Genomic DNA, 57,671 nt, shown 5'->3' on the forward strand with positions numbered 1-57,671 from the left:
AGAAGGCTATATCGATGCCACCAACTTTTGCTATGAGCAGCTGTATCTCAAGGGCCTTTAACCAAACGACCCAGCCCAATCACCGCTCACCTTGCGGAGCCCTCGTCACACTCTTTCATCCAGGCAGGCCACTATGACCACTGCAAAACGCTCGGTAGACACTGAACTGAAAGCGAGCAACTTCGGGATGATGGCCTGGCTGTCAAAAGCGCCGTCGTTATCCTTCGACACGGCCGCCTGGCTGGGCACAACCCTGCTGGTTGAGCGGATCGGAGTATTCCCCTCTTCGGGCGATATTCATCGCCCGATCAGGGACCCGCTCTCCCTCTTGGCTCACCTGAAAAGTCTGTATGCCGACCAGGCTCTGGATGTCGATGAACGCGACGGGCTTAAAGTGATTTTCAACGATTGGCGATTCCGGGTTCGCATCCGCTATAGCGACCCGGCGATCGTCATCAATGTTGAAACGCGGTGTGATCCCGAACTCATGCCTCTGAAAACTGCAGAGCTGCTGAGTCAGCTGGAACACTTTGAGCGGTGAAGGGTTACTTCGCAGCGGCACCACACGGTGACTTGCCGACAAGCAGTCGATAGACATAATCGGCAATAAGCCGACCTCCCGAATCCGGGATGGGGTGAATCTTGTCAGGGCCGATCATGGGGGTCGGTCCGTCACTGGCGTAGCGTTTGAAGTCGGGTCCGAACGTACACTGCAAACTCCAATAGGCAATGTTCTGCGAACGCGCCCACGGTTCAAGCACCTGGGCATAGTCCGACATCGGATACGCACTGGAACGTGTTGTGTCCTCGCGCAGGATCACATTGACGCTCGCCGCTGGATGAACCTCGCGAACCATCCGCACCAAGCCTTTCATGTTCTCCAGATAATCCTTGGGCTTAACGCCAAACCCCTGGTCATTACCGCCCAACATAATCAGGTAGATGTCTGCCGGTATCTTTGAAACGACGCCCTTCCACTGGGCCTGCCATTGGCTGTCGCTGTTATAAAAGTCAGCGGAAGCGGCGCCCGAAGCAGCAAGTTTTGAGACCCGGACACCGCCACGGTCATTGGCCATCCAAAGGCCAAACAATGTCGGAGCGCCCTTCACCACTTCGAGCCTTAACGCCCAATCGTCTCGAGTGGGGACACTTAATTGCACTTCCTGAACGCCGGAACCCGACATCGTCAACGACTGCCACGTGTCGGAAGGTGCCCACCGGTACCTCATCTCACTGGTTTTACCGTTGCCCAGGTAGAGCAGCTTGGCTTGGCCAATGGATGTATTGATCACGGCCGTCTGCTTAGCGTCGATCTCAATGTAAGCACCCGCCTGACCGGTAACCGTACGACTGTCCGGACTCGCTTGCCCAAGACTGGAAACATCCCAGTCACCACCGAAGTACTGCTTGTTGCTTCGGGTGTACTTGAAGTTCGTACCGCCGAGCGCAGCGCCGTGGTTAAACCCGACATAACCAGGCCCGGCAAAACTGAAGTCTTTCGCCAGGCGCTGAGTGAGTTCATTCAGATAAAAATCCTGCCCGGCGCTGTAGCTGTCGCCAATCACTGAGATGTCCAGCACTTCTCCCGAGTTGCCCATGCTCAGGCCGGAAATACGTTCGCTTGAACTTCTTACCTCGATAACCGGCGTCGAAACGGGACGTACATCATCGATATAAACCATTGGCCTCATCCTTCTATTCGGCAATCAGGAGTGAGACACCTTCAGCCCTGACGCCGGGGTCTTTTTGCGGCTCGTCCGCTCGCCCAGAAACAGAACGGAAGTGAGGGTGAAACGGCTGAACACATTCGACAGCACCACCGGCCCCAACAATCCGCACAACACACCGCCGAAGACCAGGACACTTTCATCCGTGACGCCCAAGCGACCCAACGCGAACCGTGAACTGGCGGCAAACAGTACGTGAAAGAGGAATATCGCGTAGGAGTAACCGCCGAGCCAGATCAGCACTTTCGAGCGCATGTCGGTCGACAGTAGCGCGACGCAGGACATACAGCCAACGAGCAATCCGACCAGGCTCCGGCGATCGACGATGAGTTCGCGATCCACGGCAGCAATGTAGAGCAACGCGACCGATATCAAGACGAACACCACGGGCCCGATCACTTTCAGCGATCGCTTTAACGCGTCGACATTCTCGTGACAAATCATCCCCGTCACAAAGAACGGCAGCAGATAAATAGCACCGTTGATGCCAAACGCATCGACCGGAAAAAGCGGCATCAGGAACACGGCTGCGGAAAACAAAAACAACAGGTACAGGCGAGTCGGCGTCTGTAGCAGACCGCGCCACTGAAGAAATCCGACAAACATGAAGATGATAAAAACCGCCTGCAAAAACCAGAAATGGTTAACCGGCAGGTAAAACGACAACAAGGCGTCCATCAACCCGACGTCCTTGTTCACCCCCGGCGCCACAGCCTGCAGCACCGAAAATGGAACACCGACAAAGAACAACGGCACGATCAACCTTCTGACCTTGCCCAGACAGTAAGCAGAGAAGTCATTGCCTCTGATTTTGTAAATGGAATAGATATAGCCCGATATAAAGGTGAACAACGGCATCCTGACGTACACCATTGAGTCCGCCAGGATTCGGAAAGGTGATCCCAGGTCAATTTTCAGTCCACCGCCCAGCGGCCCTATCACGTGATAGAGCACCAGCAGCAAGCACGCCAGACCTCTGAGCGTTTCTATTTCCAACGACTTTTTCTTGCTTTGCATAAACCACAAACCTCAGTTCAAGACGCTTGAATCAACCGACTCAGGTTTTTTTGAGCGCAACTGCAACCCCAGTCCCAGAAACAGAACCGGCACTACCATGGAGAAATGTCGGGCAAACGAGCCGAAGTCTGGCTCGAACAGCCCCTGCACCAATAAAAAGGACAGTGGGATAGCAATAAGCTCTTTGACTTTCGGTTCGATGAGCGAGCCCTTGTAGTGACTCGACGTCATCATTTTGAACATCAGCAATGAGGTCATCATCATCAGGACGACAAAGATGATCTGCCCCAGCCCCGATAAAAGTATTAACTCCACCGGGAACGACAACCTGAAAAAGATACTCATCGAATCGACTGCCTGCGATACGAAATCACCGCCGTTGATCCACGACACGATCAATGACTTCGAGCCCTCCTCGCCCAACGTGCGCTGTTCATTGTTACTGGCCCGAATGGACGAAACCGAATAGCCGACCAACACCTGAATCGCCGTTGCGATCGCCAGATAGAACGCGAACAACATCAGGAAAAAGCTGAAACGCGACACATGCTTTTTCATGAAGCACACGCCAACCCAGACCAGAGAAAACAAGATCCAGTAAGGCCGAATCAGCACGCCGTAAAACAGCGCGGACAGAAAAAAACCTGCGCGGTATCGCTTCGAAAATGAAAAAACCAGAATGGCAATCACCGCCACCGAGACAATGATTTCCTTGGTCAGGTTATCGAGGAAGAACGACCGGACCACGCCCCACAAACACAAGGTGAGGAAGATCGTTATGGGTATTCTTCTGAAGATAAAGATCGGGATCGACGTCAGAAACAGATTGCACAGCATCCCGTAAGCCCATGCATTGGTCAGGTTTATGCCGGTGGGACGTAGCAGGTAAGCGGAGCATTCGTAAGAAGACCGGTCTGGCGAGAAGGGATTCCAGAAGTTGCAGTTGTCTGAACGAACGTATGACGACCACAACGTCATCGCATCCGGGCCTGGTTCGCGGTGCATCAAAAGCGGCATCGCAATGGACAGAAAAAGGCCACAGAACAAAATCAGGAATGAGATCGACGAGTCGAGTTTTCGCCCTCGAAACTCTATGGAAGGCAGAGACAAAGCCATTACAACGCCCCCTTCGCCCGGACAAACCTGGTCAGCAAAGCGATAACAACCAACTGCACCGTAATCGAGAAGACATTCCCCCACGCCGCGCCATAAATTGAATAATGTTTAATGAGTACATAGCTGACAGGCAGTGAAACCATCAGGCATATCGCCGCACTGGCCAGCGACACCCGACTGTTCTTCGACGCAATAAGGCCTCCCCAAACGATGTCGCCGACGGACCGAAGGGCAAAGGAGAAAATCAGAATGGATAAAATCCTGTTATCCGGACGCGGGACTGCCACGTCCACGTAATCCAGCAGGACATTGAAGAAGGCATAAATCAGCACAGCCACCGCGCCGGAAACGATGAGGGAGCGCAACACCCATTGATTCAGGAACAGTTGCCGGACTGTCAGCGCCTGTTGATTATTTTTGTAGCGCTTGGCAAGTACCGGAATGCCGACGACGGCAACAACCGCGTAGGACAGCGCTTGCAAGGTGTTGGCCGCAGACCAGGAATACACGTACTTGCCGAGACTGGCGTACGGTTCAATGTCCAGAATAAGAAAACGCTCGGCGTACTGACTGAGTGCGATCAGGCCACCACCCAGATAAAAGGGCAGCCCTGCTCGCCAGACCGAAACGGTGGTGACGACACTGACTTCCCGCCCCTTGTGAACGTTCACCACAATCAAGTAACCCGCGACGATGACCAGCAGGTTGGTGACCACCCAAAGCCAAAGAACACTGGCGATGCTGGACACTACGCCCGCCATCAATCCCGCAACAGCAAGTAGCGCCCAGAGCCCGGTTTTTATAAAAAACAGTACCGCGCCCCAGTTGGCTTTTTGCGCCGAAAAAACAAACGAGTTTATTTCGAAGGAAAGATGCTCGGTGAGCAGCAGAAGCGTGACACAAGCGATCAACGCGGCACTCGCCTGCACATCGCTGAAGAGCGAGTACAGGGCGACCGTGACCACCGACAACAACAAACCAACGGCCAGGTACAGGACCAGTACCCTATCAACGACAAGCCGCGAACTGCCCCCGACACTGATCAGCCGGTTGATTTCAGAACTGAACCCGACACTGTAAAATTTCGAGGCTATCAAAGAGGCAGCAACCACAACGCCGTAAAAGCCCAATGCGTCATAACCCAGATAATGAGTGATGGCCAACACCAGCAAAAACTTTGCGCCTAATGCACCTCCCCGCAGCAACAACCGAAATATCATCGAACAATCCCTTTGATGATATTGTCCATCTGCACCGTTTTGGCTTCGATTTCTTTACAGGTGTCCGTGAGTTTCTTGCCGAATCGGGTGAGCGCGTTGGGGGCGTAGACCGTGTCGATGATGGTGTCGACATTGATGTCGCCTCCATTGATCACCCAGTCTTCCACGCCCATGTCCTGATACGCACCGAAGCCTTTGCGTTCATAACTGATATGGAAAGCGGGTACGCCGGCGAGAAGTGACTCAATCGCCCCGTGCAACCGGACGGAAATCACCAGGTCTGGCTGATACTTCGCCAGTGTCGCCTTCAAGGGCAGCAGGTCTTCGGTAATGCCAAGCTCCCGGTAAAACGCACCATCGTCGTTGCCACGCACAGCGCTTTGCACAGCGCAGACCACTTTGCTTTTCGCCCTTAGTCTCTGCAATAGAAGCTTCAGGTTGGCGACGTAGGCAACTTTCTTCTCTTTGCTCCATTCCGGCGGCTTGCGTAAAACAACGCAGACCACAGCAGGAGATGGTGCACAGCGGGTGAACTTGGGTTGCACCAGGATCTTTTTCGCTAACGCCTGAACTGCCAGGTCCGGTGCCCGATAGACGTTTTCATTGGATTTGAAAATAGCCGACGACCTGTTGTCCCTGACAAATACGGCATCGGCCTTGGTGTAGTGCTCTACGATTTTACTGCTCTCGCCATGGAACGGGCCGATACTTTGCGGAAGATAAACCGACGGCACCTTGCTCAAGATCGCCGTTTCAAGTTGCTTGGCATGCCCCAGTTTCAGCTTGATATGTTCGAAAGCGCTTTTTGAGCGCATGTACCCGCCACCGACTCCGACGATCAGATCAGTGGTTTTCAAGAGATCGGCAAGGGGTGCGTAAGACTGGTTGAGAAAAACCGCCTCCTTCACCCTTCCGAACCCTTTCGCCGCCATAACCGGTGCGTCATACCGCTTATACGGAAGATAACTGAATGACTGCGGGTCGGACGCAACTACGTTAATTAAAGTGTCTGCGCCAAAGTTGCGCAGCACCATGGCGATTGCCAAATCCACGAGCAGTCCATCACCCGAGTTTGACGCGCTGTAGCCATGCAAAATAGTTACGTTCATGATCTTGATTTCTACTTAATAGGTTTGAGCGGAATACACGTCATAGGTTTGCTGGATCATCAACGTCGCGCTGAACTGTTCGCGCACTTTCTTGCGACTTTCAGTGCCAAGTTCCAGTAACTTCTGCTTCTTGATATTCAGCAAAATGCGGGCAAGCGCCTGGTAGTCGCCGGCGGAGAACAGGTAACCCGTGATGTTGTCCGTCACCAGTTCAGGAAGCGATGTACAGTCACTGGCAATCACCGGCACGCCCATGGCCATCCCTTCGAGAGGCACCATGGCAAAGCCCTCCCAGCGACTTGGCACAATCAAGGCATCCGCCGTTTTATACAGCTCGTTTACTTCAGCGGGAGTCACCCACGGCAGGTATTCCACGGCGTCAATATCGGGGCACTCGACGGTGTCTTCGTTGACCGCACTGCCAACGACAGTGAGCCTCAAGTCAGTTCGCTCGACCTCAGCGAACGCCTTGAGCAACAAATCGAAGCCTTTCTGGTAGTCCAGTCGACCGACAAACAGAAGATGAATGTCCGTACTGTCGCTGGTTTTGCTCTCATCACTTTTATAATGAATACCGTTGTAGATCAGCTTCATGCGGTGACGATCAATACCAAACGATGCAGCTTTATCCATTTCATACTGACTGACACAAATAATGACATCGGTCACTTTCTGCAAAACCCGCTCAATCAGTGAATACACTTTCTGTTTGACGGGAGAACTCTCCATCAAGAAGGAAAATGCGTGCGGGCAGTAAACAATTTTAGGGGACCGCCAAGGGCGCATGACCAGACAGACACACCGGCCGATCACCCCGGAAAACGTGCTGTGCAAGTGCACGACGTCCGGTTTTTCCTTGAAAATAACACCAGCCAGTTTCCAGGCAAATCGCAACAGGGACATGACATCGCGCTTGTTCCGGGAAAAGGTCCTGATGTTTTTCTCATCAATGCCGTGCAGCTCTTTCTTCTGATCGAACGGAACCAGATAAACCAGTTCATACTTCAGTGCGTGGTCCTGAGGAGGAGTCGATATCGTACGAATAACCGTCGCAACACCACCTTTGATTGTTTCCGCCACGTGCAGTATTTTTTTCATAATCCACCTATCTCCATGAACTTAGTCGCAGGCAAGCAGCGTTGAAAGTGGCTAACGATCGTTAAACCACTCTCAACTCGATTACCTGATAGATAGAACTCGCATCAGGACTTGTCAGAGGCGTACTCATAGTTGTAATAGCCATAACTGCCATTACCGTAATAGCTGGACGCGCGTTTCTCGACGCCGTTAAAAATGGCGCCCTTCAACTCGATACCGTTTTGCGTAAATCGACGTATTGTCAATTCGATCTCTTTGGCAGGATTCACACCAAAGCGCGTCACAATCAGATTAATGGCGGCTTCACGTCCGACGATGGCAGCATCTGTCACTGCCAGAAGCGGTGGCGTATCGATGATCACCACATCGTAGAGTTCACTCAGTTCTGCCAGGAGCTCTCTGAAGTTGGCATGCATCAACAGCTCTGATGGATTAGGCGGCACCTGCCCGCGACTAATAAAATGCAAGTTGTCCGTTTCAATTCTATTGATCGCCTGCTCAATACTGCAGCGTTTGGTTAATAGATCGGATAAACCATTGGTGATCGGCGTTGCCAGGGTCTTGTGCAGATGACCTTTGCGCATATCGGCATCGATCAGTACGACCCGCTGCCCGCTTTGAGCAATAACCGCCGCCAGGTTCGAAGACACAAACGTTTTGCCCACCTGCGGACTCGGCCCGGAAATCATGATCCGGTTGTTGGTCGCATCCAGCCCTGCAAAATGCAGACAGGTTCTCAGGCTGCGTATCGACTCGATCGACAGGTCAGTGGGATTACGCAGGGCCAACAGAAAAGACTGGTTGTTGACGGCGTCACCCAGCCGAATTTTTTTGCTGTCTTCTTCCCGCTGCAAATCGCTGTATGGAATGGAGGCATAAACAGGTAACCCAAGCTGCTCGATGGCTTCCGGGCCCTCGAGGCCTCGGCTCAGGGATTTACGCACCAACACCAAGGCAACACCGACAAATCCGCCAAGGAAAGTTGCAATGAGAACGATCAGGGCTTTGCGTGGTTTGACCGGAGTTGTGGTATCGACGTCGGCGGTATCGATCAATCGCGCATTGCCAACCGCCCCTGCCCTGATGATGTCCAGCTCCTGGGATTTATTCAGCAACTGGGTATAAATCTGAGTCGCCACTTCCACATCACGAGTGAGGTTCAACAGTTCCTGCTGCGTGGCCGGAAGATCCTGAACCTTCTTCTCCAAACCATGGCGCTGCTTGTTCAAATCCGCGATTTGAGCCATCAAGGCGCGGTAGGCCGGGTGCTCTCGGGTGAACTTTCGATCCAGGTCCGCTTGCTGGAGCTTCAGATCGGAGATGCGCGTATCCAGCACCACCATCTGTTCCAGAACAGACTTGGTTTCAAGTGAGATATTTACCGTATTGCCGCGGGTTTGATAGCTGTTCAGCGCGTTGCTGGCTTTGACCAGATCCTCTTTGACTTGAGGCAGTTGCGCCTGCAGGAAGTCCAGGCTCTGGGCCGCCTCGGCAGAGGTGCGTTGCACATTCTGCTGTACATAAAGTGTCGAGATCTTGTTGAGGATCTTCACCGCCAGGGTGTAGTCGGTGCTGGCAAGGGCCAGGCTTATAATGCCCGACTCTTTACCTTGCTCGGAGACATCGAGAGCGTCCTGGTAATTCTGAATGGTGACAATCCGTGGATTGCGAACGACTTCGAATTTAGTGCCCGGATTCGCGGCCATGCGCGCGACAAGCACCTCGACCCCATTGTCTACAACTGCGTTGCCTGTCGTGCCGGCGGCCAACAAACCGCCATTGTCATCGTAGAGCTTGAAGCGGTTCTGCTCTTCAGCCACCAGGGTCAATTTTTTACCCAACAGTTCATCAGGCAGCTTGAGCTTCCCGATATCAAGACGCTCGCCCCCCCAGGCATAACTGCTCATGCCGAAGCGCGCAGGCGAAACACTTTCCGTCGGAGTACTCTTGTATCGTCGCGCGATAAAGCCGCCCACGACAGGGAAGGTGTTGGGCGTTATCACGATATCCAGGCGCAGATCATCGACGGTTTTACCGATGACCGCTCGAGATTTGATAATCCCGATTTCGGTCGCCGCCGGGGATTGGCCACCCAGCATGCTGCTGATATCCGAAAACCCCAACATGTCGTTCTTTTTCGGTTCGACCTGTACCAACGCGTTCGCCAGATACACAGGTGGCGATAGTATCGAATAGGCGGCGCCGGTCACCATGAATGCACCGGTGATGGCACCTATTAACCATTTATGATCAATCAATGTGCCCAGTAAGCCGAGAAGATCAATCTCGTCTCCTTCTTTATCCCGGGTGCTGACTACTGACGGTAACTGCATAAGGTCTATTCTTTTACCTTTAATACTAATCTGAAAATCATCCATCAACGTCCGAGGCGCTGTGCCCATGAGCAAACAGCATCTTCAATCAATGCATGAGCATGGACAAAAGCAGCTTTTCCTTGACGATACGGGTCCTTTATTTCGCGCTCACTCTGCCACTTGCCCAGAAGAAACACTTTACCCCTCGCGTGCGAGGCAATATTCAGCACGCCTTTTACATGCTCTTTTTCCATGACCAGAATCAGGTCTGATTCATTAACAATCGCAGGCGTAATTTGCCGCGCTTTAAACCCTTGGGCAGCGCGACCCTTTTCTTCGAGAACGGAAAGTGCGTTGGGCTCCATAGACTCGCCCACCCGCGCGTCCAGCCCCGCGGAGGTTACCGAGATATCCGAAGGCTCCAGCGCGTTGCGCAGCAACATTTCAGCTGTTGGACTTCGGCAAATATTGCCCACGCAGACGATAAGAATCTTTCTGAACAAGGCTACTCTTCCCGTGTAGTGTCGAATCGGCCAATGTGTAGCGGGGATATGAGTGAACCGATAAGATCGGTCCCGCATTCAGAGATGGATCGATCATGGAAATACAAGGATATTAAATACCACGACACATAAAAAACGCCCAACCAGAATAGCCGGACCAAAAATAACGACAGCAATCTGCGCATTATTTTCCGACTAAAAATAACAATGGCGCACCGGCAATAGAGAATTGATGATATGGCTGTATTACTCGCCCCCTCAGGAATCAGACATGACCTTAACGTGTTTTCGATGTATTAGCGTCTCAACACTATTGTTACTCGGCGCCTTCAATCACGCTAACGCCAGCCAGGCTTTTCCCGCATTGGCAGAGGGCAACAAGACCATAGGCGTTCAGGTAAAGATTCAAAACTTCTCTGCCACCGATGCCCGGCAAATCAAGGACTCTGGCTTCGGGTTCGTGCGTTTTGGCGTATGGACCAACAGCTTGAACAGCCCGGCGTACCAGAATCAGATCAATGAAGCTTTCGCTGCCGCCAAATCTGCCAACTTGCCAGTATTGATGACCGTTCGCTCAACCAAAGCGTTAACCGGCAAATCGAAAAGCGGTGACGATGAACTCGCCAACGCAGGCGCGGCATTCTCAAACTCAGTCATTGGCCTGGAAAACACATACAGCACGCAGCTTGTGGCCATTGAAATATGGAATGAACCGGACTTGCCAAAATACTGGCCCACACAGGATTTTGAAGTAACCTTTGTGCCGTTCATGAGCGCAGTGTGCAACGGATTGCAAAAGCGCGATCACTCAACACCGCTGATCGGGTTTGGATTCGCACGGGCGCCCACCACAGGCTCCAAGTCGACCGCTGCACTGACTAAAATCATGACTGCGTATCCGAAATGCCTGAGTGCTGTCTCCTATCATCCCTATGGTATGTCGGGCACTGAGATCAGCAGTGCTCAAGCATTTATTCTCGACAGTTTCCATGTACCCGGCGTGATTACCGAATGGGGAGTGCCATCGCTCAGTTCCATCGGAGGAACTACCGGACAGGCCACACGCATCACCAAGTTCATTACCGACGTCAAGCAGCTGAACATACCGCTGACCTCTCTTTACGAATGGAAAAACAGCGACTCAGGCAGCAATGACCGTGAACGAAGTTTTGGATTAAAGTCTTCTGATGGCAACTCAAAACCAGCGGAAGCGGCCGTCAAGACGCTATTAAAGGCACCCTAGCGAAAAACAGCCTCCGTGGTTAATGGGGGCTCTTGTTCGTGCATTCGGAATCACTCGTCGGGTCGAGCGCCAGAGAGGCTTCCACCAGCACTTCCAACAATACGACTTGCGCTTCAATGCGCAGGTCTTGCTGACGTTGTTGCGCGTCGTTCATTTGCTCCATCATTACGCGGGTGACCTGAGACGGCACGCTGTGTTTCACTCGCTGCAGCCAACCGGGAATATTTTTTGCGGCTTTAACCCTGCCCATTTCAACCACACCCTGCAAATTATCCGGGTGGTTATTTTTTGAAACGGCCATCAACTCTTCAAATACTTCGGTGAGTTTCTTCAGGACATAACCCAGGATAAGGTCATCGAAGGCCTCCACATTTCCAGACACCTGCTTCCCCTGTGAAGTCATCTTCCCGTCCGATACATCCATTTATCAGCAGCACGTTACACGGCATCCGGGCCTCGCTATTTGACATCTTATAACGGCGGGGCCCGACCCTTTTTAACAGCGCCCCTCTCAAGATAAGGCGTCAACGGTCAGTTACCTTGAACCTGTGCCCGGTTTTGGCATCGTATTAACCGATACGGTGCCCCGCCATTCAAACAGCCGTTTTCAGGTTGTTGCCGCTGGGGCCATTGATACGTACATGCGCCCTTGAGTGGCTGTCAGCGCTCGGGTAATGTCATTAGACCCACAGGACAGAGCACGCCCATGACTTCCAAGCTGGAACAACTGAAACAAATGACCACCGTGGTTGCCGATACCGGCGACTTCGAAGCTATTGCTCGCGTTAAACCGGTGGACGCCACCACTAACCCTTCCCTGTTGCTCAAAGCCGCAGCGATTCCTGCCTACGCCGAATTGCTGAACGCTTGCGTTCACGATTGCAAAGGCGATGTGGGTTTGGCCAGCGACCGTTTTGGCGTTGCAGTCGGGCAAGAGATTCTGAAGGTTGTCCCGGGCCGCATTTCCACCGAAGTGGATGCACGTCTGTCGTTCGACACTGACGCCGTATTGAAGCGCGCGCACCGTCTGATCGAGCTGTACGACAAGGCCGGGATTGGCCGTGACCGCGTGCTGATCAAAATTGCCTCCACCTGGGAAGGCATTCGCGCGGCAGAGACACTGGAAAAAGAAGGCATTCAAACCAACCTGACGCTGTTGTTCTCGTTTGCTCAGGCAGCCGCGTGTGCCGATGCAGGCGTGTTCCTGATCTCGCCGTTCGTGGGCCGGATTTACGACTGGTACAAGAAAGCCAACGGCAACGACTACACCGGCGCGGATGATCCGGGCGTGCAGTCGGTGACCCGCATCTACAACTACTACAAAGCCAATGACTACAAGACGGTGGTGATGGGCGCGAGCTTCCGCAACCTGAGCCAGATTGAGCAATTGGCCGGTTGTGATCGCCTGACCATCAGCCCGGACCTGCTGGAGAAGCTGGCGACGGACACTGGCAAGCTGGAGCGCAAGTTGGCGCCTGGGCATGCCGGTGAGGCGCGCCTGAGCTTGAATGAAGCGCAGTTCCGTTGGTTGTCCAACGAGGACGCGATGGCGACCGAGAAACTGGCTGAGGGCATTCGTCAGTTTGCTCGCGACCAGGAGAAGCTTGAAGCTCTGCTGCAAGCCAAGCTGTGATTTGAGTTAGCGCAATACAAAAAGGGCGAACCTTGATGGGTTCGCCCTTTTTTGTGCCAGTTACTTAAGTGATCAGTGACGCTCCAGCGCGTTCACCAGGTCATGGAACGCTTCACGATTGTGATCATTGAGGCCCATGAGGATTTTGTGGGCTTCAAGCACCTTGATCCTCACCACTTCCTCGGACTGATCCTGGTCTGGCAGGTCGTCCAGGCATTCCGGGCACGGCACTGGCTGGTCAACAATGTTGAACACCTGCTCGAAGCCCATGGATTCGAGCAGCCGGGTGATGTCTTCGTGGGTGGTGACGACAGTCGGCAGCAAGCCGACTTTCTGCCGCGACAGGATCGACAATTTGGCCAACAGGCCAAGGGTGGTGCTGTCGATGCTGCGGGTTTCGGTCAGGTCGATCACGATCGCGTTGAAATTCAACGCGGTGAAGATCCGATCAATAGTCGCATCCAACGCCGAACACAGGGTCAGGCGAACTTCACCGACGAATTTCAGGACGAAGGTGCCATCCTGCTCGGCGAACTGGATTCTACCGGTACTCATTAAAGATTCCTGCTCAACACCAACAGGGCGATATCATCCGGCATCTCCCCCAGCGTGGCCAATCCAAAAACCTGCCGCAGCCCATCCAGGGTGCCGCCCGCAGCCTTGACCCGTTGGGGCAACGCCGCTTCTTTTTCTTTGAGTGTGGCTTCTGGCAAAAGGTCCAGAATGCCATCAGACATCAGCGTCAGGCTGAACGTCGGCGGCAGCTCCAGCACGTGGTCTTCGTAGGTGGCTTCATTAAAGAGCCCCACCGGCAGACCGCGCCCTTCCAGATAACGAACACTGTCTGGCGTGTACAACACTGGCAACGGCAAATGACCACCGATGCTATAGGTCAACAAACCTGTCTCCTCGTCGATGACTCCACCGACCATTGTGACGTGTTTACCCAGCTTACAACTGATCAGGCCTCGGTTGATATGACCAAGGACCTCTGAAGGCTTGAATTCCGGCAATGTACCGCTGCGCTTGGATTCGAACAGCAAGCGCGTGGTCATGAACTTCAGCAGCACGGTAACGAACGCTGAAGAGGCGCCATGCCCGGAAACGTCTGCCAGGTAGAAGGCTACCCTACGCTCATCGACCCGAAAGTAGTCAACGAAATCACCCGAGAGGTACAGCGACGGGATGATCTGGTGCGCAAACTGAAACTCGTCGATGGTCCAGGGGCTGACCGGCAGCATGTTCATCTGCACCTGGCGACCGGCGTTCTGGTCTTCCTGGAGCAGGTTCAGGCTGGCGGCGAGCTCGCGGTTGGCCTTTTCCAGCTTCTCGCGGTAGCGCTGGTTTTCCAGCAGCAGGCGTGCACGATCAAGGGCCCGGCGCACAGAATGCTCGAGCACTGCCAGATCTTCGAGAGGCTTGATCAGGTAATCCGCGGCGCCAAGGCGCAGTGCCTCGACCGCGTCGTTCATCACGCCGGCACCCGAAACCACAATCACCGGCGTTTGCGGGGACCGTTCGGTAACCTGGCGAATGAGTTCGAGTCCGCCCATCTGCGGCATGCGCAGATCGCAGATGACCAAGTCGGGCTTGTCTTGCTCGAATACCTGAAGACCCTGTTGGCCATTGCTGGCCTGCAGGACACTGAAACCACTGTCTTCCAAATAGGCCGCGAGACTCGCGCGCACTACTTCGTCATCATCGATTATCAGCAGCGTGGCACTGGTTTTTGGCATGTGGGCAAACGGCGCCAGAATTAGGTTGGCGTAGCAGGCACGGGTTTTAGCCCGGCTCACACTACTGGATTCGCTTTCTAGCCTCTCTATTGCACCGTTTTCGAGCGTTTGCCCTACTCACCTGTACACCAGAGGTGCCCTTCTAAGGCGCAGACGGTACTCCCATCCGAGAGGCGTTTCAAGCTCACGCCGATGGTCGCTTGGCGTCTTTACTTGTCAAATCACCGGGAGTTATAAGAACGGACAAATCCGTAACCCAATGGAAGGATCGAGCCCATGAGTCAAACCGGTCGGGACTACAGCGAAAAGCGCGATTTCATCCGCATGCGAGTCGATGCCGATGTGTCGTTGATTCATGAAGGTGATGAGGTGCCAGCCGTCTGCATCGACCTTTCCAGCAGTGGCATGCAGGTTGAAGCGAAGCGTGAGTTCAAGGTGGGCGACCGGCTCAACGTGCGCATCGATTCCGATCACGCCGCCTTAAAAGGTCTTGAGGCCGACACCGAAGTGGTGTGGGTGAAGCCTTTGGACGGTGAAGGTCAGAAACTCGGGCTTACAATCTTGAAGATGAAATAAGCCGGATCCAAAACGAAGAAGGCGGCCCATGGGCCGCCTTCTTCGTTTTACCGGTCGAGATTAAAAATCGTCTTCAACCTTGCCGTCTTTGACTTTGAATTCACGGTTCTGCAAGTACGCATTACGGATGAAGATGTACTTGTCGCCGGTGATCAGCTTCTCGCTCGACAGCAAGCTGGCACGCGTGTCGACGATGTTCAGGCCGAAGACCGAGTTACGCACCGGCACATCGTTGATGTAAGGGTACGGGCCGGTGTAGCTGTCGACATACTTGGAAGGCGCATCACGCAAGGTGCTTGGGCCCAACAGCGGCAGCATCACATACGGGCCGCTACCGACACCCCAGTAGCCAAGGGTTTGACCGAAGTCTTCGTCATTACGATTCAGGCCCATCTTGGTCCCGACATCGAAGAAGCCCAGCAGGCCGAACGTGGTGTTAAAGATGATACGTGCAGTGTCGGTGCCCGCCGCGGCCGGTTTGGCCTGCAGAATGTTGTTCACCAGGTTGGTGACGTCACCGACGTTGCGAAACATGTTATGGATGCCGTCTTCCAGAAACTGCGGCGTGATGAACTCATAGCCCTGAGCCACAGGCTTGAGTGCATACGTGTCGATCACATCGTTGAACTTGTAGATCGGACGGTTAATGCTTTCCCAAGGATCGTCTTCTGAAGCAGCCTGAGCCCCAAACGGAACCAGCAACACGCTGGCACACACAAAAAGCTGAGCGAGATGATTGCTCCAACGCATAAAAAAACTCCTTGGATTTTACTGGCGCGGGCACTTGGCCCGGGCATTAAGCTGGCAAGTATAAGACGGAAAAGCCAGTTTAGGCAGCCTCGCGCTCATTCGCCTACAGATGAATCGCTCCGATTGAGAGCGCTTCACATCAATGTCACTCAACTGTCACTGACGCCGCATAGCCTTGTCACTATTTCAGGGACGCTCCTATGCCGCACGCCGAAACCTTGCCCGTTGCAGCACCCAGCTTGACCGCCGTCCTGTTCGGCCTCAGTGGTTGCCTGGTGGATTTCGGCGCCCGGACGCGTCAGAACGGGGCTTACTCTGCCGAGCACGCCGAGGCCACTCCCGGCGCGCTGGACAGCCTGCGCAGTTTGCAGCGCCAGCAAATTCCCTGCGCCTGGCTCGATGAACTACCTCCCACCCTCAGTCATTCCTTGGCCGTCACCCTGCCCTCCTGGATCACCTCGTCGCAACATTCCGCAACAATCAACCCATGGCCCGCGCCGAACGCTTGCTGGCAAGCCCTGATGGCGTTGAACGTCGAACGCCTGGATGGCTGCGTGCTGGTCAGTGGCGAACCCCGGTTGCTGCAATCGGGGCTGAATGCCGGGTTGTGGACGATTGGCCTGGCGTCCTGCGGCTCGCTCTGCGGCCTCGCACCCAGCGAATGGCACGCATTGACCCAAAAGGAGCGCGAGCACTTGCGCGGCAAGGCGACGATGCAGCTATTCGGGCTGGGCGTGCATTCGGTGATCGATCATCTCGGCGACCTCGACACCTGCCTGGCCGATATCAGCCTGCGCCGGCTCAAGGGCGAAAAGCCCTGACCGAGATCATGCAGGTTGCGCGCAAGTGGATTAATCTAAAGGTCAGCCATAGACCTTTGGCGCGAGGCTGCGGTCTATGCCAGTGCCTATCGATAAAAGGAAGAACGCCATGCCTGCCCGCGAACTGCAAGAACAACTCAATACTCTGCGCGAGCAATTGGAAAAGAATCCACCGCTCAACGAAGATGAGCGCAAAAACCTGCACGAGTTGATGGCGCAGATTGAAGCGGAGATCAAACTGGAAAGCTCAACCCAAAACACCAGCCTCGCCGACGGCGTGAGCTTGGCCGTCGAACGCTTTGAACTCGAACACCCTGTTATTGCCGGCACGTTGCGCAACATCGCGCAAACCCTGGGCAACATCGGGATCTGAACCCGCCGGGTACAAAAAAGCCCCGCTAGCGATAGCGGGGCTTTTTAATATCCGGGATTGGCAATGCTATCCCACATTAGACCTTCACTGACGGACCAGGCGATGGTTCGGCAGTTGAACGGTTTCGGTGCTGCGATAGGGGTTGATATCCAGCCCTCCACGGCGCACATACCGCGCATACACCGTCAATTTCTCCGGCTTCAGCAGCCGCTGCAAGTCGAGGAAAATCCGCTCCACGCACTGCTCATGAAAGTCCGAGTGCTGACGGAAGCTCACGATGTACTCCAGCAAACTCGCGTGATCCAGTGCCGCGCCACGGTATTCCACCGCCACGCTACCCCAATCCGGCTGACTGGTGACCGGGCAGTTGGATTTGAGCAAATGGCTGTGCACGCTCTCCTCCACGATGCGCGACTCATCGCAACGCAGCAGCTCCGGACGCGGGTGTTCGTAGTTGCTGACGCTGATGTCCAGGTCATCAATGCACACACCCGGCAACGCAACCACGCCTTCGGCTTCAACGTCCTTGAGACTGCGAATGCGCACGCCAACCGGCTTGCCGGCAGCCGCCGACAGGTCTTTCGCCAGCGTCGCTTCGAGGCTCGCCGTATCGGCAAACGGCGTCTGGTTCAGCGAGTTCAGGTACAGCTTGAACGACTTCGATTCGATGATGTTCGGCGAATCCGCCGGGATGCTGAACTCGCCAATCGCCACGACTGGCTTGCCGGACGACAACAGCCACGACAGTTCGAAGCAGTTCCAGAAATCCACGCCTTTATACGGCAGGGTCTCAGCCGTCAGACCCAGCTCGGCCCATTTCGCGGTACGCGGGATCGGGAACAGCAGGGACGGCGTGTAAGTGGCGATGTATTCGCTGGATTTGCCCAGCGGCGAGTGTTCGGCTGCGGGATGCATGGCGGAAACCTGACTGAAGAATCAGCGGATTCTACCAGCCTTTGCGCCCGCCATTGAGTGCTTACTGACTGACAGTCAACTTGCCGACCATGCCCGCCTGATAATGGCCGGGGATGTTGCAGGCAAACTCCAGGCTGCTGGCCTTGGTGAAGGTCCAGGTCAGCTCGGCGGTTTTACCCGGCTCGACGAGGACGCTGTTCGGGTCGTCGTGTTTCATCATTCCATGATCCATGCCCGCCATCGCACCGTGGTCCATTTCCTTCATGCCGTTAGGCGTCAGCATGCCACTCTGTTGCATCTGCAACATTTCCTGCTGGTGTTTGGCATGCATCGCCGCGTCCCCCAGGTTGAATTCGTGCAACAACTGGCCTTTATTCACCAGCACAAAACGAATGGTCTCACCCGCCTTGATATCAATCGCCTTGGGGGTGAACGACATGTCGCCCATCACCACTTCTACACTGCGAGTCGCCTTGGCCGCCGCAGCGGGTTGGCCGAAGTCGTAGGACTGCGCCGGGGCAGCCCACACCGGCGAACTCAACGCCAACAAACACGCCATCCGCAGCAAAGATTTGCGCAAAAACATAGTCGTACTCCAACAAGATAAGGTTCAGCCTGTGGAAAACTCTAAACTGCGGCCACTGCCCGCAACCTGACAGCCAGATTACAACTTTGTCAGGTTGACCTGAAATAACGCCGCCCACGGTATAAAGCGTTCGTTCCATTTGCCCAGAGTCGCCCATGAAATTACTGATCGTCGAAGACCAACCGAAAACCGGCCACTACTTGCGCCAGGGCCTGACCGAGGCCGGTTTCAATGCGGAACTGGTGGCCGATGGCAGCACCGGACAACAACTGGCGCTGAGCGGCGACTACGCGCTGTTGATTCTCGACGTGATGTTGCCCGGTCGCGATGGCTGGCAGATTCTGCAAGCGGTGCGCAGTGCCGGCCTCGACACGCCAGTGCTTTTTCTGACGGCGCGTGACGCAGTCGAGGACCGGGTCCATGGCCTCGAACTGGGTGCCGATGATTATCTGGTCAAACCGTTCGCCTTTTCGGAACTGCTGGCCCGGGTCCGCAGCCTATTGCGTCGCGGCAGCGCTTCGCCACAGGAAACCAGCCTGCAACTGGCCGATTTGCGCCTGGACCTTATCCGCCGTCGCGTTGAGCGCAGCGGCCAGCGTATCGACCTCACGGCCAAAGAATTCGCCCTGCTGGAAATGCTCCTGCGTCGTCAGGGCGAAGTCCTGCCCAAATCGCTGATTGCCTCTCAGGTCTGGGACATGAATTTCGACAGCGACACCAATGTCATCGAAGTCGCGATCCGTCGTTTGCGCCTGAAGATCGACGATCAATTCCCCAACAAGCTGATCCACACCGTGCGCGGCATGGGCTACGTCCTTGAAGAGCGTATCGCCTGATGCGGCGTCTTTCGTTGAGCAGCCGTCTGGCATTGCTGTTTGCGGCCTGCACAGCGGTGGTTTCGCTGTTCGCCGGGGTGTTGTTCAGTCGCGCCAGCGAGGCGCACTTCGTCGAGCTCGATCAGCAATTGCTGGACGGCAAGCTGATTGGATTGCGCCGGGCACTTCACGACATTCAATCCAGCGAGAGCAAAATCAGACTCGCGGATGAATTGAGCCGCCAGGCCGATTTATCGCTGCGCATTACCGGCAGCGATGGCCAGCGCTGGTATGACAGTTCGACGCAGTTACCGGACAGGCTCCCGCAAACACCCGGCTTATCGACCCTCAACGACGGCGACACCGACTACCGCGTGCTGAATGCGCCATTGTTTGTCGACAAACCTGATTCCCCGCAGCTGACCTTGTTGCTGGACATCACCCATCACCAGCATTTTCTGCAACGCATGCAGCATTTGATCTGGCTGACGGTTGGCTTATCCGCCTTGGCCACTGCGCTACTTGGTGCATGGGCGGCGCGCAGCGGGTTGCGCCCATTGCGGCGCATGAGTGCGGTCGCCCGGGGGGTGTCAGCGCAATCACTGAATGCGCGCCTGCCCGAAGAGAAGATGCCGCCAGAACTCGCGGAATTGGCCCACAGCTTCAACGCCATGCTCGGACGCCTTGACGACTCTTTTCAACGACTCTCGGCATTCTCCGCCGACATCGCTCACGAACTGCGCACGCCGCTGTCGAACCTGCTGACCCACACGCAGGTCACCCTCACCCGCCCCCGGCCCATCGAGGACTACCGCGAGGCGCTGCACAGCAACCTCGAAGAACTGCAATGGATGGCGCAACTGGTCAACGACATGTTGTACCTGGCCAAGGCGGATCATGGGTTGCTGTCGCCCAAGCGCGAACCGCTGGAACTGGCGCAGGAAGTGGATCTGTTGCTGGAGTTTTTTGCGCCGCTGGCAGAAGACGCTCAGGTGACGCTCACGCGGGAAGGTAACGCGCACATGGAGGGTGATCGCAGCATGTTGCGCCGGGCGCTGTCCAATTTACTGGACAATGCGTTGCGGTTCACGCCGGCCGAGGGTGAGGTTCGGGTGCGGATTGTCGAGCAGGCCAAAGGGTTGACCCTGTCGGTTGAAAACAGTGGCGATGGGATTGACGGGGCATTGCTGCCGCGATTGTTTGACCGGTTTTATCGGGCTGATCCGGCGCGTCAGGAAGGTAGCAGCGAACATGCGGGGTTGGGGCTGGCGATTACGCAGTCAATCGTACGTGCCCATGGCGGGCAGATTCGTTGCGAATCAGAGAATGGGTGGACGCGCTTTGTGATTGAGTTGCCTAAGGGAAGTTGAGGCCAGCAGTTCCGGCCTCATCGCGGGCAAGCCCGGCTCCCACAGGGTTTGGAGTCGTTCACAACGGTGTGATTCAACTCGATCAACTGTGGGAGCCGGGCTTGCCCGCGATGGCGATTTCAGGCGTTACGAATACCGCAACGCGTGAGCCGGCTCGATCTTCGCCGCACGCCACGCTGGGTAAACGGTGGCCAGGAAACTCAAGATAAACCCCGCCGAGCAAATCAATAGCACATCCCCGCCCTGCAATTCCGAAGGCAGGTTACTGACGAAGTACACGTCAGAACTGAAAATGTGCTGCCCACTCACCCGCTCGATCCAGCCCACCAGTTCACTGACGTTCAACGCCGCAATCACGCCCAACACGCCGCCGATCAAGGTCCCGACAATCCCGATCACGGTGCCCTGAACCATGAAGATCGCCATGATCTGCCCCGGCGTGGCGCCGATGGTGCGCAGGATCGCGATGTCCGCACCCTTGTCGTTCACCACCATGATCAGGGTCGCGATGATGTTGAACGCCGCCACTGCGACGATCATCAGCAACAGCAGGCCGATCATGGTTTTTTCCATTTTCATCGCGCTGAACAGACTGCCCTGGGTGTGGGTCCAGTCGTCAGCCTTGTAGGCAGCACCCAAACCGCTGGCGATGTCGCTCGACACTTGCGGCGCGGCGTACAGATCCTTCACCGCCAGGCGCACGCTCTGCACCTGATTCGGCTCCCAATGCTGCATTTGTGCGGCATCGGCCATGTGGATCAACGCCATCGAACCGTCCAGTTCAGCCCCGACCTTGAACACGCCAACCACGTTCAGGCGCTGCATGCGCGGGGTAATCCCGCCTGGGGCAGTGCTGACTTCCGGCACAATCAGGGTGATCTTGTCGCCGACGTTCAAACGGAAACGCCGCGCCGTGATTTCGCCAATCACCACGCCGAACTCACCCGGTTTCAAGGCATCCAGACGCCCCTGAACGATGTGCTTGGCAACGATTGAGACCTCGCCTTCCAATGCCGGATCGACGCCGCTGACCTGGATCGGCTGCATCGAGCCCTTGTAGGACAGCATGCCTTCCATCTCGGTGAACGGCACCGCGGCCGTGACTTCCGGATTTTTCATCGCGGCCGCTGCAACCGGCTGCCAATCGTCAATGGGGTTCACGCCGACGATGGTTGCGTGCGGCACCATGCCGAGGATTCGCGAGCTCATTTCGCGCTGAAAGCCGTTCATCACCGACAACACCACGATCATCGCCAGCACACCCAAGGCGAGGCCGATCATCGAAGTCATCGAGATGAAGGAAACAAAGCGATTGCGGCGCTTGGCGCGGGTATAGCGCGCGCCGATGAAGATCGATAACGGTCTGAACATTCGCTGGGCACCGTATAAAAATAAAAGACCCGACGTCGTTCAAGACGCCGGGTTTCGGTCAATCAGATGGGTGTCAGGCAACCTTCCTGCAAATGCAGGACGCGATCCATCTGGCGAGCCAGGTTCATGTCATGGGTCACCACCAGGAACGCGGTGCGCATCGAGGTGCTGAGTTCCAGCATCAAATCCTGAATGCCCTGGGCGGTGTGGGAGTCGAGGTTGCCGGTCGGCTCGTCGAGCATCACCAGGCCTGGCTTGTTCACCAGGGCGCGGGCGATGGCGACGCGCTGACGTTCGCCGCCGGACAACTCGGACGGCTTGTGCTCCAGGCGATGGCCCAGCCCTACCCGCTCCAACAAGGCCGTGGCGCGCTGACGTGCTTCCGGGATCGCAGTCTTGCCGATCAGCAACGGCATGCAGACGTTTTCCAGCGCGGTGAATTCCGGCAGCAAATGGTGGAACTGGTACACAAAGCCGAGGGAGCGGTTACGCAGCAGGCCGCGATTCTTCTCGCTCAGTGCCGACAGTTCTTCACCGTCAAGCCAGACGCTGCCCTTGGTCGGCGTATCCAGGCCGCCCAACAGGTTGAGCAAGGTACTTTTGCCCGAACCCGAGGTGCCGACAATCGCCACACGCTCGCCCGGGTGCAACTCCAGTTGCAGACCGGCCAGCACTTCCACCGACTCCGGGCCTTCCTCGTAGGATTTGCCCAGGTTGCGGCAGCTCAAGATTGCTTTATCACTCATGCCCGACTCACTCATAACGTAGCGCCTCCGCAGGCTGGGTGCGCGCGGCACGCCAGGCTGGATACAGGGTGGCGAGGAAACTCAGGACCAACGCGGCGCCGCAGACCATCAAGACGTCCTGGCTCTGCACTTGCGACGGCAGGTAATCGATGAAGTACACGTCGGCGTTGAGGAATTTATGGCCGATCACGCCTTCTAGGGCCGAGATCGCGGCGCTGACGTTCAGCGCGGCGAAGATCCCGACCACAGCGCCAATCAGCGTACCGACCACGCCGATGACGGTGCCCTGCACCATGAAAATCGCCATGATCGTGCGTGGCGTGGCGCCCAGGGTGCGCAGAATCGCGATATCGCCCTTCTTGTCGTTCACCACCATCACCAATGTGGAAATGATGTTGAATGCGGCAACGGCGACGATCAGCAACAACAGCAGGCCGATCATGGCTTTTTCCATGCGGATGGCCTGATACAGATTGCCGTGGGTACGGGTCCAGTCGCGGGCGTAATAACGGTCTTCGCCCAGTTGTTGAGCGATACTCCACGCGGTGCGTGGCGCCTGGAACAGGTCGTCGAACTTCAGGCGGATGCCCTGCACCTGATCCGGCTTCCAGCGATGCAGCCTGGCCAGATCCTGCAAATTGGTGATGCCCAGATAACCGTCCAGCTCACCGGCACCGACATGGAAGATGCCGACCACGGTAAAGCGTTTCATGCGCGGGAACATGCCGGCCGGGGTCACGGTGACTTCCGGCGCGACAAACGTCAGTTTGTCGCCGAGGGCCGCACCGAGCTTGGCCGCGGCCTTGTCGCCGATGACGATGCCGAATTCACCCGGCACGAGATCGTCGAGTTTGCCCTGCTGCATGAAGTTATCAATGATCGAGACGTTGCGCTCCAGCGCAGGATCGATGGCATTGAGCAGGACTTTGGAGACTTTGCCATTGTTGGTCAGCAAACCCTGCATCTGGGTAAACGGCGCCACGGCCGTCACCTGCGGGTTTTGCTTGACCTTGGCGGCCAGGCTTTGCCAGTCACTGATCGGCTCACTGGACTCGATGGTCGCGTGAGGCACCATGCCCAGCACGCGGGTGCGCATCTCATGATCGAAGCCGTTCATGACCGACAGCACCACAATCATCACCACCACGCCAAGGGCGAGACCGATCATTGAAGTCAGGGAAATGAACGACACAAAATGATTGCGACGCTTTGCACGGGTATAACGCGTGCCAATAAATACGAAGAGAGGTCTGAACATGTCGGGGCTTGTTCGGAGGGAAAAGGAACGTCCTTGTGGCGGGGGTCGATAACCAGCTTTACACTCAGACCACCGCCGCTACCATGGGTTCGCCATGTCGACATTAGATGAAGAAGATCGCCGCGAATACTACCGTATCGAGGACACGATCGCACTGGAAATTCGGACCCTGTCCGCTCCCGAGGCCGCAGGCCTTGAAGTGTTGCAGGATGCTTCTCCACTGTTCAACTTGCTCAGCGAACTGCACCTGAGCGAATTCGAGTCGCAACACCTGCTACGCCAGATCAGTGAACGTGACCGCAACCTCGCGGCGTTCCTGAAATCCCAGAATAAACGCATCGATTTACTCAGCCAGGTGATTGCAATCACCGTGCTCGGGCAGATTGGCGAGCCGCAGCCGGTGATTATTTCCGAAGGTGGCATCGACTTTCAGTACCCGACGCCTATCGCCGTGGGCGCGCACCTGTCGGTCAAACTGGTGTTGATGCCGCAAGCCCTCGGCCTGTTGCTGCGAGCCCGCGTCACCCATTGCGACCGCAAGGCGGGCGCCTTTGACGTCGGCACCGAGTTCGAACGCCCGACCGATGCCCAGCGGCAATTGCTGGCCCGCTACATTTTGCAGAAGCAGGCCCAGGAACGACGACTGGCCCGCGAAAACGAATCAGGCATCTAATTTAAGGAAGAACCGTGACCCTCATCTACGGCCATCGCGGCGCCAAGGGCGAAGCACCGGAAAACACCCTGACCAGCTTTCAGGAATGCCTCAAGCACGGCGTGCGCCGTTGCGAACTGGACCTGCACCTGTCCATGGACAACGAGTTGATGGTCATCCATGACCCGACACTCAAGCGCACCACTGACCGTCGCGGCAAAGTCGTCGAACACACGGCGGCCGAACTGGTGACTTACGACGCACGCAAAGGTGGCCCGGGCTGGATCAAACCCTGCCCGATTCCGACGCTGGAAGAATTGTTCGAAAAGTGCGACTTCGATCACTGGCAGCTGGAAGTCAAAAGCGCTTCACGCACCCGCGCCGCGACTACGGTGCTGGCAATTCGTGAAATGGCTCAGCGTTTCGGCCTGCTCGACAAGGTCACGATCACCTCCAGTTCACGCGAAGTGCTCAAAGCTGCGCTGGACCTGGTGCCGGATGTGTCTCGCGGCCTGGTAGCCGAATACGCCTGGCTCGACCCGCTGAAGGTCGCGCAAAGCTATGGCTGTGACATTCTGGCGTTGAACTGGACGCTGTGTACGCCGGAACGCCTGCAGAAGGCGCAGCGTCAGGGGCTGCATGTGTCTGTGTGGACAGTCAACGAGCCCGCGCTGATGCGCAGACTCGCCGACTTCGGCGTTGACAGCCTGATTACAGACTTTCCCGGTTTGGCCAGCGCCACGCTCGAGAATTGCTGAAATCGGTCTCCCCGGCCGGCTCAGGCCACCGGCCGGAGCCGCTCAAAAAAGCCGGTTGAGGCCATCGTACGCCGCTACCCGATAGGCTTCAGCCATGGTCGGGTAGTTAAACGTCGTGTTGACGAAATACTTCAGGGTGTTCAGTTCGCCCGGCTGGCTCATGATCGCCTGACCGATGTGCACGATCTCCGACGCCTGATAACCGAAGCAGTGAACGCCCAGCACTTCCAGGGTTTCGCGGTGGAACAGGATCTTCAGCATGCCCTGAGGCTCGCCCGCGATCTGTGCACGCGCCATGCTCTTGAAGAACGCCTTGCCCACTTCGTACGGCACCTTGGCCTGGGTCAGCTCCTGCTCGTTCTTGCCGATCGAGCTGATCTCCGGAATGGTGTAGATGCCGGTCGGCACGTCATTCACGAAGCGCCAGCTGTTGTTATCGACGATGCTGCCAGCAGCCGAACGACCCTGGTCGTGGGCGGCACTCGCCAGGCTCGGCCAGCCGATCACGTCCCCGGCACCGTAAATGTTCGGTACGCAGGTGCGGTAGGCTTCGTCGACTTCGATCTGGCCACGGCTGTTGACCTTGACGCCGATGTTTTCCAGCCCCAGTTGATCGGTGTTGCCAGTACGACCGTTGCACCAGAGCAAGGCATCGGCCTTGATCTTCTTGCCGGACTTGAGGTGCAGGATCACGCCGTTGTCCACGCCTTCGACGCGGTCGTAGTCTTCGTTGTGGCGGACCGTGATGTTGTTGTTGCTGAAGTGGTAGCTCAACGCCTGGGAAATTTCCGAGTCGAGGAAGCTCAGCAACTGACCACGGTTGTCCACCAGCTCGACCAGTACACCCAGACCACTGAAAATCGATGCGTATTCGCAACCGATCACGCCGGCGCCGTAAACGATGAGTTTGCGCGGGGTGTGGCCGAGGCTGAGGATGGTGTCGCTATCGTAGATACGCGGGTGGTGGAAATCGATGTCGGCCGGGCGATACGGACGCGAGCCGGTGGCAATGATGATGTGCTTGGCCACCAGTTTTTCGACCACGCCGTTAGCGCAGACCACTTCGATGGTTTGTTCGTCGGCGAAGCTGCCGGTGCCGAAGAACACGTCGACACGGTTACGGGCGTAGTAGCCAGTGCGCGAGGCGACTTGTTTGGAGATGACTTTCTCGGCGCTTTTCAGCACGTCCGGAAACGAGAACCAGCGCGGCTCACCAATGGCCCGGAACATCGGGTTGGTGTTGAACTGCATGATCTGCCGGACCGAGTGACGCAGTGCCTTGGACGGGATGGTACCCAGGTGGGTGCAGTTGCCGCCGACCTGGCGACGGCTGTCGACCATCGCGACCTTGCGCCCTGCTTTGGCGGCGTTCATTGCCGCGCCTTCTCCCGCCGGGCCGGAACCCAGCACCACCACGTCGTAGTTGTAGACAGCCATGCGTACTCCTCAGAACAGGCCGCGGCGCCATCGGCGCCCTGCGGCTAAATCACGCCGATCTGCGGCGTGAAGGAACAATTTGGGGCCAGTGCAGAACCCGGACACAGTCTATAGAAGCGTCAACGCCGCGCACATTAACCCTTGGTCGCGTCGTAGGCTAGTTTTGCCTGCACTACAACGCCAGTCTTCACCGCTTGAATCATTGCCATCACTCGACTTTGCCGCCACTGAGGCGTTCAAAAGCCTGATTGGTTCGTGTGACGAAACCTGTATCGGCACGAATCACAAAGAATGCACCAATGTCATGTGCCTGGGCATAGTCCCAACCCCGTTCAGGGCCGAGAATCAGCAACAGCGTCGATAGTCCATCGGCCATCAACGCCGAAGGATGAATCACCGTGACTGACGCCAGGGTGTGCAGGATCGGTGTACCGGTTCGCGCATCAAAGGTATGGGAATATCGCCGACCGTCCTGCACGAAATAGTTTCGGTAGTCACCAGACGTGGAAACGCCATAACCGTCGACGGCAATGATGCGCTCTGCCACTTGCTGGTCATCTCGAGGCTCTTCCAGGGCAATGCGCCAGGGTGAGCCGTCGAGCTTCTTGCCGGCGGCCTTGAGTTCGCCGGTAGCTTCGGCGAGGTAGTTGTGGATGCCCATTGCGTCAAGTTTTTCGGCAATCGTATCGACCGCGTAACCGGCGGCAATGCTGTTGAAGTCGACCTCGACCGCCGCGTCCTTGCACAGCTGATCATTATCAATACGCAGGTGCTGGTAACCGACTCGCGGCCGCACTTCGGCCAGCGCTTGAGCGGTGGGGATTTTTTCTTCCCGGGCCTGCGGGCCAAAGCCCCAAAGGTTAAGCAACGGTTCCACCGTCAGGTCGAAGGAGCCTTCGCTTTGTTCCGACAGACGCTCACCGACACGCACCAGCTTGAGGATCGGCGCGGGCATTTTCTGACAGCGATTAGCGGGCAGATCGTTGAAGCGTTCGATGTCGGAGTCGCTGCGGTAGGTCGACATTTGTTGATCGACTTCAGCGAGGATCTTTTCGACCTGAACACGAACTTCCGTCGGGGCGGGAAGCCCGGGATGGCGCAGGTACTTGATCGAATACGTGCTGCCCATGGTCGGGCCGCCGAAGCTTTCCAGGCTGTCGCCGTTGCCACAACCGCACAAAATGCCGGCCAGCACCACAAGCCCACCCCATCGTCCAGTTAACAAATCTTCATCTCCCCTCAAAACCGCGCCCGCCATTATGGGCATCAGAGCGCATGAGCGCGAGGTCTGCCTGCGCCCGTCAGTCAAACGCAAAACCTGTGGGAGCGAGCCTGCTCGCGATAGCGGTGACCGGACTTACGACCGCCACACACAGGCGCAGCGTTTTCAAACAAGATCCAGCGTGAGTACCTAGAGATGTCTTCCAATACGAGCAAAGGCAAAGCAATTTTTCGCGTCGTCAGCGGAAACTTCCTGGAGATGTTCGACTTTATGGTCTACGGCTTTTACGCCACGGCCATCGCTAAAACCTTCTTCCCTGCCGACAGCGCCTTCGCCTCCCTGATGTTGTCACTGGCCACGTTCGGAGCAGGCTTCCTAATGCGTCCGCTGGGGGCCATTTTCCTCGGCGCCTACATCGACCGTCATGGTCGTCGCAAAGGCTTGATCATCACCCTGGCCATGATGGCCGCTGGCACGGTACTGATTGCCTGCGTGCCGGGTTACGCCACGCTGGGCGTCGCGGCGCCACTGATCGTTTTGTTCGGTCGACTGCTGCAAGGCTTCTCGGCCGGCGTGGAATTGGGCGGCGTGTCGGTGTACCTCGCCGAGATTTCGACGCCGGGTCGCAAGGGCTTTTTCGTCAGTTGGCAGTCCGCCAGCCAGCAAGCCGCGGTGGTGTTCGCCGGCCTGCTGGGCGTCGGTTTGAACCACTGGCTCAGCCCGGAACAAATGGGTGACTGGGGCTGGCGCGTGCCGTTCCTGATCGGCTGCATGATCGTGCCAGTGATCTTCGTGATTCGACGTTCGCTGGAAGAAACGCCGGAGTTCCAGGCGCGTAAACACCGCCCTACCCTGCGGGACATCATCCGCTCGATCAGTCAGAACTTCGGCATTGTTATCGCCGGCATGGCGCTGGTGGTAATGACCACGGTGTCGTTCTACCTGATCACCGCTTACACCCCGACTTTCGGTAAAGCCGAACTGCATCTGTCGGACCTGGATGCGCTGCTGGTGACGGTGTGTATCGGCCTGTCGAACTTCTTCTGGCTGCCGGTGATGGGTACCGTGTCCGACAGGATCGGGCGCAAACCCCTGCTGTTGGCGGCGACGATTCTGGCAATCCTCACCGCTTACCCGGCCCTGTCGTGGCTGGTGGCAAACCCGAGCTTCAGCCATTTGCTGATTGTCGAGTTGTGGCTGTCGTTCCTGTATGGCTCGTACAACGGCGCCATGGTGGTGGCGCTGACCGAGATCATGCCGGTCGAGGTTCGTACGACCGGGTTCTCTTTGGCCTACAGCCTGGCGACTGCAACGTTCGGCGGGTTTACCCCGGCGGCGTGTACGTATCTGATTCATGTGCTGGACAACAAGGCTGCGCCGGGGATCTGGCTCAGTGGTGCGGCGGTGCTGGGGTTGATCGCGACGCTGGTGTTGTTCCGGGGGAATAAGCATGAGCTGCGGACGGCGAAAGCGGCCGTAGTCGGCGGCGCCTGATCTGCACTCTCCAGCAAGATCGCTCCCACGCTCCGCGTCCTTGCCGAAAAGCGGACGCGGAGCGTCCATTGAGGCATTCCCACGCAGAGCATGGGAGCGATCAACGCACAAACAAAAACGCCCCGACCTAGGTCGGGGCGTTTTCATGTGTAGCTAACGCTTAGCGCGGGAACGCTGGCGGGTTTACACCGGCCATGTCTTCCATCACGCGAACGACCTGGCAGCTGTAACCGAATTCGTTGTCGTACCAAACGTACAGAACAACGCGGTTGTCTTGGGTGATGGTTGCTTCAGCATCCACAACGCCTGCGTGGCGCGAGCCAACGAAGTCAGTGGACACCACTTCCTGCGAATTGACGTAGTCAATTTGCTTATGCAGATCGGAGTGCATGGCCATCTGGCGCAGGTACTCGTTGATCTCTTCACGAGTGGTGGCTTTCTCAAGGTTCAGGTTGAGAATGGCCATCGACACGTTTGGCGTCGGAACCCGGATCGCGTTACCGGTCAGCTTGCCGGCCAGCTCAGGCAGTGCCTTGGCAGCAGCAGTGGCAGCACCGGTCTCGGTGATCACCATGTTCAGCGCGGCACTACGGCCACGGCGATCGCCTTTGTGGAAGTTGTCGATCAGGTTCTGGTCGTTGGTGTACGAGTGAACGGTTTCAACGTGACCATTTACGATGCCGAACTTGTCGTTCACAGCTTTGAGCACCGGCACGATGGCGTTGGTGGTGCAGGAAGCGGCGGAAACGATCTTGTCGTCAGCAGTGATATCACCGTGGTTGATGCCGTGAACGATGTTCTTCAGCTTGCCTTTACCCGGCGCGGTCAGAACAACGCGGTCGATACCCGGGCAAGCCAGGTGTTGACCCAGGCCCTCGGCGTCGCGCCATACACCGGTGTTGTCCACCAGCAGCGCGTCTTTGATGCCGTACTGGGTGTAATCCACTTCAGTCGGGTTCTTCGCGTAGATAACCTGGATCAGGTTGCCGTTGGCGGTGATGGTGTTGTTGGCTTCATCGATGGTGATGGTGCCGTCGAACGGACCATGAACCGAGTCACGACGCAGCAGGCTTGCACGCTTGACCAGATCGTTCTCGGCGCCCTTGCGGACAACGATGGCGCGCAGACGCAGGCCGTCGCCGCCACCGGTTTTCTCGATCAGGATACGCGCCAGCAGACGACCGATACGACCGAAGCCGTACAGGACAACGTCGGTGCCTTTGCGAGCGGAAACGTTCTGCTGACCAACGACGTCAGCCAGTTCTTCACGGACGAACTGCTCGGCAGTGCGACCTTTGCCTTCGGCCTTGAACTTGACCGCAAGCTTGCCCAGGTCTACCGAAGCGGCGCCGAGCTTGAGCTCGCTCATCGCTTTGAGCAGCGGGAATGTTTCGTGGACGGACAATTCGCTGTCATCGGACTGACGATGACGGGCAAAGCGGTGAGCTTTGAGAATCGCAATGACTGAACGGTTGATCAGGCTGCGGCCATAGATCGAGCTCACCACGTTGTTATTGCGGTAGAGCTGACCGATAAGCGGAATCATCGCTTCTGCGAGTGCTTCACGGTCGATCCATTCACCAAGACACTGGTCGGGCTTCTGAGTCACGGGAACCTTCCACATGTAGGGGCAGAAAAAAGGGGCTACATTATGCCGCCGACTCCCTCCCGTAGCAATGCGCGCTTGTCGTGCGATCCGTAACATTTTCTTGTTCAAAAAAATCACGCTGCGCCGAAGCCCAATAAAACCGGGGCTTCCAGCGCAGTCAATTTTTTGGAGACAACGCTACCTTGTCCGTAACCCTCCGTAACACTGGTTGGTTTTGCCACTACATAATCGGCAAATATCAGTAAAAAACCGGCGGATTTTGTCTTTACCACTACATTTCGCCAAACCTGCGTAATAGACACAGTCTGCAACTGACAGGCGGCACCCGGGGCCGCTACAATTACCGACTTTGTCGCAACGCTTGGAGCTCAACCTTCCGTGCCCGTTCTGCGTCTACCGCTTCTCCCTGCCGCGGCAGGTAAACAGCACTGGGGCAACCTGCCCGGTGCCGCCCTCAGCCTGGCCATCGCCGAGGCTGCCAGCGCTGCCAAGCGCTTTACCCTACTGCTGACCGCCGACAGCCAAAGTGCCGAGCGGCTGGAACAGGAGCTGAGTTTCTTCGCCCCGGATTTGCCCGTGCTGCATTTCCCGGACTGGGAAACCCTGCCCTACGATCTGTTTTCGCCGCACCAGGACATTATTTCCCAGCGCATCTCCGCCCTTTATAGACTGCCGGAGCTGAGCCATGGCGTGCTGGTGGTGCCCATCACCACGGCCCTGCATCGCCTGGCGCCGACCAAGTTCCTGCTCGGCAGCAGCCTGGTGCTGGACGTCGGCCAGAAACTCGACGTCGAGCAAATGCGCACCCGGCTTGAAGCCAGCGGCTATCGCTACGTCGACACGGTGTACGAGCACGGCGAGTTCACGGTGCGCGGCTCGCTGATCGACCTGTTTCCGATGGGCAGCAAACTGCCGTTCCGCATTGATCTGTTCGATGACGAAATCGAGACGCTGCGCACGTTCGATCCGGAAAACCAGCGTTCCATCGATAAAGTTGACACCGTCCGCCTGTTGCCTGCGCGTGAATTCCCGTTGCAAAAAGATGCGGTCACTCGCTTCAAGGCACGTTTCCGTGAGCGCTTCGATGTCGACTTCCGCCGCTGCCCGATCTTTCAAGACCTGAGCAGCGGGATCACACCGGCCGGTATCGAGTACTACCTGCCGCTGTTTTTCGACGACACCTCCACGCTGTTCGATTACCTGCCACAGGACACGCAAGTGTTTTCCCTGCCCGGCATCGAGCAAGCGGCGGAAAATTTCTGGAACGACGTGCGCAACCGTTACGAAGAGCGCCGCGTCGACCCGTCCCGTCCTTTATTACCGCCGGCCGAGTTGTTCCTGCCGGTGGAAGATTGCTTTGCCCGCCTGAAGAACTGGCCCCGCGTGGTAGCCAGCCAACAGGACGTGGAACCCGGTGTCGGCCGCGAGCGTTTCCCGGCGCGGGAACTGCCGAACCTGGCCATCGAAGCCAAGGCCACTCAGCCATTGGCGGCGCTGGCGGGTTTCCTTGACGAATTCCCCGGACGCGTGCTGTTCACAGCCGAGTCGGCGGGCCGTCGCGAAGTGTTGCTGGAATTGCTCGAGCGCCTGAAACTGCGGCCGAAAACCGTCGACAGCTGGCCGGACTTCGTCGCGAGCAAAGAGCGCTTGGCAATCACCATCGCCCCCCTCGACGAAGGCCTGGTGCTCGACAATCCGGCCCTGGCGTTAGTGGCCGAAAGTCCGTTGTTCGGTCAGCGCGTGATGCAGCGCCGTCGTCGCGAAAAACGCGCCGACGCCAACAACGATGCGGTCATCAAGAACCTCACTGAGCTGCGCGAAGGCGCGCCAGTGGTGCACATCGATCACGGCGTCGGTCGCTACCTCGGTCTGGCCACGCTGGAGATCGACGATCAGGCCGCCGAATTCCTCACGCTGCAATATGCCGAAGGCGCCAAGTTGTACGTGCCGGTGGCCAACCTGCACCTGATCGCTCGCTACACCGGCAGCGATGATGCCTTGGCCCCGCTGCACCGTCTCGGCTCCGAAACCTGGCAAAAAGCCAAGCGCAAAGCCGCCGAACAAGTGCGCGATGTCGCCGCCGAGTTGCTCGACATTTATGCCCGTCGCGCCGCCCGCGAAGGTTATGCGTTCGAAGACCCGAAAGCCGACTACGCAACCTTCAGCGCAGGCTTCCCGTTCGAAGAAACCCCCGACCAGCAAACCACCATCGAAGCGGTACGTGCCGACATGCTCGCACCGAAACCGATGGATCGCCTGGTCTGCGGCGACGTAGGTTTCGGCAAGACCGAAGTGGCCATGCGCGCCGCCTTTATCGCGGTGCACGGCGGCCGGCAGGTGGCGATTCTGGTGCCGACCACCCTGCTCGCCCAACAGCATTACAACAGCTTCCGCGACCGCTTCGCCGATTGGCCGGTGACCGTGGAAGTGATGAGCCGCTTCAAGTCGACCAAGGAAGTAAACGCCGCGGTCGCGGACCTGGCCGAAGGCAAGATCGACATCGTGATCGGCACGCACAAATTGCTGCAAGATGACGTGAAGATCAAGAACCTCGGCTTGGTGATCATCGACGAAGAACACCGCTTTGGTGTGCGTCAGAAAGAACAGCTCAAGGCCCTGCGCAGCGAAGTCGACATCCTGACCCTGACCGCCACGCCGATTCCGCGCACGCTGAACATGGCCGTGTCGGGCATGCGCGACCTGTCGATCATCGCCACCCCGCCGGCCCGCCGCCTGTCGGTGCGGACCTTCGTCATGGAGCAGAACAAGAGCACGGTCAAAGAGGCCCTGCTTCGCGAGCTGCTGCGTGGCGGCCAGGTTTATTACCTGCACAACGACGTGAAGACCATCGAGAAATGCGCCGCCGACCTTGCCGAACTGGTGCCGGAAGCACGGATCGGCATCGGCCATGGGCAGATGCGCGAACGCGAACTCGAACAAGTGATGAGCGACTTCTACCACAAGCGCTTCAACGTGCTGATTGCCTCGACCATCATCGAAACCGGCATCGATGTGCCGAGCGCCAACACCATCATCATCGAGCGCGCCGACAAGTTCGGCCTGGCGCAGTTGCACCAGTTGCGTGGCCGTGTCGGGCGCAGTCACCACCAGGCTTACGCTTACCTGCTGACACCACCACGCCAGCAGATCACTCCGGATGCGGAAAAGCGCCTGGAAGCGATCGCCAACACCCAGGACCTTGGCGCAGGCTTCGTGCTTGCCACCAACGACCTGGAAATCCGTGGCGCTGGCGAGCTGTTGGGCGATGGGCAGAGCGGGCAGATCCAGGCGGTTGGCTTTACGCTGTACATGGAAATGCTCGAACGCGCGGTGAAGTCGATCCGCAAAGGCGAGCAGCCGAACCTCGATCAGCCGCTGGGCGGCGGCCCGGAAGTCAATCTGCGCGTACCGGCGTTGATTCCGGAAGACTATCTGCCGGACGTTCACGCTCGGTTGATTCTCTACAAACGCATCGCTTCGGCCACTGACGAAGAAGGCCTCAAGGACCTGCAAGTCGAGATGATCGACCGATTCGGCCTGTTGCCGGAGCCGACCAAGAACCTGATGCGCATCACGGCGCTGAAGTTGCAGGCCGAATTGCTGGGCATCAAGAAAGTCGACGGCGGCCCGCAAGGTGGCCGAATCGAGTTCGCGGCACAGACACCGGTCGACCCGCTGACGCTGATCAAACTGATTCAGGGCCAGCCCAAACGCTACAAATTCGAAGGTGCCACGATGTTTAAATTCATGGTGCCGATGGAGCGCTCGGAAGAACGCTTTAATACTGTAGAGGCGCTGCTTGAGCTCCTTATCCCGAAAACTGCTTGAAGGACGCCGCATGCGCCTGTTTCGTTCACTGACCCTGCTGATAACGCTGGTCGCACCCACGGCGTTTGCCGATGATCTGTATCAGATTGAAATGATCCTGGTCCGGCAAAACGCCGTACCCGCTATCATCAGCCGCGCCGCGCCAGAAGACTGGGCTGCCGGGGCGCAACCCATCAGCAAGGACAGTTTGCGTACGCCGAACCTGAATAACGAAGTGCAAAAACTCAGGGCCAGTGCTGACTACACCGTGTTGCTGCACAAAGCCTGGCAACAAACCCTCGGGGAACAAGCCAGCAAAGTGGCGATCAGCGATGGCAAGGATCAGTATGGTCAGTTCCCGATCGAGGGCACGTTGAACCTGAAACTGGGGCGCTTCACTGACGTTGATGCCGACTTCTGGGTCAACCAGATCGACGGCAATGGTATGGTCACCGCCAGCGAACGCCTCAAGCAAGAAAGCCACACCAAGAACGGCCTGCTGAACTTCCTCGACAACGGCCACCTCGGCCTGCTGATCAAGATCACCTCGCTCACCGCCCCTGCGCCTCGGCCAGTCCCCGATGAAATACCGGACTGATTGAAGTCCCTATGCCCTCGACCCTGAGTAAACCCCTGGCACCTTCCTGGGTCAGCCGATTCAAAGAACAGAGCCTGGAGCGTGGCCGCCGCTACGCGCTGGAGAATCGTGTCAGGATCGTCGAGGTCGGAGACGCCACGATCACTGCGGCATGCGAAGGCTCTGGCGGTAATGTGTACCGTCAGACCATTCGCCTGCGCGAGTCAGCCAAAGCCACTTTGCTGATGGTCGATGCCACCTGCACCTGCCCGGTTCACAGCAACTGCAAACATTGCGCGGCGGTGTTGCTTAAAGTCCAGGAAACACTGGCCTACCCCGCAGCTGCCCAAGACGCCGACCTGCTGGAAAAACTTCAGGCCGTGCTGGAAAACCGCGGACCGAAAGCGCCTCCGCAAGTGCTTGTGGATAACGTGCAACCGGTGCCTCGCCTGTGGCTGGCGAGTGTCGAGTTCAGTGCTTTCGAACCACGCAACGGCAAAATGCAGCGTTACATTCAGCATCGCGCCGCCCTGTCGTTCAGCTATCTGGATGAGTACGTTGCCGGGCAGAAGAACACTGACATCCTGATCCGCCAGGAAACCCAGACGCTGCGGATAAAACGCCACCCGGATGTGGAACAAACCTACAGGGAACAGCTGCGAATCCTCGGCTTCAAAATCGCCACCCGGCAAAGCAAGGCCTTGCCGGAAAGTGCCGGTGAGCTCTACGAGATGGTCAACGACAGCGCCTGGCTGACGTTCACGCTCAACGAGTTGCCGAAGCTGCGCACTCAGGGCTGGGAGTTGCAGATCGATGAGGATTTCGGTTTCGACCTGACCGCTGTGGATGACTGGTACGCCACCGTCGAGCAAGCACCGGAGCGCGACTGGTTTGATCTGGAGTTGGGGATCATTGTTAACGGTGAGCGCCTGAGTTTGCTGCCGATCCTGTTGAATCTGATGCGCTCGCACACTGAAATCCTCAACCCGGAGCGCCTCGCACGACGTCGCGACGACGAGCTGATTCTGGTGAACATCCCCAATCGGCCGAACTCCGAACACGGTCCGCTGCAAGTTGCCCTGCCCTTCGGCCGCTTGAAACCAGTGTTGGCGACGCTCGGCGAGTTCTATCTGCAGGAGCCCGGCGAAACCACCCTACGTTTGAGCAAGGCGGACGCCACGCGCTTGAATCCGCTGGAAGACTTGCCGCTGCTTTGGGAAGGCGGCGAACAGATCCGAACGTTTGCCCAACGCTTGCGCGACATCAAGGACTACACCGCCACTGCACCAGAAGGTTTGAACGCGACGTTGCGTCCTTATCAGCTGGAAGGTTTGAGCTGGATGCAGTCGCTACGGCAATTGGAAGTCGGCGGGATTCTCGCGGATGACATGGGCCTGGGCAAAACCCTACAAACCCTGGCGCATGTTCTCACTGAAAAAGCGGCTGGGCGCCTCGATCGGCCCTGCATGGTGGTGATGCCCACCAGCCTGATCCCGAACTGGCTCGACGAAGCGGCGCACTTCACGCCGCAACTCAAAGTGCTGGCACTGTACGGTGCCAGTCGCAAAAAGCATTTCGACCAGTTGGCTGACTACGACCTGATCCTGACCACGTATGCGTTGCTGCCCAAGGACGTCGAACGCCTGGCCGCGCAGCCATTGCACGTGCTGGTGCTGGATGAAGCCCAGTACATCAAGAACCCCAATAGCAAGGCGGCCCAGGCAGCCCGCGAGCTGAACGCACGCCAGCGTTTGTGCCTGAGCGGCACGCCGCTGGAAAACCACCTCGGCGAGCTGTGGTCGCTGTTCCACTTCTTGCTGCCCGGTTGGCTGGGCGACGTGAAAAGCTTCAACCGCGATTACCGGGTGCCGATTGAAAAGCGTGCCAGTGAAGTCAGGCTTCAGCACCTCAATGGCCGGATCAAACCGTTCCTTTTGCGTAGGACCAAGGAACAGGTCGCGACGGAATTGCCGCCGAAGACCGAGATCATTCACTGGGTCGAACTCAACGAAGCCCAGCGCGACGTGTATGAAACCATGCGCCTGGCGATGGACAAGAAAGTCCGCGACGAGATCACCCGCAAAGGGGTGGCGCGCAGCCAGATCATCATTCTGGAGGCGCTGCTGAAACTGCGTCAGGTGTGCTGTGATTTACGCCTGGTCAACGATGCCGTACTGCCGACGCGTGGCAGCACATCAGGCAAGCTCGACAGCCTGATGGAAATGCTTGATGAATTGTTTGAAGAAGGTCGACGGATTCTGTTGTTCTCGCAGTTCACGTCGATGCTGGCGCTTATCGAAGTCGAACTGAAGAAACGCGGCGTCGAGTATGCACTGCTGACGGGACAAACCCGCGACCGACGCGCACCCGTGAAGGACTTTCAGAGCGGTAAGCGTCAGATTTTTCTGATCAGCCTGAAGGCTGGTGGTGTTGGCTTGAACCTGACCGAAGCGGATACGGTGATCCACTACGATCCGTGGTGGAACCCGGCGACGGAAAATCAGGCGACTGACCGGGCGTATCGTATCGGCCAGGAAAAACCGGTATTCGTCTACAAGATGATTGCCCGAGGCACGGTGGAAGAGAAGATTCAGCATCTGCAGAAAGAAAAATCCGACCTGGCGGCTGGCGTACTGGATGGACGCAAGACCGGGGACTGGAAGTTGCAGAGTGATGATATTGAAGCGTTGTTTGCGCCGTTGCCGGATAAGCTCGAAAAGCGCTGAAATTTGCGTTGCCGGTTTCATAGCCATCGCGGGCAAGCCACGCTCCCACAGGAAATCACTGAATCTGTGGGAGCGCGGCTTGCCCGCGATGGAGTCAACTCGGTGTAAAGGCTGTCTTACCCCTTCAACACCCGCGCCAACGTCGACTTCACCTTCCCCATCCCGTCATGCAACGCCTGCTCGATCTCGGCCATGGTAATCACCGCCGTCGACTTACCTGCTGCCGGATTCACCACCAACGCCAGGCACGCGTAATCCAGTTCCAGCTCACGCGCGAGTGCCGCTTCCGGCATGCCGGTCATGCCGACAATGTCGCAGCCATCACGCTCAAGTCGCGCGATTTCAGCAACGGTTTCCAGCCGAGGGCCCTGGGTGCAGGCATACACGCCATGACTGCTGTAACCCACGCTTTCAGCCGCCAGCGCCGCGATCAACTGCTGACGCAACGGTTCGCTGTAGGGATAGCTGAAGTCGATGTGGGTGACGTGCTCCAGATCATCGGCGAAATAGGTGTGTTCACGGCCACTGGTATAGTCGATCAGCTGATGCGGCACGCAAAAATGCCCGGTGCCCATCGCCGCATGAATGCCGCCCACGGCGTTGACCGCGAGAATCGCTTCGGCGCCGGCCTGCTTCAATGCCCAGAGGTTGGCGCGGTAGTTCACCTGATGCGGCGGCAAACGGTGCGGATGACCATGACGCGCGAGGAACAGCACTTCCTTACCGGCGTATTCGCCGATATGAACCTCGGCCGAAGGCGGACCATAAGGAGTGTCCACCGCCAGTGACTGACGAATGCTCAGGCCTTCGAGTTGAGTCAGGCCGGTGCCACCGATAATCGCGTAAACCGTCATAACGTAAAGTCCTTATTCAATCAGTTGAGCGTCTTTGAGCGCACCGACAGCCGCCAGCCAGCGCGGGTTCTGCCGGTATTCGGTATTGGCGTAGGACTGGCCGCGCATCCGCGCAATTCGCTCCGACGGCTTGACCTTCAGGCGCTGGGCAGCGCTCAGCGCCAATTCCGCAGCGGCGCGGTCGTTGCAAACCAAGCCCATGTCGCAGCCAGCGGTTAACGCAGCTTCGATACGGCTGGCGGCATCGCCCACCACATGGGCGCCGGCCATCGACAGGTCGTCGCTGAAGATCACGCCATCGAATTGCAACTCGCCGCGCAGGATGTCCTGCAACCAGCGCCGGGAGAAGCCGGCAGGCTGGGAGTCGACTTGTGGATAAATCACGTGAGCCGGCATGACAGCGGCCAATTGCTTGCTCAGTTTGGCGAACGGCACCAGGTCATTGGCGCGAATCTCGTCGAGGCTGCGCTCATCATTCGGAATGGCGACGTGGGAATCAGCTTCGGCCCAGCCATGACCGGGAAAATGCTTGCCGGTGGCCGCCATGCCGGCGCTGTTCATGCCGCGGATGAATGCGCCGGCCAAAAGTGCTGCGCGCTCGGGATCACCTTCAAATGAACGGGTGCCGACGACGGCACTGCGTTGATAATCCAGATCCAGCACCGGGGCAAAACTCAGGTCGAGGCCGACGGCCAGCACTTCGGTGGCCATGATCCAGCCACATTGCTCGGCCAGGTATTCAGCGTTCGGATTGTCGGCGATGGCACGCATGGCTGGCAGGCGCACGAAACCTTGGCGCAAACGCTGAACGCGGCCGCCCTCCTGATCCACCGCCAGCAACAGATCGGGACGAATGGCACGAATCGCGGCGCTCAACTCGCGCACCTGGCGCGGAGTTTCGATGTTACGAGCGAAAATGATCAGGCCGCCCACTTCGGGCTGGCGCAACAATTGGCGATCTTCAGCCGTCAGCCAGGTACCGGCGACGTCCACCATCAACGAGCCTTGCAGGCCAGCAGTCATAGAGATTCCTTGATAACGAGAAACCCGGCCCGCACGTATTCGCCGCCATGGGCGATGCCCGGCAGGTCGGCGATACGAATGGGGAACGGGTTCAGAACGAGAGTCGGCATGGGCGGCTAGCTTAGCGGATGTCAGCTGCCGCGCCCACCCGTGTGCGGTTAAACCTTGGCGCCAGCCGGGACTGATTTGCTACGTGGACGCAGCTGAGCGGTGGCCATGGCGGTGTCGGTCACGCCGGTTTCCGCACGCATGCCTGCGGCCAGGAACGGCACCATCAGGCGCATCACTTGCTCAATGGAGGTGTTGACGCCGAAATCGGTCTCGGCAATCGCGCGCAAGGCCTTGATCCCCGACATGCTGAACGCCGCAGCGCCGAGCATGAAGTGCACGCGCCAGAACAGTTCGATCGGCGGAATGCGCGGCGCGGCTTCGTTGACCAGCATCATGTAGCGGCGGAACACCTTGCCGTACATGTCTTCCAGGTAACGGCGCAAGTGGCCTTGGCTCTGACTGAATGCCAGACCCAACAGACGCATGAAGATAGAGAGATCGTTGCCGCTGCGTGGCTGTACCACCAGGGCTTGCTCGACGAGGATTTCCAGCAGTTCTTCGAGGGTCGGCTTGTTTTCAGGCTTGGCCTGACGCCGCTCCAGCTCTTTATCAAGGCTCAGGCAGAACGGTCCGAGGAAGCGCGAAAAGACCGCCTGGATCAGCGCCTTCTTGGAGCCGAAGTGATAGTTCACCGCCGCCAGATTGACACCGGCCTTGCTGGTGATCAGACGCAATGAGGTTTCAGCGAAACCTTTTTCCGCGAACAACTGCTCGGCAGCATCAAGAATGCGTTCAACGGTTTCCGACTGGGCCATGGCTACTCCGCCTGACAAACACTTGTTTGAAACATACGTTTCAGCCTGTGTATTGTCAAGCTTGGCCGTTCGTTTTGGGAATGGTCGGTCAGCTATTTAACCATACAACGGCAAAGCTTCAATCAGCGGGTCGCTCGACCGTCCGGCGGTCGATAAAAAAAGGGGCATTGCCAAGACGCTTCCACTGTATATAATCCCAGTCACTGTATAAAAAGACAGAGCGACCAAAATGCTAAAGCTGACGCCACGCCAAGCAGAGATTCTGGCCTTCATCAAACGCTGCCTCGAAGACAACGGCTACCCGCCGACTCGCGCGGAAATCGCTCAGGAACTGGGCTTCAAATCACCCAACGCAGCGGAAGAACACCTTAAGGCACTGGCCCGCAAAGGCGCCATCGAGATGACCCCGGGCGCTTCCCGTGGCATTCGTATTCCAGGTTTCGAAGCCAAGGCTGATGAATCCACCCTGCCGATCATTGGTCGAGTGGCTGCCGGCGCTCCCATTCTGGCCCAGCAGCACATCGAAGAGTCCTGCAACATCAACCCTGCTTTCTTCCATCCGCGCGCCGACTATTTACTGCGCGTTCATGGCATGAGCATGAAGGATGTCGGTATTTTCGACGGCGACCTGCTGGCCGTACACACCACGCGTGAAGCCCGTAACGGCCAGATCGTGGTCGCACGTATCGGCGATGAAGTGACGGTCAAGCGCTTCAAGCGTGATGGCAGCAAGGTCTGGTTGATTGCCGAAAACCCTGAATTTGCCCCTATCGAAGTGAACCTGAAAGATCAGGAACTGGTGATTGAAGGCTTGAGTGTCGGCGTGATTCGCCGCTAAAGGAGGCTTTATGCAGTTCCCACACACATCACAGCAAGCCCAACTGCCACTGTTCGAGGCATTCATGGCGCAACCCCTGGCGCCGATCCTGAAAGACGTGGTCGAGTCGCCGTGGAGCGCCGAGCCCGAAGTCTTCAGTGAGCTGTCGCTACGTGGTGCAGCGGGAAACTGCCTGAACCTTCTGGCACCGATTCTCAGGGAATTGAGCCAAGACCAGGACGCACGCTGGCTGACACTGATTGCCCCACCAGCGAGCCTGACCCAGGCCTGGCTGCGGGACGCCGGCCTCAATCGCGAACGCATTCTGCTGCTGCAACCTCGCGGCACCCAAAGCGCTCAGCAGTTGACCTGCGAAGCCTTGCGCCTGGGCCGCAGCCACACAGTGGTCAGCTGGCTCAACCCATTGAACACAACATCACGGCAACAGTTGATCAGCGCCGCCCGGACCGGGGACGCACAGAGCTTGAACATTCGATTGGGTTAACAGAGAAACAATGCGCGCCTTGATCTGCGCAAGGCTTCTCCAAGGATAGAGAAGCCGACCTGTAGCGGTACCCGTAAAAACCGACGGGCGGGATCAATGAAGGACGCGAGTTCCCTGATCCTTTTCAAATTCGCCTTCAACCAGGCGTCCCGCCATCTGAACGCCGACGCTCAACATCGCCTTGGCGACTTCCACGTACTGGCCTTGCAGGAACGCCTTGGCATCCTCGGAGAAATCCAAAGTAACCAGAGAACCCTCGTCCTCGGCCCTGCGCAACTCGATACGGCCGTCTGGTAACTCGACAATTTCTAGAAAGGACGTTGGCATAAAGGTCTGTTCTCCACGAAAGGCGGGGATTATATAGGCATCGGTCAGGCTTCGCTCAGCAAGTTGACCAGATGTCATGGCAATGAAATATCTTTTTGCACTCATCCCTGAGCGGACACCCTGTCGGGGCATCCGTCTTTACGCTTAATCCTTCAGCACTCGTTCAATCCTTCGCGAAACCGGATCGCCAGACCTTTCAGGTTCTGACGCCAGCTTTCCAGCTCTTCCCGGCTCAATTCTTCAGGCGCCTCTTCTGCATCCAGGTTAACGGCCAGGATCAGCGGCTGAGTCACGTCGCCTTTAGGCTTGTGCGGCGCGCGCGGCGGTTGAAACAACGCCGCATGGGCCGCCAGCAATTTGGCCAACCAGGTTTCAGGGTTTTGCGCGAGCTCGACCATCTCCGCCATTTCAGGAATCGCGATGGCTTCGAGGACTTCGCGAGTTAGCAACAACTCAGCCCGAGGCGCATTGGCCTGTGGCAAGCGATAGAACCCGGCGATTTCATGGCACAGCCCCAGCAAGGCACCGTACAGGTGAAACAACGCCGATTCGCGCCCCGCCTGGATCAGCGCCAGCGAGTTCATTGCCCGCCCCTCTTCTGCCTTGGCGAGCGCTTCCAGCGACAGGCCGGCGAAATAAATCTTCTGATTGGTACGGGTATAAAGTTCGTGGGCCATGACGGCAGCCTCCACAACGAAATAATTGCTTCACGCAGGTCAGACAGTGTCGTGGATCACCCGCGGCGACCGCAAGCACAAAACAAAAAGGCCGCATGAAAACCCGAGGGTTGTCATGCGGCCTTTTGTGTACTGCTCTATTTAAGCCTTGGCTGCCGGACGCTTGTCTTCAACCGTCCACTTGCCGCCGTCGTAGTACGCCTTCCAGCCAGTCGGCTTACCGTCGACTTCTGTCTGCACATACTGCTCTTTGGTCTTGCGGCTGTAACGGATCACGGAAGGGAGACCGTCCGGATCTTTCTTCGGCGCTTCACAGAGGAAGTGGTACTTCGGATCGATCTCATCCTTGTGCGGCACAATTTCCATGACCAGCGGAGCACGAGTCTCGCGGTTTTTCGGGAATTGGCTGGCCGCCAGGAACAGGCCGGAAGCCCCGTCGCGCAGGATATAGGTGTCGTTGACCTTCTCGCATTTCAGCTCAGGCATCTTCACCGGGTCCATCTTCGGCGGCGCCGCGTCACCGCTCTTCAGCAGCTTGCGGGTGTTCTTGCAAGTCGGGTTGGTGCAACCGAAGAACTTGCCGAACCGGCCGGTCTTGAGCTGCATCTCGCTGCCGCACTTGTCACATTCCAGGCTCGGACCTTCATAGCCTTTGATGCGATAGGTGCCCTCTTCGATTTCGTAACCCGAGCAATCCGGGTTGTTACCGCAGATGTGCAGCTTGCGCTTCTCATCGAGCAGGTAAGCGTCCATCGCTGTGCTGCAGATCGGGCAGCGATGCTTGCCACGCAGCACCAGGGATTCCGATTCACCCTCGTCGTCCGCGGCGATTTCATCACCCGGCACCAGGTTGACGGTGGCCTTGCAGCGTTCTTTCGGCGGCAGGCTGTAACCCGAGCAGCCGAGGAACACGCCAGTCGACGCCGTACGAATCTGCATTGGACGGCCGCAGGTCAGGCACGGAATGTCGGTCATGACCGGCTGGTTGGCACGCATGCCGTTTTCGGCGCTTTCGGCTACTTCGAGTTTTTTCTTGAAGTCACCGTAGAACTCGTCCAGCACGTTTTTCCAGTCACGTTCACCCTGGGCCACGTCATCGAGGTTCTCTTCCATGCCGGCGGTGAAGCCGTAGTCCATGAGGTTGGAGAAGCTCTCGGACAGACGCTCGGTGACGATGTCACCCATCTTTTCCGAATAGAAACGACGGTTGTGCAGCGCGACGTAGCCGCGGTCCTGGATGGTCGAAATGATCGCCGCGTAGGTCGAAGGACGACCGATGCCGCGTTTTTCCATTTCTTTAACCAGGCTTGCTTCCGAGTAACGTGCAGGCGGCTTGGTGAAGTGCTGGGTCGGATCAAGCTTGATCAGCTTCATCGCGTCGCCCTGAGCCATGTCTGGCAGCACGTCGTCATCGCCCGGCTTGGCAATTTGCGGCATCACGCGGGTGTAACCGTCGAACTTGAGGATGCGGCCCTTGGCACGCAGCTCGAAATCGCCGGCACCCACGGTGACGGTGGTCGACAGGTATTGCGCCGGCAGCATCTGGCAGGCGAGGAACTGGCGCCAGATCAGCTCGTAGAGCCGCTCTGCATCACGCTCCATGCCCGACAGCTTGCTTGGCTCGGTGTTGGCGTCGGAGGGACGAATCGCTTCGTGAGCCTCTTGTGCGCCTTCCTTGCTACTGTAGACGTTCGGGGTTTCCGGCAGGTACTTCTTGCCGAATTCGCCTTCGATATAAGTGCGCGCCATCGTCACGGCATCGGCCGAGAGGTTGGTGGAGTCGGTACGCATGTAAGTGATGTAGCCGGCTTCGTACAGACGCTGGGCCATCATCATGGTTTTCTTCACGCCGAAGCCCAGGCGGTTGCTCGCTGCCTGTTGCAGGGTGGACGTGATGAACGGAGCCGACGGCTTGCTGCTGGTCGGTTTGTCTTCGCGCTTGGCGATGCTGTAGCTGGAGGCTTTGAGCTTTTCCAGTGCAGCCATGGCCTGGGCTTCGTTAAGCGGCTTGAAGGCCTCGCCTTTCTCGCGCGCCACGTCAAAGCGCACAGTTGCGCCTTTGGCGGTGCCGAGGTCAGCGTGGACCTCCCAGTATTCTTCCGGATTGAACGCGCGGATTTCGCGTTCGCGCTCAACCACCAGTTTTACCGCAACCGACTGCACGCGACCGGCGGACAGGCCACGGGCGATCTTGGCCCACAGCAGAGGCGAAACCATGTAACCCACCACGCGGTCGAGGAAACGACGCGCCTGCTGGGCATTTACACGGTCAATGTCCAGCTCGCCCGGCTTGGAGAAGGCTTCCTGAATCGCCTTCTTGGTGATTTCGTTGAACACCACGCGCTTGTAGCGGCTGTCGTCACCACCGATGGCTTCGCGCAGGTGCCAGGCAATGGCTTCCCCCTCGCGGTCCAAGTCGGTTGCGAGATAGATGGTGTCAGCATCTTTGGCGAGCCGGCGCAGCTCTTCGATGACTTTTTCCTTGCCCGGGAGGATCTCGTACTTGGCTTTCCAGCCATGATCGGGATCGACACCCATGCGCGAGACCAGCTGCTTGCGCGCTTTCTCTTTCGGCGTGAGCACCGGACCTTCACCCGCGGCAGCCTTGCCGCGCTTGGCGGCTGGCTCTTTGCTGGCGCTAGCCGAACCGCTGGTGGGCAGGTCTCGGATATGGCCGATACTCGACTTCACCACGTATTGGTTACCCAGATACTTGTTGATGGTCTTGGCCTTAGCCGGGGATTCCACAATGACCAGCGATTTGCCCATGGATCAGAAAATTCCTGAATTCTAGAAGTGAAAGGCGGTTGGCGCCTGACGCGGCACCGCTATATATAGTGGCTACAAGGTGAGGTCAAGCGCAGGGTTTTGCGCGCACTCAACTTATGGCTACGAAAAAAGGCTCGGTTCGGCTTGCACCAAAGCAAAGCGTGGCACCTGTTCGCCGTCAACTTCGACCGACTCCAGGAACATGCTCAAGGGACGCACCCAAAAGCCGTAATCGCCATACAGGGCTTGGTAGAAGACCACTTCTTCTTCGGTTTCCGAATGCCGCGCGACACTGAATACGCGGTACTGCGGACCTTTGTAATGTTGGTAGAGCCCAGGTTGTATCGGCATGGTTTGGCCCTCACTCAAATCTTTTCAAAATAAAAACAAAAATAATTTCAGAAAAACAAAAACCGGGGCACTTGGCCCCGGCTTCCGTCAACGGATCGCTTAAACGCGTTCGAAGACGGTGGAGATGCCTTGGCCGAGACCAATGCACATGGTAGCCACCCCGAAGGTGCCGCCATTTTGCTTCATCACGTTCAACAGCGTGCCGGAGATACGTGCACCGGAGCAACCGAACGGGTGACCCAGGGCGATTGCGCCGCCGTGCAGGTTAACCTTCTCGTTCATCTTGTCGAGCACTTTCAGATCTTTCAGCACTGGCAGGGCCTGTGCGGCGAAAGCTTCGTTGAGCTCGAAGAAGTCGATATCGTTAATGCCAAGTCCCGCGCGCTTCAGTGCTTTTTGTGTAGCCGGTACTGGACCATAGCCCATGATTGCCGGATCCACACCTGCCACTGCCATCGAACGAATCACGGCCATAGGCTGGATGCCCAGGTCCTGAGCACGCTGCGCCGACATCACGATCATGCACGAGGCACCGTCGGTGATTTGCGACGAAGTACCTGCAGTCACGGTGCCGCCCTTCGGATTGAACGCTGGCTTCAGAGCCGCCAGGCTTTCCAGGGTGGTTTCCGGACGAATGGTTTCGTCGTAATCGAACAGTTTCAGGAAACCGTTCTCGTCGTAGCCCTGCATCGGGATGATTTCGTCTTTGAACTTGCCTTCCAGGGTCGCCTTGTGGGCGAGCTGGTGGGAGCGCACGCCGAAAGCGTCCTGTTGTTCGCGAGTGATGCCGTGCATTTTGCCCAGCATTTCAGCGGTCAGGCCCATCATGCCCGAGGCTTTCGCCGCGTACAGAGACATGTGCGGGTTCGGATCGACACCGTGCATCATGCTCACGTGGCCCATATGCTCGACGCCGCCGACGACAAACACGTCACCGTTGCCGGTCATGATCGCTTGCGCAGCAGTGTGCAGCGCGCTCATCGACGAGCCACACAGGCGGCTGACGGTCTGACCGGCAGCAGTGTGCGGGATCTGAGTCATCAGGGACGCCATGCGCGCGATGTTCCAGCCCTGTTCCAGGGTCTGGTTTACGCAGCCCCAGATCACGTCTTCGACTTCGTTCGGGTCAACCTTGACGTTGCGTTCCAGCAATTTGCTGATCAGGTGCGCCGACATGTCTTCGGCGCGGGTGTTGCGGTGCATGCCGCCCTTGGAGCGGCCCATCGGAGTACGACCGAAGTCGACAATCACGACGTCTCTTGGATTCAAGCTCATAAAATTTCACTCTCGCTCAAGTGTTGGGACGCTTAACCGAAGAACCGTTGGCCGGTTTTGGCCATTTCACGCAGTTTTGCGGTCGGGTGGTACAGCGCGCCCAAATCAGCGTACTGGTCAGCCAGGGCAACGAACTCGGCAACACCGATCGAATCGATGTAGCGCAGCGCACCGCCACGGAATGGAGGGAAACCAATACCGTAGACCAGACCCATGTCGGCTTCGGCAGCGGTTTCGACGATGCCGTCTTCCAGGCAACGCACGGTTTCCAGGCACAGCGGGATCATCATCCAGTTGATGATGTCTTCGTCAGTGACTTCGCGCTGCTCGTAAACGATCGGCTTGAGCACTTCCAGCACCGATGGGTCGGCGACTTTCTTCTGCTTGCCGCGCTTGTCAGTCTCGTAGGCGTAGAAGCCCTTGCCGTTCTTCTGGCCCAGGCGTTTGGCTTCGTAGAGCACGTCGATCGCGGTACGGCGGTCGTCTTTCATGCGGTCCGGGAAGCCCTCAGCCATTACGTCACGACCGTGGTGACCGGTGTCGATGCCGACCACGTCCATCAGGTACGCCGGGCCCATTGGCCAGCCGAATTTTTCCATGACCTTGTCAATACGGACGAAGTCCACACCGGCGCTGACCAGTTTGGCGAAACCGCCGAAGTACGGGAACAGTACACGGTTGACCAGGAAGCCCGGGCAGTCGTTGACGACGATCGGGTTCTTGCCCATTTTCTTGGCGTAGGCAACGGTGGTGGCAACAGCCAGCTCGCTGGACTTCTCGCCACGGATCACTTCAACCAGCGGCATCATGTGCACAGGGTTGAAGAAGTGCATGCCGACGAAGTTTTCCGGACGCTTGAGAGCTTTTGCCAGCAAGGTGATGGAAATGGTCGAGGTGTTAGACGCGAGGATGGTGTCCTCTTTGACCTTGTCTTCGACTTCAGCCAGCACGGCTTGCTTGACCTTAGGATTTTCGACGACCGCTTCAACCACCAGGTCCACGTGACCGAAATCACCGTAGGACAGGGTCGGACGAATGCCGTTGAGCACTTCAGCCATTTTTGCGGCGGTCATGCGACCTTTATCAACGCGGCCGACCAGCAGCTTGGCGGCTTCAGCCAGGCCTTGCTCGATGCCGTGCTCGTTGATGTCCTTCATCAGGATCGGCGTCCCTTTGGAGGCCGACTGATAAGCGATACCGCCCCCCATGATGCCGGCGCCCAATACGGCAGCCTGCTTCACGTCTTTGGCGATTTCGTCGTAGGCCTTGGCCTTTTTCTTCAGTTCCTGATCGTTCAGGAACAGACCGATCAAGCTCTGCGCGGCAGAGGTCTTGGCCAGTTTGACGAAACCGGCGGCTTCAACTTCCAGCGCTTTGTCGCGACCGAAGTTCGCGGCTTTCTGGATGGTCTTGATCGCCTCAACCGGTGCCGGGTAGTTCGGGCCAGCCTGACCGGCTACGAAACCTTTGGCGGTTTCGAAAGCCATCATTTGTTCGATTGCGTTCAGCTTCAGCTTTTCCAGCTTCGGTTGACGCTTGGCCTTGTAGTCAAACTCGCCGGAGATGGCGCGTTTGATCAGTTCCAGGGCCGCTTCCTGCAGTTTCTCAGGGGCAACCACTGCGTCCACTGCGCCGACTTTCAGCGCGTCTTCAGGACGGTTTTCTTTGCCCGCAGCAATCCACTCGATGGCGTTGTCGGCACCGATCAGGCGCGGCAGACGCACAGTGCCGCCGAAGCCCGGGTAGATGCCCAGCTTGACTTCCGGCAGACCGATCTTGGCCTTGGTGGACATGACGCGGTAGTCCGCCGCCAGGCACATCTCCAGACCGCCACCCAGGGCGATACCGTTGATCGCGGCGACAGTCGGGACGTTGAGGTCTTCGAAATCGCTGAAAATCTTGTTGGCTTCCAGATTGCCAGCAACCAGCTCGGCATCAGGCAGCTTGAAATTTTCGACAAATTCGGTGATGTCGGCGCCGACGATGAACACGTCCTTGCCACTGCTGACGATCACGCCCTTGATCGAAGCATCTGCCTTGATGGTGTCCACAGCCTGACGCAGTTCGTTCAGGGTTAGACGGTTGAACTTGTTGACGGACTCACCCTTGAGGTCGAATTTCAATTCGACGATGCCACTTTCAAGAGCCTTAACCGTGATGGCTTTACCTTCGTAAATCATCAACTGATCTCCACGATATGGAAGCTGAACAGTACACGTCGGACGCAGGCGAATGGCTCGGCAGGACGTTAAACGTCAATGCTACGCCAATCCACCCGGCACACCCTCCAACGCGATAGTCGGGATTCTGTAGGAGCGATCTGAAATACAAACGCTCAATTCATACGCCCGTTTGATTTGGGTACGCCACCTTCACGGAATTTCCGACAATTGTCAATCGCCCAAAATACGGGTTGAAACGCGACTTTGCGGTCACTTCCGTACTGCGAAGATCTTCAACACGCAGATGCATGTGAACTCATTCATAGAATCAATAGTTAGAAAAGTCGCCCTAATTCGCTGCAGCCCGCGTTTAACAAGCTACGCTGGCATGAACCTGAAGAAAAAAGATGAACGCGCTGGGTGAATGCCCGGCGTAAGATCAGCCCTACAGCGAATTACCGGCCTGCCTGGCCAACCCCAGCCCGATGATGATGTCGGGCTTTTTATTGCCTGTCTGTCAGACCCATCGCGCCATTGCAGCGCGAAATGTCCTTACTTTACGCCAGCGCTTTCAGCACCGCGTCAATGTCCTGCAAAACAGTCGCCTCGCCCTTCTCGCCCCAATACAAGGTAACCATTTGCTTGTCCGCCTCGATCTTGTAGACGTTGGCTGGCAATTTTTCGAAATGATTGAGCAACGCTCGATCCTCGCAAACCTCCTGCCACTGATTCACCCATACGCCTGGTGATTTTTGCCAGTAGCTCCAGCATGCAGGCTGATTGCCACGGCGTGGCCGATGGTACTGCGCACACGGGCTCGGCGGCTCCTGGCTCAGCCAGTGCGGCCATTCCTGAGGCGCCAGCTGCATGGCCAGGCCGATGCGTCGTGCCTCCATGCGCAGGGCCATGCGCCCGCTCTGACCACGTGACGGTCGCAACCATGCCAGCGGACTCAGCACCACCAACAGGATTGACACCACTATCCAGACCGTCATATCTGTACTCCCGATTCTTGATGGGCGCTTTGGGTCACTCTGGAACCATTGCGCTTGAAACCAGCCATACTTACCAATATTGCAATCCTCAGGAGGAGCACCTCATGCCCTACAACCATATTCTGGTCGCTGTAGATCTAACCGAAGAGTGCGACCCTGTAATCCACCGCGCTCGCGAGCTGGCGGTGAGCAACGGGGCGAAATTGTCCCTGGTGCACATTGTCGAGCCAATGGCCATGGCCTTTGGTGGCGACGTGCCGATGGACCTGTCACAACTGCAACAACAGCAGTTCGATCAGGCCAAGGAGCGCCTAGAGCGCCTGAAAGCCAAATACGCAGAGCTTGAAGGTGCCAACTGCCACCTGACCTATGGCCAGCCACGCCAGGAAATCCATCATTTCGCCAAGGAAAACCACTGCGACCTGATCGTGGTCGGCAGCCATGGCCGCCATGGCCTGGCGCTGCTGCTCGGGTCGACCGCCAATGATGTGCTGCACGGTGCACCTTGCGACGTACTGGCGGTACATCTGATCAAACGCTGAAACGCTCCCACATTTGATCTGCATCAGCCTGTAGCTCGCGTTACATATGAAAAGCCCGACGCTCATCACTGAACGCCGGGCTTTTTTTTGTTACGGGATCAATCAGGCATCCAGCTCGGCCCAGCGCTCGACCATCACGTCCAGCTCGGCCTGCAACTGCTCCAGCTGCGCAATCACCGCGGCCGTCTCGACAGCAGGACGCTGATAGAAACCGGCATCGGCCATTTGCGCTTCAACCGCCGCAATCTGCTGTTCCATGGCTTCGATCTGAGCCGGCAGCATTTCCAGCTCACGCTGATGCTTGTAGCTAAGCTTCTTCTTAGCCACCGGTGCTTCAGCAGCTGCAACGACAGGTGCTGCCTGCGCCGTTACAACTGCGGAGGTCAGGTCGGCCTTGCCGGATTTGCTCTCGGTCACGCCCAGCAGGCGCGGCGAACCACCCTGACGCAGCCAGTCCTGATAACCACCGACGTACTCGCGAACCTTGCCTTCACCTTCGAAGACCAGGGTGCTGGTGACCACGTTGTCGAGGAATGCCCGGTCGTGACTGACCATCAGCACGGTGCCGTTGAAGGTCAGCAAGACCTCTTCCAGCAGTTCGAGGGTTTCAACATCGAGGTCGTTGGTCGGTTCGTCGAGGACCAGCAGGTTCGCCGGCTTGCTGAACAGCTTGGCCAGCAACAGACGGGCACGCTCACCACCGGACAGCGCCTTGACCGGCGTGCGGGCACGCTGCGGGCTGAACAGGAAGTCACCGAGGTAGCTCAGCACGTGACGGCTCTGACCATCGATATCGATGAAGTCGCGACCTTCGGCCACGTTGTCGATCACAGTCTTTTCCAGGTCCAGCTGATGGCGCAACTGGTCGAAATAGGCCACGTCGATGCGCGTCCCCTCTTCCACTGTGCCGCTGGTTGGTTGCAGACCACTGAGCATCAGCTTCAGCAGTGTGGTCTTGCCGGTACCGTTGGCGCCGAGCAGACCGATACGGTCGCCGCGCGTCAGGACCATCGAGAAATCCTTGATCAGGAACGGGCCACCCGGGTGAGCAAAGCTCACGTTCTCGAGGACCATCACCTGCTTGCCGGACTTGTCAGCGGTGTCCAGCTGAATGTTGGCCTTGCCGGTGCGCTCACGGCGCTCGCTGCGCTCGACGCGCAAAGCCTTCAATGCGCGGACGCGGCCTTCATTACGGGTGCGACGGGCCTTGATGCCCTGGCGGATCCAGACTTCTTCCTGGGCCAGCTTCTTGTCAAACAGCGCGTTGGCGGTTTCTTCAGCGGCCAGCGAAGCTTCTTTGTGCACCAGGAAACTGGCGTAGTCACCGTTCCAGTCGATCAGGCCACCGCGGTCCAGTTCGAGGATGCGCGTCGCAAGGTTTTGCAGGAATGAACGGTCGTGCGTGATGAACAGCACGGCGCCCTGGAAATCCTTCAGCGCTTCTTCGAGCCAGGCAATGGCACCGATGTCCAGGTGGTTGGTCGGTTCGTCGAGCAGCAGCAGGTCCGGTTCGGAGACCAGGGCCTGAGCCAGCAGGACGCGACGACGCCAGCCGCCGGACAATTCGGCGAGAGTCTTGTCGGCCGGCAACTGCAGACGGCTCAACGTACTGTCGACCAGTTGCTGCAAACGCCAGCCATCGCGGGCTTCGAGGTCATGCTGGACGTGCATCAGTTTGTCCAGGTCGGCGTCGGTGACGATGTTCTGGCTCAGGTGGTGATACTGCGCGAGCAGCTCGCCCACACCGTCCAGGCCCTCGGCAACCACGTCGAACACGGTCCGCTCGTCGGCCACCGGCAATTCTTGCGGCAATTCGCCAATCTTGAGGCCAGGTGCACGCCAAACGGAGCCCTCGTCGGGCTTCTGGTCGCCCTTGACGAGCTTCATCATGCTGGACTTGCCAGTGCCGTTGCGGCCGATGATGCACACCCGCTCACCACGGGCGATCTGCCAGGACACCTTGTCCAACAACGGCATAGCGCCGAAAGCAAGGGACACATCGCTGAATTTGAGCAGGGTCATGAGCTTCTCCAAAAACCGGGGGCGCATTCTACCTGACTTGAGGCTTCAGAAGGCCGGCAATTTCACTCTCGAAGCACTCTGCATAACAAATGTTACGAACTTGGGCTGACAGGCCTGCAAAGCTTTCGCCCGTTGCTGGCAAAAGGCTAAGCTACAGATTATTCAGTGCAGGTAATCCCGCACTTGTCTCATGATTTCTCTGCCCGGACGTCTCATGCGCAGTCGCCTTTTCAGTCTTTTATCTTGCTTGCTACTTTCTGCTACTGCCGTTCAATCAGCGCAGGCAGTGGACCTGTCCACCCAGCGCCAATATTACGATGAAGCCAAGCGCGCCCTGGCCAAAGGCGATACCGGTCCTTACTTTCGCTACAGCCAGGCCCTCAGTGATTACCCGCTGGAGCCGTACCTGGCCTATGACGAGTTGACCGCCCGTCTAAAAACCGCCAGCAATGCCGAAATCGAGAAATTCCTCGCCGACCACGGTGACCTGCCGCAAGCCAACTGGATGAAATTGCGTTGGTTGCGCTGGCTGGCCGACCGTGGCGACTGGGCGACCTTCGTCAAGTATTACGATCCCAAGCTCAATTTCACCGAACTGGACTGCCTGAATGCGCAGTATCAGATTGGCCACAACCAGAAGGCTGAAGGCTATGCCAACGCCAATAAGCTGTGGCTGACCGGCAAATCCCAGCCCGCCGCCTGCGACGCGTTGTTCGGGCAATGGGCTGCCGAAGGTCAACTGACCGAGCAAAAACGCTGGGAGCGCGCCAAGCTCGCCGCCCAGGCGCGCAATTATCCACTGGCCAACAGCCTGGTTAACGGCCTGACCACCCTCGCCCCTCGCGGACGACTGCTGATCGATGTGGCGCAAAAGCCCGAGCTGCTCAACCAGCCTTCGCGCTTCACCCCGGCTGACGAACCGATGTCCGACGTGGTCAGCCTTGGCCTGCGCCGCCTGGCCAAGCAGGACCCGGACAAGGCCATGGACTTGCTCGACGGTTATGCCAGCAGCATGCACTTCTCTCGCGACGAAAAAGTGGCGATCGCCCGGGAAATCGGCCTGACGCTGGCGCGACGCTATGACCCTCGTGCGCTTGATGTCATGACCAAGTACGACCCGGAACTGCGCGACAACACCGTGTCCGAATGGCGCCTGCGCCTGCTGCTTCGCCTGGCTCGCTGGGACGACGCCTATCAGTTGTCTCGCCGCTTGCCACAGGACCTGGCGACCACCAACCGCTGGCGCTACTGGCAGGCCCGCGCCCTTGAGCTGGCGCAGCCACAGAACCCGGAAGCGCAGACGCTGTACAAGAGCCTTGCCCGCGAACGTGATTTCTATGGCTTCCTTGCCGCCGACCGCTCGCAGCTACCGTACTCGCTACTCAACAAACCGCTGGTACTCAGCCAGGCCACCATCAATAAGGTGCGCAATACGCCAGGTATACGTCGAGCACTGGAGTTCCACGCCCGCGGGCAGGTCGTCGACGGTCGCCGCGAGTGGTATTACGTCAGTCGTCACTTCAACCGTGACGAAATGGTCGCCCAGGCGAAACTGGCCTATGACCTGAAATGGTATTTCCCGGCGATCCGCACCATCAGTCAGGCGCAGTACTGGGACGATCTGGACATCCGCTTCCCGATGGCCCACCGCGAAACCCTGGTCCGCGAAGCCAAAGTACGCGGCCTGCATTCCAGCTGGGTGTTCGCCATCACGCGCCAGGAAAGTGCTTTCATGGACGACGCCCGCTCAGGCGTCGGCGCCAGCGGCCTGATGCAACTGATGCCCGGCACCGCCAAGGAAACCGCACGCAAGTTCAGCATTCCGCTGGCCTCGCCGCAGCAAGTGATCGACCCGGACAAAAACATCCAGCTCGGCGCCGCGTACCTGAGCCAGGTCCATGCCCAGTTCAACGGCAACCGCGTCCTCGCCTCCGCCGCCTACAACGCCGGTCCCGGCCGCGTGCGCCAGTGGCTGCGCGGCGCAGACCACCTGAGCTTCGATGTCTGGGTGGAAAGCATCCCGTTCGACGAAACCCGTCAGTATGTGCAGAACGTGCTGTCGTATTCGGTGATCTACGGGCAGAAGCTCAACTCGCCACAGCCGCTGGTGGATTGGCATGAACGGTATTTTGATGATCAGTGATCCCGTTTTGACCCACTGACAAAAAAAAGCCCGCATCGATTGATGCGGGCTTTTTTTGGGGTGCTCGACTTAGTCGGTAACCGGGTCGATCACCGTGTTGTGCCCATCACTAAACTGCAACGCCGCCAATCGCGCATACAGCGCATTGCTCGCAATCAACGCCTGATGCGTCCCCACCGCCACCAGTTTCCCTTGGTCCATGACCGCGATCCGGTCAGCATTTTTCACCGTGGCCAAACGGTGAGCGATCACCAGCGTGGTGCGGTTTTTCATCAGGCTGGGCAGGGCTTGCTGGATCAGGTGTTCGCTCTGGGCATCGAGGGCGCTGGTGGCTTCGTCGAGCAACAGGATCGGCGCGTCCACCAGCAATGCGCGAGCAATGGCCAGGCGTTGGCGCTGGCCGCCAGACAGCCCGAGGCCGCCGTCGCCAAGATGCGTCTGGTAACCGTGGGGCATTTGCTCAATGAAGTCGTGGGCGTAGGCGATTTTTGCCGCTTCCTGAACCTGAGCCAGGGTTGCCCCCGGATTACCGTAGCGGATGTTCTCTTCGATGCTGCCGAAGAACAGCGCAGGATTTTGCGAAACCAGCGCGAAGCAACGGCGCAGGTCGAGCGGATCGAGCTGGGTCAACGGCACGCCATCGAGCAGGATCTGCCCGGCGGCCGGATCGTAAAAGCGCAGCAGCAAGTCATACACCGTGGATTTTCCGGCCCCGGACGGCCCCACCAGCGCGAGGGTTTCGCCCGCGTTTATGGTCAGACTCAAGCCATCGACGGCATAACTTTCGGGCCGCGACGGGTAGGAAAAACGCACATCCTGTAGAACCAGATCGCCCTTCACCCGCTCCGGCAAGGTTACCAGGCCGGTGGTCGGTGGCTGGATGATATTTTCCGAACGCAGCAATTCGGCAATCCGCTCGGCCGCCCCCGCCGCGCGCTGCAACTCACCGATTACTTCGCTCAAGGTGCCAAAGGCACTGCCGACGATCAGGCTGTAGAAAACAAACGCCGCCAGTTCACCGGCCGAGATCCTCCCGGCGATCACGTCCATGCCACCAACCCACAGCATGACGCCGACAGCACCCAGCACCAGCACGATCACCAGCGTGATCAACCAGGCGCGCTGGAAGATGCGTTTACGCGCGGTGTCGAACGCCTGTTCCACGGTCAGGGCAAAGCGCTGCTCGTCCTGGACCTGATGGTTGTACGCCTGCACGGTTTTGATCTGGCCGAGGGTTTCGGAGACATAGCTGCCGATATCGGCAATCCGGTCCTGGCTCAGGCGCGACAGATTGCGCACCCGACGGCCGAAAATCAGGATCGGGGCAATCACCAGCGGCAACGCAATCACCACGATGCTGGTGAGCTTGGGGTTAGTGATAAACAGCAGCACGATTCCGCCGATGACCATCAGAAAATTGCGCAGGAACAGCGACAGCGACGAGCCGATCACCGATTGCAGCAACGTGGTGTCGGCGGTCAGCCGCGACTGGATTTCGGAACTGCGATTGTTTTCGTAGAACCCCGGATGCAGATAAACCAGGTGGTTGAAGACCTGCCGGCGGATGTCTGCGACCACCCGCTCGCCGATCCACGACACCAGGTAAAAACGCGCGAAGGTGCCGATCGCCAGCCCCACCACCAGCACCATGAACAAGCCGATGGATTGATTGAGCAGGTGCGGTGACTGGGTCATGAACCCCTGATCCACCAGCAGGCGGATGCCCTGCCCCATCGACAAGGTAATGCCGGCGGTGACAATCA

General features: G+C 57.7%; 51 protein-coding genes (2 of these 51 only partly in view). 19 read left to right on the forward strand and 32 right to left on the reverse strand.

The annotated features are described in order from the left end of the window. Together galU and SB725_RS16570 are read left to right on the forward strand one after the other, a co-directional pair. Positions 1 to 61, forward strand: the final stretch of a protein-coding gene (gene galU / locus SB725_RS16565) for a UTP--glucose-1-phosphate uridylyltransferase GalU (protein ID WP_027921649.1). Its footprint begins 773 nt before the window's first position; 61 of the gene's 834 nt are visible here — the last part of the coding sequence; its start codon lies beyond the left edge, outside the window; it ends in the stop codon at positions 59 to 61. Positions 62 to 133: 72 nt separating this feature from the next. After that, positions 134 to 541, forward strand: coding sequence for a hypothetical protein (locus SB725_RS16570; RefSeq protein ID WP_059181289.1), 408 nt, complete (start codon positions 134 to 136; stop codon positions 539 to 541). A gap of 4 nt (positions 542 to 545) precedes the next feature. Here SB725_RS16570 and SB725_RS16575 read toward each other — a convergent pair whose 3' ends face one another. From SB725_RS16575 to SB725_RS16610, 8 genes are all read right to left on the reverse strand, one after another. Next, complete coding sequence (locus SB725_RS16575; protein WP_194939780.1) at positions 546 to 1,682, reverse strand: SGNH/GDSL hydrolase family protein; 1,137 nt, start codon at positions 1,680 to 1,682, stop codon at positions 546 to 548. A 24-nt stretch (positions 1,683 to 1,706) separates the two neighbouring features. After that, positions 1,707 to 2,744 (reverse strand): acyltransferase family protein, encoded by a 1,038-nt coding sequence (locus SB725_RS16580; RefSeq protein ID WP_027921652.1) that lies wholly within the window; start codon positions 2,742 to 2,744, stop codon positions 1,707 to 1,709. Between the two features lie 12 nt (positions 2,745 to 2,756). After that, complete coding sequence (locus SB725_RS16585; protein ID WP_027921653.1) at positions 2,757 to 3,860, reverse strand: hypothetical protein; 1,104 nt, start codon at positions 3,858 to 3,860, stop codon at positions 2,757 to 2,759. Then, positions 3,860 to 5,080 carry a polysaccharide biosynthesis C-terminal domain-containing protein gene (locus tag SB725_RS16590; RefSeq protein WP_410922267.1) on the reverse strand — a complete coding sequence of 407 codons (1,221 nt, stop codon included), beginning with the start codon at positions 5,078 to 5,080 and terminating at the stop codon, positions 3,860 to 3,862. Before SB725_RS16590 ends, SB725_RS16585 begins: the two co-directional genes overlap by 1 nt. Next, positions 5,077 to 6,189, reverse strand: coding sequence for a polysaccharide pyruvyl transferase family protein (locus tag SB725_RS16595; protein ID WP_059181292.1), 1,113 nt, complete (start codon positions 6,187 to 6,189; stop codon positions 5,077 to 5,079). Before SB725_RS16595 ends, SB725_RS16590 begins: the two co-directional genes overlap by 4 nt. 15 nt (positions 6,190 to 6,204) lie before the next feature. Next, a complete protein-coding gene (locus tag SB725_RS16600) occupies positions 6,205 to 7,287 on the reverse strand; it encodes a glycosyltransferase (RefSeq protein WP_027921656.1) in 1,083 nt (360 codons plus the stop codon). A gap of 104 nt (positions 7,288 to 7,391) precedes the next feature. Then, entirely contained in the window at positions 7,392 to 9,620 is a 2,229-nt protein-coding gene (locus SB725_RS16605; RefSeq protein ID WP_059181293.1) for a polysaccharide biosynthesis tyrosine autokinase, read from the reverse strand. A gap of 44 nt (positions 9,621 to 9,664) precedes the next feature. Next, a complete protein-coding gene (locus SB725_RS16610) occupies positions 9,665 to 10,105 on the reverse strand; it encodes a low molecular weight protein-tyrosine-phosphatase (protein ID WP_027921658.1) in 441 nt (146 codons plus the stop codon). Between the two features lie 271 nt (positions 10,106 to 10,376). Between SB725_RS16610 and SB725_RS16615 the strand changes: the two genes are divergently transcribed. Continuing rightward, a complete protein-coding gene (locus tag SB725_RS16615; RefSeq protein WP_059181294.1) occupies positions 10,377 to 11,348 on the forward strand; it encodes a glycosyl hydrolase family 5 in 972 nt (323 codons plus the stop codon). A 19-nt stretch (positions 11,349 to 11,367) separates the two neighbouring features. Here the strand turns inward: SB725_RS16615 and SB725_RS16620 are convergent, their stop codons facing one another. After that, positions 11,368 to 11,772, reverse strand: a complete 405-nt coding sequence (locus SB725_RS16620) for a hypothetical protein (protein WP_228758657.1) — start codon at positions 11,770 to 11,772, stop codon at positions 11,368 to 11,370. Between the two features lie 282 nt (positions 11,773 to 12,054). On the opposite strand from SB725_RS16620, the gene tal reads away from it, so the two are divergent. Then, on the forward strand, positions 12,055 to 12,981 hold the full coding sequence (tal, locus tag SB725_RS16625) for a transaldolase (RefSeq protein WP_059181295.1): 927 nt from the start codon (positions 12,055 to 12,057) through the stop codon (positions 12,979 to 12,981). Positions 12,982 to 13,053: 72 nt separating this feature from the next. Here tal and rssC read toward each other — a convergent pair whose 3' ends face one another. Both rssC and rssB read right to left on the reverse strand, forming a co-directional pair. After that, the gene (gene rssC, locus SB725_RS16630) at positions 13,054 to 13,536 is read right to left on the reverse strand and encodes an anti-sigma factor antagonist RssC (protein ID WP_007943680.1); all 483 of its coding nucleotides are present in this window, start codon (positions 13,534 to 13,536) and stop codon (positions 13,054 to 13,056) included. After that, on the reverse strand, positions 13,536 to 14,717 hold the full coding sequence (gene rssB, locus SB725_RS16635) for a two-component system response regulator RssB (RefSeq protein ID WP_027921662.1): 1,182 nt from the start codon (positions 14,715 to 14,717) through the stop codon (positions 13,536 to 13,538). The genes rssC and rssB overlap by 1 nt, the downstream gene beginning before the upstream one ends. Positions 14,718 to 14,993: 276 nt before the next feature. Between rssB and SB725_RS16640 the strand changes: the two genes are divergently transcribed. Beyond that, positions 14,994 to 15,293 (forward strand): PilZ domain-containing protein, encoded by a 300-nt coding sequence (locus SB725_RS16640; RefSeq protein ID WP_027921663.1) that lies wholly within the window; start codon positions 14,994 to 14,996, stop codon positions 15,291 to 15,293. Between the two features lie 60 nt (positions 15,294 to 15,353). On the opposite strand, the gene SB725_RS16645 is transcribed toward SB725_RS16640, so the two are convergent. Further along, entirely contained in the window at positions 15,354 to 16,043 is a 690-nt protein-coding gene (locus SB725_RS16645) for a VacJ family lipoprotein (protein ID WP_027921664.1), read from the reverse strand. A 200-nt stretch (positions 16,044 to 16,243) separates the two neighbouring features. On the opposite strand from SB725_RS16645, the gene SB725_RS16650 reads away from it, so the two are divergent. Then, on the forward strand, positions 16,244 to 16,864 hold the full coding sequence (locus SB725_RS16650) for a hypothetical protein (protein WP_027921665.1): 621 nt from the start codon (positions 16,244 to 16,246) through the stop codon (positions 16,862 to 16,864). 109 nt (positions 16,865 to 16,973) lie between these two features. After that, positions 16,974 to 17,237: a DUF4404 family protein gene (locus SB725_RS16655; protein WP_410922269.1), complete on the forward strand. Its 264-nt coding sequence runs from the start codon at positions 16,974 to 16,976 to the stop codon at positions 17,235 to 17,237. Between the two features lie 84 nt (positions 17,238 to 17,321). On the opposite strand, the gene queF is transcribed toward SB725_RS16655, so the two are convergent. Both queF and SB725_RS16665 read right to left on the reverse strand, forming a co-directional pair. Beyond that, complete coding sequence (gene queF / locus SB725_RS16660; RefSeq protein ID WP_410922270.1) at positions 17,322 to 18,152, reverse strand: NADPH-dependent 7-cyano-7-deazaguanine reductase QueF; 831 nt, start codon at positions 18,150 to 18,152, stop codon at positions 17,322 to 17,324. A gap of 61 nt (positions 18,153 to 18,213) precedes the next feature. Next, positions 18,214 to 18,738: a plastocyanin/azurin family copper-binding protein gene (locus SB725_RS16665; RefSeq protein WP_410922272.1), complete on the reverse strand. Its 525-nt coding sequence runs from the start codon at positions 18,736 to 18,738 to the stop codon at positions 18,214 to 18,216. A 155-nt stretch (positions 18,739 to 18,893) separates the two neighbouring features. Here SB725_RS16665 and SB725_RS16670 point away from each other — a divergent pair, with 155 nt between their 5' ends. Both SB725_RS16670 and SB725_RS16675 read left to right on the forward strand, forming a co-directional pair. Beyond that, positions 18,894 to 19,574: a heavy metal response regulator transcription factor gene (locus SB725_RS16670; protein WP_027921669.1), complete on the forward strand. Its 681-nt coding sequence runs from the start codon at positions 18,894 to 18,896 to the stop codon at positions 19,572 to 19,574. Then, the gene (locus tag SB725_RS16675; RefSeq protein ID WP_027921670.1) at positions 19,574 to 20,923 is read left to right on the forward strand and encodes a heavy metal sensor histidine kinase; all 1,350 of its coding nucleotides are present in this window, start codon (positions 19,574 to 19,576) and stop codon (positions 20,921 to 20,923) included. Before SB725_RS16670 ends, SB725_RS16675 begins: the two co-directional genes overlap by 1 nt. 126 nt (positions 20,924 to 21,049) lie before the next feature. Here SB725_RS16675 and SB725_RS16680 read toward each other — a convergent pair whose 3' ends face one another. The 3 genes from SB725_RS16680 to SB725_RS16690 all read right to left on the reverse strand — a co-directional run bounded on the left by SB725_RS16680 (position 21,050) and on the right by SB725_RS16690 (position 24,298). Further along, positions 21,050 to 22,294, reverse strand: a complete 1,245-nt coding sequence (locus SB725_RS16680) for a lipoprotein-releasing ABC transporter permease subunit (RefSeq protein ID WP_027921671.1) — start codon at positions 22,292 to 22,294, stop codon at positions 21,050 to 21,052. A gap of 62 nt (positions 22,295 to 22,356) precedes the next feature. Then, on the reverse strand, positions 22,357 to 23,040 hold the full coding sequence (lolD, locus tag SB725_RS16685) for a lipoprotein-releasing ABC transporter ATP-binding protein LolD (protein ID WP_167360488.1): 684 nt from the start codon (positions 23,038 to 23,040) through the stop codon (positions 22,357 to 22,359). Positions 23,041 to 23,047: 7 nt separating this feature from the next. Beyond that, a complete protein-coding gene (locus tag SB725_RS16690; protein ID WP_027921673.1) occupies positions 23,048 to 24,298 on the reverse strand; it encodes a lipoprotein-releasing ABC transporter permease subunit in 1,251 nt (416 codons plus the stop codon). Between the two features lie 94 nt (positions 24,299 to 24,392). Between SB725_RS16690 and SB725_RS16695 the strand changes: the two genes are divergently transcribed. Together SB725_RS16695 and SB725_RS16700 are read left to right on the forward strand one after the other, a co-directional pair. Continuing rightward, positions 24,393 to 24,971: a PilZ domain-containing protein gene (locus SB725_RS16695; protein ID WP_027921674.1), complete on the forward strand. Its 579-nt coding sequence runs from the start codon at positions 24,393 to 24,395 to the stop codon at positions 24,969 to 24,971. 14 nt (positions 24,972 to 24,985) lie between these two features. Further along, positions 24,986 to 25,708, forward strand: coding sequence for a glycerophosphodiester phosphodiesterase (locus SB725_RS16700; protein WP_027921675.1), 723 nt, complete (start codon positions 24,986 to 24,988; stop codon positions 25,706 to 25,708). A 42-nt stretch (positions 25,709 to 25,750) separates the two neighbouring features. On the opposite strand, the gene sthA is transcribed toward SB725_RS16700, so the two are convergent. Both sthA and SB725_RS16710 read right to left on the reverse strand, forming a co-directional pair. After that, positions 25,751 to 27,145, reverse strand: coding sequence for a Si-specific NAD(P)(+) transhydrogenase (gene sthA / locus SB725_RS16705; RefSeq protein ID WP_007907752.1), 1,395 nt, complete (start codon positions 27,143 to 27,145; stop codon positions 25,751 to 25,753). Positions 27,146 to 27,353: 208 nt separating this feature from the next. Continuing rightward, positions 27,354 to 28,403, reverse strand: coding sequence for an FAD:protein FMN transferase (locus SB725_RS16710; RefSeq protein WP_050590134.1), 1,050 nt, complete (start codon positions 28,401 to 28,403; stop codon positions 27,354 to 27,356). Positions 28,404 to 28,562: 159 nt separating this feature from the next. On the opposite strand from SB725_RS16710, the gene SB725_RS16715 reads away from it, so the two are divergent. Continuing rightward, positions 28,563 to 29,861: an MFS transporter gene (locus SB725_RS16715; RefSeq protein WP_059181300.1), complete on the forward strand. Its 1,299-nt coding sequence runs from the start codon at positions 28,563 to 28,565 to the stop codon at positions 29,859 to 29,861. Positions 29,862 to 30,021: 160 nt separating this feature from the next. Here SB725_RS16715 and SB725_RS16720 read toward each other — a convergent pair whose 3' ends face one another. Continuing rightward, positions 30,022 to 31,485 carry a glyceraldehyde-3-phosphate dehydrogenase gene (locus tag SB725_RS16720; RefSeq protein ID WP_027921678.1) on the reverse strand — a complete coding sequence of 488 codons (1,464 nt, stop codon included), beginning with the start codon at positions 31,483 to 31,485 and terminating at the stop codon, positions 30,022 to 30,024. A 363-nt stretch (positions 31,486 to 31,848) separates the two neighbouring features. On the opposite strand from SB725_RS16720, the gene mfd reads away from it, so the two are divergent. Genes mfd through SB725_RS16735 form a run of 3 tightly spaced genes read left to right on the forward strand, consistent with a single transcriptional unit; the run spans position 31,849 to position 38,580 of the window. Then, entirely contained in the window at positions 31,849 to 35,298 is a 3,450-nt protein-coding gene (mfd, locus tag SB725_RS16725; protein WP_027921679.1) for a transcription-repair coupling factor, read from the forward strand. A gap of 10 nt (positions 35,299 to 35,308) precedes the next feature. Further along, positions 35,309 to 35,875, forward strand: a complete 567-nt coding sequence (locus SB725_RS16730; RefSeq protein ID WP_059181301.1) for a CsiV family protein — start codon at positions 35,309 to 35,311, stop codon at positions 35,873 to 35,875. A gap of 11 nt (positions 35,876 to 35,886) precedes the next feature. After that, complete coding sequence (locus SB725_RS16735; RefSeq protein WP_027921681.1) at positions 35,887 to 38,580, forward strand: DEAD/DEAH box helicase; 2,694 nt, start codon at positions 35,887 to 35,889, stop codon at positions 38,578 to 38,580. A gap of 116 nt (positions 38,581 to 38,696) precedes the next feature. Here SB725_RS16735 and SB725_RS16740 read toward each other — a convergent pair whose 3' ends face one another. The 3 genes from SB725_RS16740 to SB725_RS16750 form a co-directional block, all read right to left on the reverse strand. Then, positions 38,697 to 39,434, reverse strand: a complete 738-nt coding sequence (locus SB725_RS16740) for an S-methyl-5'-thioinosine phosphorylase (protein ID WP_027921682.1) — start codon at positions 39,432 to 39,434, stop codon at positions 38,697 to 38,699. Positions 39,435 to 39,446: 12 nt separating this feature from the next. Beyond that, positions 39,447 to 40,445: a beta-N-acetylhexosaminidase gene (gene nagZ / locus SB725_RS16745; RefSeq protein ID WP_172825946.1), complete on the reverse strand. Its 999-nt coding sequence runs from the start codon at positions 40,443 to 40,445 to the stop codon at positions 39,447 to 39,449. Positions 40,446 to 40,615: 170 nt separating this feature from the next. Beyond that, positions 40,616 to 41,323 (reverse strand): TetR/AcrR family transcriptional regulator, encoded by a 708-nt coding sequence (locus tag SB725_RS16750; protein WP_059181302.1) that lies wholly within the window; start codon positions 41,321 to 41,323, stop codon positions 40,616 to 40,618. A gap of 229 nt (positions 41,324 to 41,552) precedes the next feature. Here SB725_RS16750 and lexA point away from each other — a divergent pair, with 229 nt between their 5' ends. Next, positions 41,553 to 42,161, forward strand: coding sequence for a transcriptional repressor LexA (gene lexA, locus SB725_RS16755; protein WP_007944149.1), 609 nt, complete (start codon positions 41,553 to 41,555; stop codon positions 42,159 to 42,161). A 10-nt stretch (positions 42,162 to 42,171) separates the two neighbouring features. Continuing rightward, positions 42,172 to 42,645, forward strand: a complete 474-nt coding sequence (sulA, locus tag SB725_RS16760) for an SOS-induced cell division inhibitor SulA (protein WP_027921685.1) — start codon at positions 42,172 to 42,174, stop codon at positions 42,643 to 42,645. A gap of 93 nt (positions 42,646 to 42,738) precedes the next feature. Here the strand turns inward: sulA and SB725_RS16765 are convergent, their stop codons facing one another. From SB725_RS16765 to SB725_RS16795, 7 genes are all read right to left on the reverse strand, one after another. Then, entirely contained in the window at positions 42,739 to 42,972 is a 234-nt protein-coding gene (locus tag SB725_RS16765; protein WP_027921686.1) for a hypothetical protein, read from the reverse strand. A gap of 152 nt (positions 42,973 to 43,124) precedes the next feature. Next, positions 43,125 to 43,649 (reverse strand): DUF6586 family protein, encoded by a 525-nt coding sequence (locus tag SB725_RS16770; RefSeq protein WP_027921687.1) that lies wholly within the window; start codon positions 43,647 to 43,649, stop codon positions 43,125 to 43,127. A gap of 141 nt (positions 43,650 to 43,790) precedes the next feature. Further along, on the reverse strand, positions 43,791 to 46,418 hold the full coding sequence (gene topA / locus SB725_RS16775) for a type I DNA topoisomerase (protein WP_027921688.1): 2,628 nt from the start codon (positions 46,416 to 46,418) through the stop codon (positions 43,791 to 43,793). Positions 46,419 to 46,538: 120 nt separating this feature from the next. Further along, positions 46,539 to 46,769 (reverse strand): DUF1653 domain-containing protein, encoded by a 231-nt coding sequence (locus tag SB725_RS16780; protein WP_027921689.1) that lies wholly within the window; start codon positions 46,767 to 46,769, stop codon positions 46,539 to 46,541. Positions 46,770 to 46,868: 99 nt separating this feature from the next. Beyond that, positions 46,869 to 48,044 (reverse strand): acetyl-CoA C-acyltransferase FadA, encoded by a 1,176-nt coding sequence (gene fadA / locus SB725_RS16785; RefSeq protein ID WP_007944141.1) that lies wholly within the window; start codon positions 48,042 to 48,044, stop codon positions 46,869 to 46,871. A gap of 32 nt (positions 48,045 to 48,076) precedes the next feature. Continuing rightward, entirely contained in the window at positions 48,077 to 50,224 is a 2,148-nt protein-coding gene (gene fadB, locus SB725_RS16790; protein WP_027921690.1) for a fatty acid oxidation complex subunit alpha FadB, read from the reverse strand. 539 nt (positions 50,225 to 50,763) lie between these two features. Then, entirely contained in the window at positions 50,764 to 51,201 is a 438-nt protein-coding gene (locus SB725_RS16795; protein WP_059181303.1) for a hypothetical protein, read from the reverse strand. Between the two features lie 104 nt (positions 51,202 to 51,305). Between SB725_RS16795 and SB725_RS16800 the strand changes: the two genes are divergently transcribed. Further along, complete coding sequence (locus tag SB725_RS16800; protein WP_027921692.1) at positions 51,306 to 51,743, forward strand: universal stress protein; 438 nt, start codon at positions 51,306 to 51,308, stop codon at positions 51,741 to 51,743. Between the two features lie 102 nt (positions 51,744 to 51,845). Here SB725_RS16800 and SB725_RS16805 read toward each other — a convergent pair whose 3' ends face one another. Further along, the gene (locus SB725_RS16805) at positions 51,846 to 53,765 is read right to left on the reverse strand and encodes an ATP-binding cassette domain-containing protein (RefSeq protein ID WP_059181304.1); all 1,920 of its coding nucleotides are present in this window, start codon (positions 53,763 to 53,765) and stop codon (positions 51,846 to 51,848) included. A 214-nt stretch (positions 53,766 to 53,979) separates the two neighbouring features. Here SB725_RS16805 and SB725_RS16810 point away from each other — a divergent pair, with 214 nt between their 5' ends. After that, positions 53,980 to 55,908, forward strand: a complete 1,929-nt coding sequence (locus SB725_RS16810) for a transglycosylase SLT domain-containing protein (RefSeq protein ID WP_027921694.1) — start codon at positions 53,980 to 53,982, stop codon at positions 55,906 to 55,908. A gap of 69 nt (positions 55,909 to 55,977) precedes the next feature. Here the strand turns inward: SB725_RS16810 and SB725_RS16815 are convergent, their stop codons facing one another. After that, positions 55,978 to 57,671 carry the 3' portion of an ABC transporter transmembrane domain-containing protein gene (locus SB725_RS16815; protein WP_410922278.1) on the reverse strand. The gene runs 91 nt beyond the window's last position, so the window shows 1,694 of its 1,785 coding nt (coding positions 92-1,785); its start codon lies beyond the right edge, outside the window; it ends in the stop codon at positions 55,978 to 55,980.

The sequence above is a fragment of the Pseudomonas sp. SIMBA_041 genome (assembly GCF_046535095.1).
Taxonomy (GTDB): Bacteria; Pseudomonadota; Gammaproteobacteria; order Pseudomonadales; family Pseudomonadaceae; genus Aquipseudomonas; species Aquipseudomonas mucoides.

Excerpts from the sequence above, each read along its gene's own strand:
- tal (WP_059181295.1), top strand. The coding sequence starts at position 12,055 with ATGACTTCCAAGCTGGAACAACTGAAACAAATGACCACCGTGGTTGCC.
- fadB (WP_027921690.1), bottom strand. The coding sequence starts at position 50,224 with ATGATTTACGAAGGTAAAGCCATCACGGTTAAGGCTCTTGAAAGTGGC.
- SB725_RS16770 (WP_027921687.1), bottom strand. The coding sequence starts at position 43,649 with ATGGCCCACGAACTTTATACCCGTACCAATCAGAAGATTTATTTCGCC.
- SB725_RS16655 (WP_410922269.1), top strand. The coding sequence starts at position 16,974 with ATGCCTGCCCGCGAACTGCAAGAACAACTCAATACTCTGCGCGAGCAA.
- SB725_RS16710 (WP_050590134.1), bottom strand. The coding sequence starts at position 28,403 with ATGGCGGGCGCGGTTTTGAGGGGAGATGAAGATTTGTTAACTGGACGA.
- sulA (WP_027921685.1), top strand. The coding sequence starts at position 42,172 with ATGCAGTTCCCACACACATCACAGCAAGCCCAACTGCCACTGTTCGAG.
- SB725_RS16735 (WP_027921681.1), top strand. The coding sequence starts at position 35,887 with ATGCCCTCGACCCTGAGTAAACCCCTGGCACCTTCCTGGGTCAGCCGA.
- fadA (WP_007944141.1), bottom strand. The coding sequence starts at position 48,044 with ATGAGCTTGAATCCAAGAGACGTCGTGATTGTCGACTTCGGTCGTACT.
- SB725_RS16600 (WP_027921656.1), bottom strand. The coding sequence starts at position 7,287 with ATGAAAAAAATACTGCACGTGGCGGAAACAATCAAAGGTGGTGTTGCG.
- SB725_RS16590 (WP_410922267.1), bottom strand. The coding sequence starts at position 5,080 with ATGATATTTCGGTTGTTGCTGCGGGGAGGTGCATTAGGCGCAAAGTTT.
- SB725_RS16605 (WP_059181293.1), bottom strand. The coding sequence starts at position 9,620 with ATGCAGTTACCGTCAGTAGTCAGCACCCGGGATAAAGAAGGAGACGAG.
- SB725_RS16800 (WP_027921692.1), top strand. The coding sequence starts at position 51,306 with ATGCCCTACAACCATATTCTGGTCGCTGTAGATCTAACCGAAGAGTGC.
- SB725_RS16675 (WP_027921670.1), top strand. The coding sequence starts at position 19,574 with ATGCGGCGTCTTTCGTTGAGCAGCCGTCTGGCATTGCTGTTTGCGGCC.
- rssB (WP_027921662.1), bottom strand. The coding sequence starts at position 14,717 with ATGCCAAAAACCAGTGCCACGCTGCTGATAATCGATGATGACGAAGTA.
- queF (WP_410922270.1), bottom strand. The coding sequence starts at position 18,152 with ATGCATCCCGCAGCCGAACACTCGCCGCTGGGCAAATCCAGCGAATAC.
- SB725_RS16575 (WP_194939780.1), bottom strand. The coding sequence starts at position 1,682 with ATGGTTTATATCGATGATGTACGTCCCGTTTCGACGCCGGTTATCGAG.
- SB725_RS16695 (WP_027921674.1), top strand. The coding sequence starts at position 24,393 with ATGTCGACATTAGATGAAGAAGATCGCCGCGAATACTACCGTATCGAG.
- SB725_RS16615 (WP_059181294.1), top strand. The coding sequence starts at position 10,377 with ATGACCTTAACGTGTTTTCGATGTATTAGCGTCTCAACACTATTGTTA.
- SB725_RS16750 (WP_059181302.1), bottom strand. The coding sequence starts at position 41,323 with ATGGCCCAGTCGGAAACCGTTGAACGCATTCTTGATGCTGCCGAGCAG.
- SB725_RS16645 (WP_027921664.1), bottom strand. The coding sequence starts at position 16,043 with ATGCGTTGGAGCAATCATCTCGCTCAGCTTTTTGTGTGTGCCAGCGTG.
- SB725_RS16640 (WP_027921663.1), top strand. The coding sequence starts at position 14,994 with ATGAGTCAAACCGGTCGGGACTACAGCGAAAAGCGCGATTTCATCCGC.
- SB725_RS16730 (WP_059181301.1), top strand. The coding sequence starts at position 35,309 with ATGCGCCTGTTTCGTTCACTGACCCTGCTGATAACGCTGGTCGCACCC.
- SB725_RS16690 (WP_027921673.1), bottom strand. The coding sequence starts at position 24,298 with ATGTTCAGACCTCTCTTCGTATTTATTGGCACGCGTTATACCCGTGCA.
- SB725_RS16795 (WP_059181303.1), bottom strand. The coding sequence starts at position 51,201 with ATGACGGTCTGGATAGTGGTGTCAATCCTGTTGGTGGTGCTGAGTCCG.
- SB725_RS16680 (WP_027921671.1), bottom strand. The coding sequence starts at position 22,294 with ATGTTCAGACCGTTATCGATCTTCATCGGCGCGCGCTATACCCGCGCC.
- SB725_RS16720 (WP_027921678.1), bottom strand. The coding sequence starts at position 31,485 with ATGTGGAAGGTTCCCGTGACTCAGAAGCCCGACCAGTGTCTTGGTGAA.
- lolD (WP_167360488.1), bottom strand. The coding sequence starts at position 23,040 with ATGAGTGATAAAGCAATCTTGAGCTGCCGCAACCTGGGCAAATCCTAC.
- SB725_RS16570 (WP_059181289.1), top strand. The coding sequence starts at position 134 with ATGACCACTGCAAAACGCTCGGTAGACACTGAACTGAAAGCGAGCAAC.
- SB725_RS16650 (WP_027921665.1), top strand. The coding sequence starts at position 16,244 with ATGCCGCACGCCGAAACCTTGCCCGTTGCAGCACCCAGCTTGACCGCC.
- lexA (WP_007944149.1), top strand. The coding sequence starts at position 41,553 with ATGCTAAAGCTGACGCCACGCCAAGCAGAGATTCTGGCCTTCATCAAA.
- SB725_RS16715 (WP_059181300.1), top strand. The coding sequence starts at position 28,563 with ATGTCTTCCAATACGAGCAAAGGCAAAGCAATTTTTCGCGTCGTCAGC.
- SB725_RS16580 (WP_027921652.1), bottom strand. The coding sequence starts at position 2,744 with ATGCAAAGCAAGAAAAAGTCGTTGGAAATAGAAACGCTCAGAGGTCTG.
- SB725_RS16620 (WP_228758657.1), bottom strand. The coding sequence starts at position 11,772 with ATGGATGTATCGGACGGGAAGATGACTTCACAGGGGAAGCAGGTGTCT.
- SB725_RS16670 (WP_027921669.1), top strand. The coding sequence starts at position 18,894 with ATGAAATTACTGATCGTCGAAGACCAACCGAAAACCGGCCACTACTTG.
- SB725_RS16665 (WP_410922272.1), bottom strand. The coding sequence starts at position 18,738 with ATGTTTTTGCGCAAATCTTTGCTGCGGATGGCGTGTTTGTTGGCGTTG.
- SB725_RS16780 (WP_027921689.1), bottom strand. The coding sequence starts at position 46,769 with ATGCCGATACAACCTGGGCTCTACCAACATTACAAAGGTCCGCAGTAC.
- rssC (WP_007943680.1), bottom strand. The coding sequence starts at position 13,536 with ATGAGTACCGGTAGAATCCAGTTCGCCGAGCAGGATGGCACCTTCGTC.
- SB725_RS16595 (WP_059181292.1), bottom strand. The coding sequence starts at position 6,189 with ATGAACGTAACTATTTTGCATGGCTACAGCGCGTCAAACTCGGGTGAT.
- SB725_RS16585 (WP_027921653.1), bottom strand. The coding sequence starts at position 3,860 with ATGGCTTTGTCTCTGCCTTCCATAGAGTTTCGAGGGCGAAAACTCGAC.
- sthA (WP_007907752.1), bottom strand. The coding sequence starts at position 27,145 with ATGGCTGTCTACAACTACGACGTGGTGGTGCTGGGTTCCGGCCCGGCG.
- SB725_RS16765 (WP_027921686.1), bottom strand. The coding sequence starts at position 42,972 with ATGCCAACGTCCTTTCTAGAAATTGTCGAGTTACCAGACGGCCGTATC.
- SB725_RS16805 (WP_059181304.1), bottom strand. The coding sequence starts at position 53,765 with ATGACCCTGCTCAAATTCAGCGATGTGTCCCTTGCTTTCGGCGCTATG.
- SB725_RS16740 (WP_027921682.1), bottom strand. The coding sequence starts at position 39,434 with ATGACGGTTTACGCGATTATCGGTGGCACCGGCCTGACTCAACTCGAA.
- SB725_RS16810 (WP_027921694.1), top strand. The coding sequence starts at position 53,980 with ATGCGCAGTCGCCTTTTCAGTCTTTTATCTTGCTTGCTACTTTCTGCT.
- topA (WP_027921688.1), bottom strand. The coding sequence starts at position 46,418 with ATGGGCAAATCGCTGGTCATTGTGGAATCCCCGGCTAAGGCCAAGACC.